We start from the raw sequence: 55,455 nt of genomic DNA, 5'->3' as shown, positions 1-55,455 counted from the left end.
GAAGCGGAACAGCCGGCACTCGATCGGCCCGTTCCACATCGGCACGCGGCGCGACTCCTTGAGCCGCATGCGCCTGGGCAACTGCAGGTCGGGCGTGAGCACCCAGGCGGTCCAGCCGGCGTAGTGCTTCTTCCAGTGGCTGGCGAGCTGCACGAAGAACTCGCCGCCGTCCTCGGTCTGGCCTTCTTCGCGGCTGCTGCGGCTTCCCCGGCCGCCGCCCGCCACGCCGCCCACCTCGATGCGCTCGCCATAGGGCGGGTTGAGCACGATCACGCCCGATTCGGCCGGCGGCATGCGCTGCAACGCGTCGCCGCCGCGCAGCTGCACGGCACCGGCCACCCCCGCGCGCTCGGCGTTGCGCTCGGCGAAATCGACCATGCGGTGCGACACGTCGGAGCCGAAGATGGGCGCCGACAGCGACGTCTTCACCGCGGTCTGCGCCTCGGCCTTGAGCCCCTGCCACACATGCGCCTGGAAAGGCAGCAGTTTTTCGAAGCCGAAGCGCCGCTGGCTGCCGGGCGCGATGCCCAGCGCCAGCTGCGCAGCCTCGATGACGATGGTGCCGCTGCCGCAGCAAGGATCGTAGAGCGGCACCTGCGAGACCTCGCCGCGCTCGGGGTTCCACCAGCCGCTGGCAGCCAGCATGGCGGCGGCCAATGTCTCCTTCAGCGGCGCGTCTCCCTTGTCCTGGCGCCATCCGCGCTTGAAGAGAGGCTCGCCGGAACTGTCGATGTAGAGGGTGCAATGCTCCGCGTCGAGGTGCGCGAAGACGCGCGCATCGGGCCACTGGGTCTCGATGCTGGGGCGCACGCCGTTGGCCTTGGCGCGGAAGCGGTCTGCAATCGCGTCCTTGATGCGCAGGGTCGCGAAGTTGAGGCTCTTGAGCGGGCTGTGCTGGGCCGTGGTCTCGATCTTGAAGGTGTTCTTCGGCGTCAACCAGAGCTCCCAGGCCACGCTGCCGGCGATGTCGTAGAGATCGTGCTCGCCCCGATAGGTCGCATGGACCAGTTCGATCAGCACGCGCTGGGCGAGGCGGCTGTGCAGGTTGAGCTTCAGGGCTTCGCGCCAGTCGGCGCGCACGCGCACGCCGCCACGCAAGACCAGGAGCTCATCGCCGGCGCGGCCGGTGAGCGCGTGCACCTCCTGAGCCAGGAAGTCCTCCACGCCGGCGGCGCAGGGCAGGAAAAGGGAAAGATCGTTCATGTCGGGAAATGGCCGGCCAGTATCCCATGCACCCCCTACCGCGTTTGCGCTATGGCCGGGCGCAAGCCCGGTGGGAAAATCGCCGGTCGCATTGCCGCATCGCAACAGGGGCTGCCATGACCACCAGCGTGCTGATCGTCGAAGACACACCCGAGTTCATGCGCCGCTTCTCGGAGGCGGTGCTCGCCGACCCGGGCCTCGTCCTGACGGGCATGGTCGGTACCGGGCTCGCGGCGATCGCGATGCTGGACGCCCAGCCGCCCGACGTGATGCTGGTCGACCTGGGCCTGCCCGACATCGACGGCGTGGAGGTGATCCGGCACGCGGCGCGCCGCCATCCGCAGTGCGACGTGCTGGTGGTCACCATGTTCGGCGACGACCAGCACGTGGTGGCTTCGATCGAAGCCGGCGCCACCGGCTACCTGCTGAAGGATGCAGGCGCCGGGCACATCGCCGCCAGCATCCACGAGTTGCGCGCGGGCGGCTCGCCCATCAGCCCCAGCATCGCGCGCCGAGTGCTGGCGCGGTTCCGCATCAGCGCCGTGCCGACGCCGCCCGCCCAGCCCGTGCCGAGGGAGGCGCCACCCTCGCCGCTGACGGAGCGCGAGACCGAGATCCTGCGGCTGGCTGCAAAGGGCCTGAGCTTCGAGACCATCGGCGAGCTGACCGGGATCTCGCCGCACACCGTGGTGGCGCATGTGAAGAAGATCTACCGCAAGCTTGCCGTGCATTCGCGCGGCGAGGCGGTCTACGAAGCGAGCCAGATGGGGCTGCTGTGATGCGGGGCCCGCGCCGCCCTGGCGCGCGGGCGGCAGGGCTGTTGCTGCTCCTCCTGGTCCTGGCCTGCTGCGCCGACAAAGCCGCGCCGGCGCTACTGTCGCCGCGCCATGCTGTCGTGCTTTCGGCGCCGGCGGTGGAGCGCACGCCGCCGCCGCCCGGCGCCGGCTGGCAGCCGGTGACCTTGCCCGACGACGCCGGTTATTCGCGCCCCGCGCTGGCGCGCGCGCCCGCCTGGTACCGCCTCGGATTCGACTACCCCGACGACCCTGCGCGCCAGGTGCAATGGGCCGTCTACGTGCCCTACTTCTACGACGGCGGCGAGATCTGGCTCAACGGCAGCCTGATCGGCAGCGTGGCGGAGCGCAGCGCGACGGTCCATGCGCGCACCTACCGGCCGCAGACGGCGCTGCTGCCCGCCTCGCTGCTGCGCCCGGGCTACAACGAGCTGGCGATCCGCGCCACGCCGTCCAGGGACTATCCGCTGCGCTTCCCGCAGGTCAGCATCGGGCCGCAGGAAGAGATCCAGCCGCTGCACAACCGGCGCCTCTTCTGGGTGCGTACCGTGCCCGAGCTGACGGTGCTGGTCTCGCTGCTGGTGGCCGGCTTCGTCGCCTTCATCTGGTGGCGCCGCCCGGACGAGTCGCTCTACGGCATGTTCGGGTTGGCGGCGGTGCTGTGGGCCGTGCGAACCATGACCTTCCTGATCGACACCTTGCCGATTGCTGAGTGGGAGTGGTGGCGCGTCCTCTATCAATGCGCCACGGGTGGGTTCGTGATCGTGATGGCGGTGTTCACGCTGCATTACGCGGGTATGCGCAGAGCGTGGCTGGACCGGGCGCTGGTCGCCTACGGGCTGGTGGGTCCGCTGTGGTTTGCGCTCGGCGGCTTCGCGGCCGAGCAGGCCATCGCGCGCTGGTGGCAGGGCGGCATGGTCGGCGTGGGCCTGTTGATCATCGCGGTCGCCTTGGTCTATGCGCGGCGCCGCGGCACGCTCACGGCCGCCGCTCTCTCGGCCGTGATGGCCTTCGCGGTGCTGGTCGGCATCCACGACTACCTGCTGACCTGGGACCCAGGCCTGCTCGGGCGCTTCTTTCCGGAATGGACCGGCCACCGCATTCATCTGCTGCACTACGGCTCCAACACGCTGCTGCTGGCCATGGGGGCGCTGCTGACGGCGCGCTTCCTGCGCACCTTGAATTCGCTGGAAGATCTCAACCGAACGCTGGAGACGCGGGTCGCCGACCGCGAGCGCGCCCTCGCCGACAACTACAAGCGCCTGGCCGCGCTGGAGCGCGAGCATGCCGCAGCCGAGGAGCGCCAGCTGATCATGCGGGACCTGCATGACGGCCTGGGCTCTCAGCTCTTCACCTCGCTGTCGCGGGTCGAACGCGGCGACATGGACGAGGGCCAGATCGCGGGCGCGCTGCGCGCCTGTATCGCCGACATGCGGCTGGCACTGGACGCGCTGGCCTCCGGCGAGCACGACCTGGCCGCGGCCCTGGGCGACTTCAGGTTCCGGTGGGAGCCGCAGCTGATCGCGGCCGGCGTGCGCTCCGGCTGGGACATCGACCTGCCCGACGGCAGCACGACGGTCGCGCCGCACGCCGCGCTGCAACTGCTGCGCGTTGCCCAGGAGGCGCTGACCAACGTGCTCAAGCACGCGCGCGCGACACGGGTGCAGGTGCGGCTGCGGCGCGCGGGCGAGATGCTCGAGCTGGAAATCGAGGACGACGGCTGCGGCCTGGAGGTCGAGCATGGAAGGCAAGGCGGCCGTGGCTTGCACAACATGCGCTCACGCGCCGAGCGGCTGGGCGGCACGCTGACGCTGCGCCCGGCGGAGTCGGGCGGCTGCTGCGTCCTGCTGCGCCTCCCCGTCGCAGCTTCCATGGCAGCTGCAGCCTGAGCCGACTCCCGCGAACGCGGGATGCTCGTCGCGAATGCGGAATTTTCGACGGCGCGCTTCTTTTCTAGAGTCCCTCCATGCGCATGTTGCGCATCTCGATGGAGCAAGGAAGGAACCGCCATGCAGCCGCATCCACACACCGTCTTCGTCAATCGGCCGGCCCGCCTGCGCAGCCGCGTGCCCCAACTGCTGTTTTCCGCGACGCTGGCCATTGCGCTGCTCGCGGCGATGGTCCTGCTCGGCTATTGGGAGGTGATGGCGAGTCCTGCCGACGCATCTGAGGTTGCGTGGCCCGCGGCCACGGAGGTCCGGGACTTCGCCGTCCCGGCTGCGAGCGAGGTGCTGCGCAACGCCGAACCCGTGCCGGACGAAGCGGTTGCCACCTTCTGAGCGAGTGCCACCGAAGGAAGACCGTCATGAAGACACTGGAAAACGCCGACCTGCACGACGCGTCCTGGCTGGTCGTGCCCTTCGTGCTCCTGCTGGTGCTGGGAGCTGGGCTGCTGCTGATCGCGCGCTGGAGCATCGGCTAGCCTGGCGCAGCGGCCGGGCGAGCCGGGCCTGCTGCCCAGGCCTGCTGCCGGGGCCTTATGCTCCGCCCATGCCCGCCGAGCCGCTGAATCCACAGGCTGCAGCCACCCACCGCGTCCCCGCCCGCCGCTACGGCTGGGTCGCGATGACGCTGCACTGGCTGCTCGCGCTGATGATCGTCACCTCCTTCAGCGTCGGCCTCTCCATGAGCGGGCTGCCCTTCTCGCCGCTGCGGGTCAAGCTCTTCAACTGGCACAAGTGGGCCGGCATCACGATCCTGGGACTGATGGCGCTGCGGCTGCTCTGGCGGCTGTCGCATCCGCCGCCGCCGCTCCCGGCCTGCATCGCGGAGGCCATGCCGGGCTGGCAACTGGTGGCGCACCGCGGCACGCACCTGCTGCTTTACCTGCTGCTCTTCGCGGTGCCGATCGCCGGCTGGGCGTACAGCTCGGCGCTCGGTTTTCCCGTTGTCTGGCTCGGCCTGGTACCGCTGCCGGATTTCGTGCCGGTGGACAAGGACTTTGCCGAGGCGGTGCTCAAGCCGCTCCACCAGGGCAGCGCCCTCACGCTGGGCACGGTGGTGTTGCTGCACGCGGCGGCGGCGCTCAAGCACCACTTTGTCGACCACGACGGCTTGATGGATCGCATGTGGCCGTTCTCGCACCAGGGGCACGCACGATGACTGTTCTTCGCGCCGCGCGGCGCGCCCTGTGCATGGCCGCGCTGACCCTCGCTTCAGCCACGGCCATGGCCGGCAACGAGCCCGTGGCTCAGCTCGTGCAGGCCAGCAGCCAGATCGGCTTCATCAGCAAGCAGATGGGCGTGCCGGTCGAGGGCCAGTTCCGCAAGTTCGATGCCCAGGTCGCCTTCGATCCGAAGCAGCCGGAGGGCGGCACCGTGGCGCTGCAGATCGACATGGCGAGTGCCGCGCTCGGCGTGCCGCAGAGCGATGCCGAGCTGCCCAAGGCGCCCTGGTTCGACACCGCGCGCTTCCCCAAGGCCAGCTTCCGGTCCAGCGCGATCAAGAGCCTGGGCGGCGGCCGCTTCGATATCGCCGGCCGCTTGACGATCAAGGGCCATGCCCAGGAGATCGTGGTGCCGGTGACGATCACCCAGTCTGCGGATCGCTCGACAGCCGCCGGAAGCTTTACGATCCAGCGCCTCGCCTTCAAGGTCGGCGAGGGCGAATGGGCCGACACCACGATGATCGGCGACGAAGTGCAGGTGCGCTTCAAGCTGGTCCTGACAGGCCTGCGTCCACTCTGACATTGCCATGCACGCATTCACCGCCCTTCCGAAGCCCGCCATGAAGATCATCAAGTCCGTTGCCGGCGCCGCGCTGCTGGCCGGCGTTGCACTGGCCGCCGCGCAGACTGCGCCGGAAATGGCCGCGCAGCCGGCAGGCGGGCCGGTCAAGGGCGCGAGCTACGTGGTCGACCCCACGCACACCTTCGTGATGTACGAAATGGGCCACTACGGCACCACCACCAACCGCGGCCGCTTCAGCACCAAGGACGGCACCATCAAGATCGACGGCACGGGCAAGAGCGGCAAGATCGACATCACGATGGACATCGGCTCCATCAACACCGGCGTCGATCTGCTCAACCGCCATGTGCTGAGCAAGGATTTCTTCAACGTCGCCGAGTTCCCGGTGGCCCGCTTCGTGGCCGACAAGATCGATTTCAGCGGTGACAAGGTGAGCGAGGTCGACGGCGCACTCACCATGATGGGCCAGACCCGGCCGGTCAAGCTCAAGGCCAACCGCTTCGGCTGCTACCTGAGCCCGCTCATCAAGCGCCAGGTCTGCGGCGGCGACTTCGAGACGACGGTGGAACGCAGCAACTGGGGCATCACCTGGGGCATTCCCTTCGGGTTCGAAGACAAGGTGCGGCTGCTGGTGCAGGTGGAAGCCGTCAACATCACCGGCGGGCCAGGCTGATCGGGCCTGCTGCCTCAGAAGCGGCGTTGCCTAGACGGCCTTCGTGCGAACGGCCTGCTCCTGCGCGTCGAAGAAGTGGAGCGCGCTTGCCTGAATGGCCAGGCGCAGGGTGCCGGACGGCTGGGCATCTGCACCGGCGGTTGCCAGCACCAGTTCGCCGAGCGCCGAGCGCAGGTAGCAGAAGGCCCTGTCGCCCAACTGCTCGACCGCAAGCGTCTCGCAATCGCGCAGCTCGAGCTGCACCTCCTGTGCAGCGGCTGCGCCGACGCGCGCGTGCTCCGCGCGGAAGCCCAGCGTGGCGCCCGCGCGGTCCAGCCTTTGAGGCACATGCAGTGTCGCGTCGCCGATCCTCAGGCGGCTGCCGTCTGCCTCGGCTTCGCAGCCGTCGATTCGGAAAAAGTTCATGCGCGGCGTGCCGATGAAGCCCGCGACGAACTGGTTGGCCGGCGACTGGTAGAGCGCCAGCGGGGAACCCACCTGCTCGATCCGGCCCTTGCGCAGCACCACGATCTGGTCGGCCAGCGTCATGGCCTCCGTCTGGTCGTGCGTCACGTAGACGGCCGTCGACTGCAGCGAGCGCTGCATGCGCGCGATCTCCAGTCGCAGCCGCACGCGCAATTCGAGGTCGAGATTGGAGAGCGGCTCGTCGTACAGGAACACCTCGGGGTGCCGGATCATCGCGCGGCCCATGGCCACGCGCTGGCGCTGGCCGCCAGAGAGCTGGCGCGGGTAGCGGTCGAGCAGCGGCGTCAGCTCGAGCGTGCCGGCGATCGACGCAACGGCGCGCTGTTGCTCGGCCGGCGCCACCTTGGCCATGCGAAGTGGAAAGGCGAGGTTCTGCCGCACCGTCTTGTGCGGATAGAGCGCGTAGTTCTGGAACACCAGCGCGCAGCCGCGCTCGGCTGGCGGCACTTCGTTCATCAGCGTCCCGCCGATGCGCACCTCGCCGCTCGTGGGCGTCTCCAGGCCCGCGATCATGCGCAGCAACGTCGACTTGCCGCAGCCTGACGGGCCGAGCAGCACCGTCACCTTGCCGTCGGGCATCGTGAGGTCGAGGTCCGGAATGACCTCGACATCGCCGAAGCGCTTGCTGATCGACTTGAGTTGGATCTCTGCCATGCGGCGGGCTCCTGGTTGATTGCGCGGGCTCAGGCCATGCCGGCGGTGCCGCGCTGGATGTTGGATTCGGTGAGGCCGAGCAGCTCTTCCATGGCGCGGCGCGCCTCGGCCGGCTTGCGCATCCAGATCTGGTCGAGCACGGCGCGGTGCAGCGGCAGGCTGCGGCGCGGCGCGCCCGGCTGGCGGGTGGACAGCTCGAACGAGGTGCGCAGCGCGGCCTGGATGGTGGCGCCGAAGCCCACCAGGAACGGGTTGCCGGTGGCCGCGAGGATGGCGTGGTGGAACTCGAGGTCAGGTGCGGCGTAAGCCACCGGGTCCATGCCGGCGGCATCCATCTGCCGGTAGGCGCGCTCGATCGCCGCGATGGCTGCATCGGGTGCGGACGCAGCCGCCAGCTCGCAGGCGGCCGGCTCGACGATGCGCCGCATCTGCATCAGGTGATGCGCCATCTGCACGCGGTCCTTGCCCGACCAGGTCCAGCGCAGCACGTCCTCGTCGAGCATGTTCCATTGCATGCGCGGCAGCACGCGGGTGCCGGCGCGTTGGCGCGAGGCGATCAAGCCCTTGGCCTTGAGCCGTGTCAGCGCTTCACGCACCGAAGTGCGCGCCACGCCCATTTGCTCGGCCAGTTCGACCTCGGTCGGCAGCGGCGAGCCGTCGTGCCACTCGCCGTCGATCACGCGGCGCGCGATCTCCTCCGTCACGGCAAGCGGGGCACGCCGGCTCGTGGGGTTTTCGGAGGTCAGAATTGATTTATCGTCAGACATATAAAACGGTCCGGCAAGGTTATCGTAGGGAGAATCGCGACAGAGTTCGGGTTTTCCATAAAGTCCTTGCATCTATTTGTCTGTCATATTCACTTCGAACGGGCGGCCGGCTTCAATGCTGCCGCATCCGCCATCCAAGACCAGCCCTGGAGACAAGACATGCGCAACCCCCGAATTTCCGACGTCGACGTGCAACGCCGCCGACTGATCCACAGCGCCGCCGCCCTGGCTGTTGCCGGCGCGGCCGCACCGCTGGCCTTCCCGGCCATCGCGCAGTCGAAGCCGTTCAATGGCGTGAAGTTGCGGGGCGCGGCGTACCAGCATGGTTTCTTCAACATCCTGCGCAAGTACATCCCCGAATTCGAGCAGCAGACCGGAATGACGGTGGACCTGCAGCTCTCGGCTTTTCCGGTCTACAACCAGCAGGCCGACCTCGAGCTGTCCTCGGGCGGCAGCGCCTGGGACTTCTGCAACGTCACCTTCATCCTCGCGGCGCGTTGGGTTGCTGCGGGGCTGTTGACAAACCTCGACGACTTCACGAGCGACCGCAAGCGCACACCGGCGAGCTGGAACCCCGAGGACTTCGTCAAGGGCGCGCAGCTGCCCTATCTCGACAAGTCCGGCAGGACCTACGGCTATGCCTGGGAAGGCGGCGCGATGCTGATGGGCATGAGCCGCACGGACCTGATGAAGAAGCGCGGCGTCGAGGCGCCGCGCACCTTCGATGAGCTGATGAAGGTCTGCGAGGCCGTGCACGGTCAGGACGGGGTGACCGGTTTCGTCAGCTCGAACCTGCACCACTGGTTCCTGCCGCCCTACGTGCAGGGCTTCGGCGGCGACCTGTTCGTCAACCCGCCCAGCGACATCAAGCCTGCCCTGGACTCGGCCGCGTCGATCGAGGCGACGCAGTTCTACACGACCCTGCTAACCAAATACAGCCCCCAGGGCGTGCTCGGCTACACCGAGGACCAGGCCCGCGCGGCGCTGATCGGCGGGCGCTCCAACATCTTCATCCACTCGAGCGCCTGGGTCACGGCCATGCTCACCTCGCCGGACAGCAAGGTAAAGGAGACGGCGCGCGTGGTGCGCATGCCCGCCGGGCCGAAGGGCGACTTCCCTGCCTCCAACAGCCAGGGCTTCGGCATTCCGAAGAATGCGAAGAACAAGGACGCGGCCTGGGAGTTCATCAAGTGGGCGCTCAGCCCCGAGCTGACCGCGCGCATCGTCAAGGAGACGGGCCATCCGTCGGTGTGCCGCCGCTCGGTCATCGAGAGCGCCGAGTACAAGCGCACCAATACCATCAACGGCCAGGACATCGGCAAGCTCTACCTCGAGGTGCTCGAGCAGCCGGCCAGAACGCGCAACTACATGGCCTACCGCACGGTCAAGGAGTTCCCGCTGGTGGGCGACGCGGTCAACAAGGCGGTCGAGCGCGTGGTGTCCGGCCAGATGCCGGCCGCGGACTCGATGAAGCAGGCGCAGGAGGCTGCGGTCGCGAGCCTGCGCCGCGCGGGCGCCAAGGTCTAGCGTGAAGTCGGTGGCGCCTTCGCCCACGCTGCCCGAAGGCCCTCGCCCATGGGCCGACGACCCGCGTGCGGCATCCGGCAAATCCTACGACCTGCAGCGCCGCCGCTTCACGCGCATGGCGCTCGCGCCCAGCCTTGTCTTCCTGCTGATCGTGGCGGGGCTGCCGACGCTCTTCCTGCTCGTCACCAGCCTGACGCCGGGCGCGCTCGTCAACCCCGGTTCGCTCGGCGACTTCTCCGAGCCGCTGCGCAACTACCGGCTGCTCGGCGGCGACGAGCGCTTCCTCAACTCGCTCGCGGTCCAGGCGCGGCTCTCGCTGTACAGCGTGGTCCTGCAGGTGCTTCTCGGGACCGGGCTCGCGCTGCTGGTGCACTCGGGGCAGGAGCGCTGGAAGTCGCTGCGCCACCTCTTCGTCATCCCGATGGTGCTGCCGCCGATCGTCGTGGCCGTGATCTGGAAGCTGGTCTACACGCCGGACATCAGCCCGGTCTACCAGGCCGCGCGCATGCTGGGCGTCACGCTGCCGGCACTGACGACGCACGTGGACTTCGCCCTCGCCTCGATCGTCATCGCCGACACCTGGGAGTGGGCGCCTTTCACCTTCCTGATGGTGCTCGCCGCGCTGCAGAACCTGCCGGCCGAGTACGTGGAGGCAGCCCGCATGGACGGCGCCGACGCCTTGCGCATCTTCGGCCACATCGTGCTGCCCTACATTGCGCCCGTGCTGCTGGTGTGCACATTGTTCCGCCTGATCGACAGCATCAAGGCCTTCCCGCTGATCTTCCTGCTCACCGGCGGCGGGCCCGGCTCGGTGACGGAGGTCACCAACTACTACGCCTACCTGGTCGCCTTCAACTTCGGCGAGCTGGGCTATTCGAGCGCGATCACGGTCGTGCTGCTCGCGGCGACCGTCGCGATCAGCTGGGCGGCGATGCGCCTGAGCCGCAATGCGGGAGGCCACGAATGAGCCGCGACATGAAGACATGGCGCCGCCGCTGGCCGCTCGCCCGCTGGGCGGTGCCGCTGGCGCTCGTCCTGATGCTGCTGCCCTTCCTGTGGCTGCTGCAGATGTCCTTCAAGCCGACGCCGCTGATCCTGGAGTTCCCGCCGCGCATCTTCTTCGTGCCGACGCTCGAGCATTACGCCGGCCTGTGGGAGGCGGGCTTTCCCGAAGCCTTCGTCAACAGCCTGATCACCAGCAGCGTATCGACCGTGCTCGCGCTGGTCTTCGGCGTGCCCGCGGCCTATGCGCTGTCGCGATGGTCCGGGCGTGGCCGCTTCGGGCTGGGCCTGGGCATCCTCCTGACCCGCATGGCACCGCCCATCGCCTTCACCATCCCCTTCTTCCTGGCCTACCGCTGGCTCGGGCTGCAGGACACCCGGACCGGGCTCATCCTGATCTACATGACCTTCAACCTGCCTCTGGTCATCTGGATGATGCAGCCCTTCTTCGACGCGGTGCCGGCCTCGCTGGAAGAAGCAGCGCTCATGGACGGCGCGGGTTTCCCGACCGTCTTCATCGAGATCGTGCTGCCGATGGCCATGGCCGGCGTCGCGGCGACCGCCATCCTGTGCTTCCTCTACGCATGGAACGACTTCTTCTTTGCGCTGATCCTGACCCGCACCGACGCACGCACCGCTCCTGTGGCGGTCGTGAACTTCATGAACTACGAGGGCTGGGAGTGGGGCAAGATCGCTGCCGGCGGATCGCTGGTGATGGCCCCCGTGCTGCTGTTCTCGTTGATGGTGCGGCGATACCTCGTGAGCGGCCTCACCGCCGGCGCGGTGAAGGGCTGAAGCAGCTATGCCGCCTGCCCCTCTCAGCGGCGCGACGCGCCTCGTGCCCATCCTCGCGCACCCGGTCGACCATGTGCGCGCGCCGCGCTTCTACAACCCGGCCTTTGCTGCCGCGGGGCTGGACTGGTGCCTGGTGCCGATGGGCGTGCCGCCGCGGCACTTGGCCGGCACGATCGCGCAGCTGGCCCATGTGGGCAACCTGCAGGGCCTCAACATCACCCTCCCGCACAAGGCTGCGGCGCATGCACTGTGCGCCCGCGTTGGCCCCGAGGCCCGGCGCACGGGCGTGGTCAACACCATGCGGCTGGACCCAGATGGCCGGTGGACCGGCGAGAGCTTCGACGGCATCGGCTTCGTGGATGCGGCCCGCGCGCACGGCGTGCTGAAACTCGAACGGCCCGTCGCGCTGATCGGTGCGGGCGGGGCAGGCACCGCCATCGCCTTCGCGCTGATCGCGGCTGGCGTGCGCGAGATCGGCATTGTCGATGCCGAAATGGCGCGTGCCGAACGGCTCGTTCAGTCGCTGTGCAGCTTCTGCCCGGAGGTCGAGGCGCACACGCGTGCCGAGGGCCTGGGCCGCGCGGGCCTTGCGATCAACGCCACGCCCCTGGGCCTGCACGCGGGCGACCCCATGCCCTTCGATCCGGCGCTGCTGCGCGCGGATGCGGCCCTCTTCGACATCGTCGCGGCGCGCGACACCGAACTGATGGCGGCGTGCGCGGCCCGCGGCCTGCCCGTGGTCGGCGGCCGTCCCATGATCGAGCACCAGATCGCTGTGCAGATCGCCTTCTGGCGCGGCGGCACCTGAGCATTGCGCGCACCGTCCCCTTTCTTTTTTTCAACCTCGACCTCACCAGGAGCACTTCTCTCATGTCCCGTCTTCTCGTCGCCACGCTGGCCACCTCGATCGCCGCAGCCGCCGCCACGCTCGCCGGCCCGGCCGTGGCCCAGGGCGACTATCCCAGCAAGCCCGTCGTGCTGGTCGTGCCGCAGCCGGCAGGCGGCGCGGCCGACCAGTTCGCGCGGCCCTTCGGCCAGGCCCTGTCGCAGCGCCTGGGCCAGCCGGTGGTGATCGAAAACCGCGCCGGCGCCAACGGCAACATCGCTGCCGCCTACGTCGCGCGCACGCAGCCGGCGGACGGCTACACCATCTTCTTCGGCTCGATCAGCACGCTGGCCGTGAACCCGCACCTCTACAAGTCCACCGGCTTCGATGCGCTGAAGGATTTCCAGCCCGTCACGCTCACCAACCAGACCCCCAACGTGCTGGTGGTGGGTGCAGGCACGCCCTACAAGTCGGTGGGCGACGTCGTCGCCGCGGCCAAGGCCAAGCCGGATGCGCTGAGCTTCGGCTCGGCAGGCAACGGCAATACGATGCACCTGACCGGCCTGCAGTTCCAGGCGGCAACCAAGACTTCCATCGTGCACGTGCCCTACAAGGGCGGACCCGCGGCGCTCACCGACGTGATGGCCGGGCAGATCCCCATGATGTTCCACAACCTCTCGGCCGTGATCCCGATGGAGAAGGCCGGCAAGGTGCGCGTGCTCGCGGTCGCCGGCAAGCAGCGCTCGCCGCTGCTGCCCAATGTGCCCACCATGTCGGAGGCCGGCGCGCCGGGCGTGGTCTCGCTGGCGTGGAGCGGCATGCTGGTGCGCAGCGGCACGCCGGCACCGGTGGTCGAACGGCTCAGCAAGGAGATGCGCGAGATCCTGAAGGACCCGGCCTTCCGCAAGCCCCTGGAAGCCCAGGGCTTCGAGATCCTCTCCTCCACGCCGGGCGAGTTCGAGGCGCGCCTGCGCGCCGACAGCAGCGCCATGGCGAGCGTCATCAAGGCCGGCAACGTGCAGATCGACTGATCGCCATCCAGGAGAAGACGCCATGCCTTCACGCAACCTCTTCAAGCACGCGCTGGCCGCGCGGCAACCGCAGATCGGCTGCTGGTCCACGCTGGCCACGCCCTACATTTCCGAGCTGCTCGCCGGCGCGGGCTTCGACTGGCTGCTGCTCGACACCGAGCATGCGCCGAGCAATCCCGTGCTGATGCTGCAGCAGCTGCAGGCGGTGCAGGCCGAGCGGGAAAAACCGGTCTCGGCCGTCGTGCGTCCCCCCTGGAACGACACGGTGATGATCAAGCAGTACCTGGACATCGGTGCGCAGACGCTGCTACTGCCGTTCGTGCAGAACCGCGGGGAAGCCGAGGCCGCCGTGGCCGCCGTGCGCTACCCGCCTCGCGGCATCCGGGGCATGGGCGGCACCATGCGCGCGTCCCGCTTCGGCCGCGACACCGACTACGTGGCGCAGGCCGAGCGCGAGCTGTGCGTGCTGGTGCAGGTGGAGACGGCCGAGGCACTGGAGCGGCTGGAGGAGATCGCCAACGTCGACGGCATCGACGGCGTCTTCATCGGGCCCGGCGACCTGTCGGCCAGCATGGGCGTGGCGGGGCAGGTCAACCATCCGACCGTGCGCGCCGCCATCGATCGGGCTTTCGCGCGCATCCTCGCCTGCGGCAAGGCGCCCGGCATCCTGATGATCGACGAGGCGCGCGCGCGCGAATGCCTCGATCTCGGCGCGCTGTTCGTGGCGGTCACGCACGACCAGGTGCTGATGCGCAAGGCCGCGGACGAGGTCGCCGCGCGCTTCAAGAACAAGCCGATCGCCGGCGGCGGCACCGCCACCTACTGAACGACAAAACACAGGGAAACCCATGGCCAACGAAGGCACCTCACGCAAGACGCTCGACCAGCTGCGCAGCCAGCGATGGTTCGCGAGCGACGACATCCGCGGCTTCGCCCACCGCCAGCGCATGCAGCAGCAGGGGCTCGCACGCGAGGAGTTCATGGGCCGGCCGGTGATCGGCATCATCAACACCTGGAGCGAGCTCTCGCCCTGCCATGCGCACCTGCGCGAGCGTGCCGAGGCGGTCAAGCGCGGCGTGCTGCAGGCCGGCGGCTACCCGCTCGAGCTGCCGGCGCTGAGCCTGGGCGAGGTGATGGTGAAGCCCACCACCATGATCTACCGCAACCTGCTGGCCATCGAGACCGAAGAACTGCTGCGCAGCCTGCCGCTGGATGGTGCGGTGCTGATGGGCGGCTGCGACAAGACCACGCCGGGCCTCATCATGGGCGCGCTGTCGATGGACATCCCGGCCATCTTCCTGCCCGCCGGCCCGATGCTCAACGACCGCTACAAGGGTCAGGCCGTCGGCGCGGGCACGCACACCAAGAAGTTCTTCGCCGAGTACAGCATCGGCAACATCGGCAAGACCGAGTGGATCGACCTCGAGGCGCGCATGACGCGCACGCCCGGCACCTGCAACACCATGGGCACCGCCAGCACCATGACCGCGATCGCGGAAGCCCTGGGCCTGACCCTGCCCGGGGCGATGAGCATTCCGGCCGTGGATGCCGAACACAGCCGCATGGCCTGGCGCTGCGGCGAGCGCGCGGTGGCCATGGTGTGGGAGGACCTGCGGCCCTCGCGCATCGTGACCAAGGCTTCGTTCACGAATGCCGTGGCCGCCTACATGGCACTCGGTGGCTCGACCAACGCCGCGGTGCATCTTCCGGCAATGGCCGGCCGTGCGGGCATCGCGCTCTCGCTGGACGAGCTCGATGCGATCGCGCGCGAGGTGCCGGTGATCGCCAACCTCTATCCCTCGGGTGAGAAGCTGATGGAGGACTTCCACTACGCGGGCGGGCTACCCGCGGTGCTGAACAAGATTGCGCCGCACCTCGACCTGAGCGCGAGGACGGTCACCGGCCGCACGCTTGGCGAGGACATCGCCGGGCGTGCAACGGATGACCACCAGACCATCCTCGACCCGGAGACGCCGCTGCGCAAGGGCGACGCCGACTGCCCCGAGGCGGGCATCGCGCTTGCGGTGCTGCGCGGCAACCTGTGCCCGGACGGCGCCGTGATCAAGCCCTCGGCTGCGAGCCCGGCGCTGCTGCGCCATACCGGCCGCGCGCTGGTCTTCGACTCCAACGCCGAGATGCTGGCCGCGATGGCCGACCCCGGGCTCGACTGCGACGAATCGACCGTGCTGGTGCTGCGCAACGGCGGTCCGGTCGGCGGACCCGGCATGCCGGAGTGGGGCAACCTGCCGATCCCGAAGAAGCTGCTGCAGCGCGGCGTGCGCGACATGCTGCGCATCTCCGATGCCCGCATGAGCGGCACGCACTACGGCACCTGCATCCTGCATGTCTCGCCCGAGTCGGCGGTGGGCGGGCCGCTGGCGCTCGTGCGCACGGGCGACACGATCCGCTTCGACATCGGCGAACGGCGTCTCGACATGCTGGTGGGCGAGGAAGAACTGGCCGAGCGCCGCAAGGCCTGGACCCCGCCGGCCCAGGACTACGTACGCGGCTACACGAAGATCTTCCAGCGCGAGGTGACGCAGGCCCACCTGGGCTGCGATTTCGCGAGCCTGGCCGGCAACGCGCCCACGCCCGAGCCGCCGATCTACTGAGGCCGGCAGGTTCGTATCGCGCGCGAGGGCCTTCTCAGAGGCCCGAGGCCGGGACCGCGACCAGGAAGTCGCGGCAGCTGTCGAGGTCCGGCGCTACGCCCAGCCCGGGCGCATCGCCCAGCTGCACGAAGCCCTCGTGAATCGCGAATGCCGGGACGGCCAGCAGCTCGCGCAGCGGGTTGGGATTGGAGTCGACCTCCACGTAGCCCGGCCCGCCCACCGCGGTCTTCAGGTGCATCGAGGCCACGAGGCCGATGCCTCCCCCGAGCCAGTGCGGGCAGTACCACTTGCCGGCCGCAATCGTCTCCTGCGCCACCGTCAGGCAGCCGGTGAAGCCACCCCACTTGCCGAGGTCGGGCTGCATCACCGACATGCCCTCGGTGGCAATGAAGTCGCGGTACTGCGCCAGGCCGGCCAGGTTCTCGCCGCCTGCGAGCCGCAGCGGCTGCGCCTTGGCCAGCGCTTGCCAGCGTTCGGCAGGCTGGTCGGCGCGCAGCGGCTCCTCCAGCCACAGCAGGTTGAACTCGGCCATGCGATGGCCTGCGCGCACCGATTCCTCGAAGTCCCAGGCCTGGTTGGCGTCGACCATCATCGCGGCTTCGCGGCCCAGTGCTTCGCGCATCGCGCGCAGGTTCGCGAGGTCGCGCTCGGCGCCGAATCCGACCTTGAGCTTGAAGGCGCGGTAACCCTCGTCACGCTTCTGCAGCGCGAGCTTTTCGGGTTCGGTCGGGTTCAGGCCCGAGGCATAGACCTGCACCGGCTGCGCCGTTGCGCCGCCGAGCGCCTTCCACAGCGGCTGACCGGCGCGGCGCGCATGCAGGTCCCACAGTGCGGCATCTATGCCCGCGACCACCTGGTGCAGCGGCCCATGCTCGCCGGTCTGCAACGCGAGCACGGCCAGGCGGCGCGTCAGTTCGGCGAACGCCTCGCGCGGATGCGCCCAGGGCTGTTGCATGAGCACCGGCTTGCCATAGGCCAGCGCGAGCCGGGCGCGGTGCTCGGCGCCCACGGTCGGGAAGTTGCACCAGATCTCGCCCCAGCCCGCCCGGCCCTCGGCGTCGGTCAGGCGCACCAGCACCGCGGGCCGGTCGCGCATGATGCCGAAGGAGGTCTGCACCGGCGGATCGGCCGGCGCGCGGAAGACGAAGACATCGAAGCCTTCGATGCGCAACGAAGAGGAGGATGAAGAAGAGGGATCGGTCATGCGGTGTGGGATGCGAGGGAATGCGCTTCGAACTTAACCGATCGTCCGCACTCAGGCATAGGCCGTGCAGAGCTCGCCTTCCTTCGACATGGCGTCGAAGGCGCTGTAGTCGGCATGCCAGGCATGGCCGGCGCGCTTCGTGAGCGCAGCGAGTTCGGCCAGGGTCGCGCCGCCTTCCTGCCGCAGCTGGGCGGCGCAGCGCTCCAGGTCGGGAAAGCTCTGCAGCGCCTGCCACCAGACCGCGCGGCCGGCGAGGAAGCCATGGGCCCCCGCCGCGTAGGCGTACTCCATCACGCGCACGAACTGCGGCGGCGTCACGCCGGCGGAGAGCATCACCGCATCGATACCGCGATCGCCGAGCTTGGCTACATCCCCGATGCCGCGGCGCGCGCGCTGTCGTCGCGCCGCACGCGGACCATCGGCGCAATCATTCCAACCGTCGACAACGCCATGTTCGCGCGCGGCGTGGAGGCGCTGCAGAGCTACCTGTCATTGCAGGGCTACCTGCTGCTGCTGTCGACCAGCGGGTACGACCCGGAGGTGGAGGCGCGGCAGGCACAGAACATGGTGAGCCGCGGCATCGACGGCCTGATCCTGCGAGGCGACATGCACACCGATTCGTTACGACGGCTGCTCGCGTCGCAGCGCATCCCATTCGTCAACGTCGGCGTGTACCACCCCGACAAGCCCTATGCCTGCGTCGGGAACAACAACGAGGCAGCGGCATGGCGCGCCTGCCGCTACCTGATGGAACTCGGCCATCGCAAGATCGGGATGGTCGCGGCGATTTCCAGCAACAACGACCGGGCGACCGCACGGGCTGCCGGCGTGCGGCGCGCGCTTGCCGATGACGGGCTTCAACTGCGGCCCGAATGGCATCTCGAGGTGCCCTACCACCTCGATGACGCGCGGCAGGCGGCGCGTACGCTGCTGTCCCTGCCGGACTGGCCCACGGCCGTGGTCTGTGGCAACGATGTCATCGCCTATGGCGTGATGCTCGAGGTCGAGCGCCGCGGTCTGCGCGTGCCCGACGACTTGTCTGTCATGGGCTTCGACGACCTCGAGTGGAGCCGCCACCTGCGGCCGAGCCTCACCACCATGCACGTGCCCACCGACGAGGTCTGGACTCGCGCGGGCGAGTTTCTGGTCCGATCGCTGTCGGGCCGGCCTGCGCCCCTTCACCACGAGGTCGACGTGTCGCTGGTGGTGCGCGAGTCGACCGGAAGGCCTGGACGCACGCCCGGCCCAGGCGCACGTGAGGCCCTCGCACGCAATGGCCCGACCGATGCGGGTGCCTCGAGGCGGTAGCTTTCTTCCTGCCTAGAGCAGGCTCTCGGGCGCCAGCGGCGCCAGGATCTCCAGCACCACGCGGTCCCACAGGGTGGAGTCGGGCTCGCTGGTCAGCACCTGCTCGACGCCGGCCTCCTCGCTGACCCATTCGATGCGCTCGGTGCCAGGTGCGAAGCGCACCTTGTAGGCACCCTGCTGCTTGAGCACCTCGATGAGCTTGAGCACCTGCTGCGCCATCTCGCGGCTGAAGATGATCAGCCCGATCTCGGTATTGACCACGTCGGAGCGCGGATCGAAGTTCATCGAGCCGACGAAGAGTGTGCTTCCGTCGATCACGGCCGACTTGGCATGCAGGCGCCCGATCTGCGTGCCGAAGAGGCCCAGGCGCACGCTGCGCCGGGTGCGCTGCGAACTCAGTTCGTAGATCTCGGCGCCGAGCTTGAGCATGTCTTCGCGGTAACGCCGGTAGCCGGTGTGCACCACCGGCTCGTCGGTCGCGGCCAGCGAGTTGGTGACCACGCTGATCTTCATGCCGCGCTCGCGCACCTCGCGCATGGCGTCCAGCCCGCCCTTGCCGGGGATCAGGTAGGGCGAGACGATGGTCACGTCGGAACGCCCGCGGCGGATCTGCTCGATCACGTTGTAGCGCACGCTGTCGACATCCAGCAGCGGGATGCCGCCGTAGGTCACCTGCTTGCCTATCACGCGCTCGGGCGAATCGGCGTAGGCCTCGGCGCGGGTCCAGATCAGGTCCAGCTTGCCGGCCTTGATGTCCTCCACGATCGGGCTGTAGCCCAGCACGTCGTTGGGTGCGGGCGGGCGCGGGGGCGGCGTGGTCTGGGCGCCGCTCAGCGCTTCGAAGCGGCGCCGGCGTTCCTCGCGCGGCACGGGGGATGCCACCACGGCCTCGATGGGGCGCACGTACTCGCTGTTCCAGTACTGGTCGAACAGGCTGGCCAGCCGCGGAATCAGCGCGCCGGCGACGAAGGTGTCGAGGTCGATGAAATTGGCGCCGGCCGTCTGTGTGAAGTACTCGTTGCCGATGTTGCGCCCGCCGGCCACCGCCATCGCGCCATCGGCGATGAAGAGCTTGTTGTGCATGCGCCGGTTGACGCGGCTGAAGTCGAGCAGCGAGGCCGAAAAGCGTCCTAGCATGCTGCCGCGCCCGGCGGGGAAGGGATTGAACAGGCGCAGCTCGAGGTTGGGCGTGGCGGCGAGGGCGAGCAGCAGCTCGTCCTCGCCCGAGGTGTAGAGGTCGTCCATCAGCAGGCGCACGCGCACGCCGCGCAAGGCGGCGTCGCGCAGGGTGCGCAGCAGGTAGCGGCCGGTCTCGTCGTTGTGGATCTGGTAGTACTGCACGTCCAGCGTGCGCTGGGCCCGGCGTGCCAGCTCGAGCCGGGTGTCGAGCGCGAAATCGCCGCCCGGCATCAGGCGGAAGCCGCTCAGGTCAGGGTCGGGCTGGGAGCCTTTCGCGATGCGGCCGAGCGCGGTGTCTGCGGACAGCGGCACTGCCTTGGACGGCGTGCGCTCGAACTCGGGCGGCAGCATGGCGCAGCCGCTGGCCAGCAAGAACACCGCCACCCCTGCCAAGCCCAGGCGCATCCAGTGCGGCCAGCGGCTTGAGCGCGCGCGCATTCCTACAAGGCCTTGCGCAGGTTGGCAGGCGCGATGCGCAGCGCCTCGCGGTACTTGGCCACCGTGCGGCGCGCGCATTCGATGCCCTGCTCCTTGAGCATCTCGGAAACCTGGCTGTCCGACAGCGGCTTTTTCAAGTCCTCGGCGCTCACGAACTGCTTGATCAGCGCGCGCACCGCGGTGCTGGAGGCGTTGCCGCCGGTCTCGGTGCCCAGCGCCGAGCCGAAGAAGTACTTGAGCTCGACCGTGCCGTAGGGCGTGGACATGTACTTGGCGGTGGTCACCCGGCTGATGGTGGACTCGTGCAACCCCAATTCGTCGGCAATCTCGCGCAGCACCAGCGGGCGCATGGCGAGCTCGCCGTGGACGAAGTAGTTCTTCTGCCGCTCCACGATCGCGTTCGACACGCGCAGGATGGTGTCGAAGCGCTGCTGGATGTTCTTGATGAACCAGCGCGCCTCCTGCAGCCGTTGCGAGAGCGCCTGGCTGCCCTCGCCCTTGTGCGCCTTCAGCGCGCCGGCGTAGATGTCGTGCACGCGCAGCCGCGGCATCACCTCGGGGTTGAGCGTGACGCGGAACCTGGCGTTGGTGCCCTGCCCGATGCGCGTGACGATCACGTCGGGGATGACGATGTTGCGCTCGACGTTGGCGAAGCGGCGCCCGGGCTTCGGCTCCAGCCGCGCGATCAGCTGCAGGGCGGCGCGCACCTCCTCCTCGTTGCTGCGGGTGAGCGTGGCCAGGCGCTTGAAGTCGCGCTTGGCGAGCAGCTCCATCGGCTGCTTGCAACTCGCGATCGCGGTCCTGCGCACCTGCTTCTCTTCCTCGGCGTCGTCTTCGCCCTGTTGCGCGCGCAGCTGGATGGTGAGGCACTCTGCCAGGCTGCGCGCACCGACGCCGACCGGCTCCAGGCTCTGCAGCAGGCCGAGCGCGACCTGGAAATGGTGAACCAGCTCGTCGAACTGCTCGTTGTCGTCGCCGGCCAGGCCCGAGGCCAGGGCCGGCAGCGAGTCTTCGAGGTAGCCGTCGTCGTTGAGCGACTCGATCAGGAAGCGCAGCGCGGCGCGGTCGTTCTCCTCGAGTCGCAGGGCCAGCGCCTGGCGATGAAGAAAGGATTGCAGCGTCTCCTGGCTGCTGGCGAGCTCGGTCGCGTCGGGGCGCTCGCTATCGCCGGTGCCGCTGTTGCGCGCGGGCGCGTCGCCGCCCCATTCGCTGTCGTCGGGCGCCAGGTCGACCGTGCCGTCGCCTTCCCAGTCGGGCTCGCCCTCCGGGCTGGCCGTCTCGGTGTCCGCAGTAGAGGCTGGTGCGCTGTCCACCGGCGCCGCAGCCGGCCCGGCGACGAACTCGGCCTCGGCTTCGCCCTGGCGGTCATCTTCGCGCACCGGCGCGTCGGCCGATTCGAGCCCGAACTCCTCGCGCGGCGCCTCGTCGGCGGTGCGCTCGAGGAAAGGGTTCTCGTCGAGCATCTGCTCGACTTCCTGGCTCAGCTCGAGCGTGGACAACTGCAGAAGCCGGATCGACTGCTGCAGTTGCGGTGTCAGCGCGAGGTGCTGCGAGACGCGCAGCGAGAGCCCTTGCTTCATGGATGACAGGCCTACATCCGGAAGTGCTCGCCGAGGTAGACGCGTCGCACTTCGGCGTTATCGACGATCTCCGAGGGCGTACCTTGTGCCAGCACGTGCCCGTCGCTGATGATGAAGGCGTGGTCGCAGATGCCCAGCGTCTCGCGCACGTTGTGGTCGGTGATGAGCACGCCGATGCCGCGCTCCTTCAGGAAGTTGATGATCCGCTGGATCTCGATCACCGCGATCGGGTCGATGCCGGCAAAGGGCTCGTCCAGCAGGATGAAACGCGGCTGGGTGGCCAGAGCGCGCGCAATCTCGACACGGCGGCGCTCGCCGCCCGACAGCGCGAGCGCCGGAGAATCACGCAGGTGGTCCACGCGCAGGTCATGTAGCAGTTCGCTCAGGCGCTCGTCGATGCGCTGCTTCGACAGCGGCAGCGGCCGGCCGTCGCCGTTCGGCTCGCGCTGCAGCTCGAGCACCGCGCGCACGTTCTCCTCGACCGTCAGCTTGCGGAAGATCGAGGCCTCCTGCGGCAGGTAGCTCAGGCCCATGCGGGAGCGGCGATGGATCGGCATGTGCGCGATCGGCACGCCGTCGATGCTGATCTCACCCGCGTCGGCCCGCACCAGGCCGACGATCATGTAGAAGGAGGTGGTCTTGCCGGCGCCATTGGGCCCCAGGAGCCCGACCACCTCGCCCTTGTCGACGCCGAGCGAGACGTCCTTGACCACCTTGCGACTGCCGTAGGTCTTCTGCAGGCCGCGCGCCTCGAGGCGGCTGCCCGTTGCGTTGCCGGTGCCATGTGCGGCCATATCGGGGTCCGCCCTCACTTGCGTTCTTCCCCGCCGAGCGTGGTGGTCGAGCGCAGTCCGCTGCCGCTCGCCGGTGCCGCGGCAGGGGCTGTGGCCGGCCGGGCGCCGGGACCCGGCGCCGACGCAGCGGGCTTGGGCGTGAGAATGGCACGCACCCGCCCGCCCTGCGTGGCGACGCCCGCATTGGGTGGCAGCGAGGAGCCGTTGACGGTGAAGGTGTCGTTGCTCTGGTCGTAGACGATCAGCGGCCCACTGCTCTCGTCGTTGACGGTGGCGCCGTAGAGCCGGCGCATCACGGCGCGGCGGATGAATTTGACGTTGTCGGCGCGGCTGTCGTATTCGATCACCTCCGACTCGCCTTCGATCCACTCGTCGGTGCCGGCGTCGCGCTTCTGCTTGTAATAGGCCAGCTTGCCGGGCGCCGCGGTGACCACGCCGTACTGGTAGCCCTCGGGGTCCTGCCGCACGTCGATGCGGGTGCCGCGGATGATGATCGTGCCCTTGGTCACCACGACGTTGCCGGTGAACACGCTGGTCTGCTTGAGGTCGTCATAGCGCATGGCGTCGGCCTCGATGTTCATCGGTTTCGTGCGGTCCGCCTTCTCGGCCAGCGCGAGCGGCGCGAGCCCGGCCAGCATCAGGGCGAATACGAAAGCACGACAGAAGTTGATAGGGCGGGGGGAATTGGGAACGAAATCATAAAGGCACGAAACTTGCTGCGATTGTATGCGTCCTCATGGACCGGACTTCGAGCACCCGGCTGAAAAATGGCCACCGACGCTCTCTCGCTTCGTGTGGTTGCTGCCCCCGACGGGGCCTTTCATCCTTGGACCTGCCGGCGATGGAAAAGGCCCGCCGAGGCGGGCCTGCTACGGAAGAGAGAAGTGGCTTCAGGCGCTCTTGCGCGCTTCGCCGACCAGGTAGTCGGTGACCTGCAAGGCGCGCTCCATGCTCCGCGCAAGGTCGCCGTCCACATACCAGCGCCCCGCGATGCCGAGCGAGGGCACGCCAGCCACCTGGTAGGCGTCCTGCAGTTGCTTTGCGCGCTGGATCTTGCTGGCGACGCTGAAGGACTTGTACTGCTCGGTGAACTTCGCCTTGTCGAGGCCGTTGGCGGCGGCCCAGTCGATGATCTGTTGCTCGCCCGAAAGGTTCTGGCGCTGCTGGTGGATGGCGTTGAACACCTTCAGCTGGTATTCGTCCACCTTGCCCATGGCCTCGAGCGCGTAGTAGAGCTTTTGCTGCGGCTGGAAGCTGGCCTGGAACGCGACCGGGACGCGCTTGAAGGCCACGTGCGGCGGCAGCTTCTTGATCCAGCTCTCGAGCGCGGGCTCGAAGGCGTTGCAGTGCGGGCAGTTGTACCAGAAGAACTCGATCACCTCGACCTTGCCGGCCGGCGCATCGACCGGCACGCGCTTGTCGAGCACTGCGTAGTCGGTGCCTGGCTTGGGCGCCAGCGCTTGCGCGTGCGCGGGGGAGATCAGAGGAAGCAGCCCCAGCGAGGTGGCGGCCAGCGAAAAGTCACGACGTTTCATGTGTAAGGTTCTCCTGTGCGGCTGACAGAGCCCGCGGCGGCGCCGGGAGTTCCCCGGAACGGCGCGGGTGCGAAAAGAAGACGAAGGCTCAGCGCTGCACGCGCACCAAAGCCGATTCGAGGCCGCCGCCGTCGAGCCGTTCCTTGAGCCGGTCGGCATCTTCCTTCTTGTTGAAAGGCCCCGCGCGCACCCGGTAGACGGTGCGGCCGGCCTGCTCGCGCTCGGTGACCCGTGCTTCCACGCCCATCAGCGAGAGCCTGGCGCGCTGCGTCTCGGCGTCGTCGGGGGTGCGGAAGGCGCCGGCCTGCACGAAGTACATGAAGGGATCGCTGCTGCTGGGCGGCGCGGCGGCGGTCGTCGTGCCGGCGCCCGAACGGGACCGCGCGAGATCGCCGATGGGGTCGTTCGACGGCGGCAGTGCATTGGCTTCGGCAGGCACGGGCGCACGCGCGGCGCGTTGCTGTTGCTGCTGAGCGGCGGGCGGCACCACCACCGGCGCCGGGGCGGCCTGCGGCGCACCCGGTGCGGCGGCGGCAGAAGGCGGCGGCGGCGCGGGCGCGGCCGGCGGCTCCGGCGGACGCACGGCGCCGGCCTTGCCGGCCAACGGGGCGTTGGGATTCCAGTCGCGGTTCTTGCGGGCCTCGGCCTCGTCCTGCTCGGGGCCGCCGCGCTGGGTCTTCGTCATGAAGGGGATGGGCACCTTGGTCACGTAGACCGCGATGCCCAGTGCCACGCCGAGGCCCAGCACCAACCCGATGATCAGGCCGATGACGATGTTGCCGCGTTGTCGTCTTTTGGTCATGGTGAGGGTAGCAATCACATCTTGCGCGGCGCGCTCACGCCGAGAATCGCGAGGCCATTGTGCAGCACCTGCGCGGTAGCGGCGACCAGCGCCAGGCGGGCCAGTTTCACCGGCTCGTCGTCGACCAGGATGCGCTCGGCATCGTAGTAGCTGTGGTAGGCCGCGGCCAGCTCGCGCAGGTAGAAGGTCACGTCGTGCGGAGCAAAGTCTTGGGCCGCGGCGGCCAGCATGTCAGGGTACTTCCCCAGCATCAGCAGCAGCGACTGCGCGGCCGGACTCTCGAGCGGCGAAAGCTCCGCCTGCGCGAGTGCAGCCGCGTCCCCTCCCCAGCTCGCCAGCACCGAGCAGATGCGCGCATGAGCGTACTGCACGTAATAGACAGGGTTGTCGTTGTTCTGCGCCAGCGCCAGGTCGATGTCGAAGGTGTACTCGGTGTCCGGCTTGCGGCTCAGCAGGAAGAAGCGCACCGCGTCGGTGCTGGTCCACTCGATCAGGTCGCGTAGCGTGACGTAGCTGCCGGCCCGCTTGCTGATCTTGACCTCCTCGCCGCCCCGCATCACGCGCACCATGGTGTGCAGCACGTAGTCGGGGTAGCCGGGCGGTATGCCCAGCTTGTCGAATTCGCTCACCGCCTGCAGACCGGCCCGCACGCGCGCGATGGTGCCGTGGTGATCGGTACCCTGGATGTTCACCACCTTGTGGAAGCCGCGCTCCCACTTGGCGATGTGATAGGCGACGTCAGGCACGAAGTAGGTGTAGCTGCCGTCCCCCTTGCGCATCACGCGGTCCTTGTCGTCGCCGTAGTCGGTCGACTTCAGCCACAGCGCGCCGTCCTCCTCGTAGGTCCTGCCGGCCTCGACCAGCTTCTTCACCGTGGCTTCGACCCGGCTGCTGGTGTAGAGGCTGGACTCGAGGTAGTAGTTGTCGAAGTGCACCTGGAAGGCCTTGAGATCCAGGTCCTGCTCGTGGCGCAGGTAGGCCACTGCGAACTGGCGGATCGAATCGATGTCTTCCACATCGCCGCTGGCGGTGTATTCGCGGTCGTCCGAGCGCACCGTCTTCCTCGCCTTGAAGTCGTCGGCGATGTCGGCGATGTACTCCCCGTTGTAGGCCTGCTCGGGCCATTGCGGATCGCCCGGCTTGAAGCCCTTCGCGCGCAACTGGGTGCTGGTGGCCAGGGTCTGGATCTGCACGCCGGCATCGTTGTAATAGAACTCGCGATACACCTGCGCGCCCTGGGTGGCGAGCAGGTTGCAGATGGCATCGCCCAGTGCGGCCTGGCGACCGTGGCCCACATGCAGCGGGCCGGTGGGATTGGCGGAGACGAATTCGACCAGCACGCGATCGCCGTTGCTGTTGCCGTCGCCTTTGCTCTCGTGTTTGCCGGCCGCGCGGCCGAAGGCCTCGCCCGCGGCGAGCACCTCGTGCACCACTTGCTGCTTGGCCGCGGTCTTGAGGCGGATGTTGAGAAAGCCCGGGCCGGCGATCTCGATGGCATCGACCCATTGCTGGAAGGCGGGCGTGGCGCGCAACGCGGCGCTGATGTCCTCGGCGAGTTCGCGCGGCTTGCGGCCGAGCGGCTTGGCGAGCTGCATCGCGGCCGTGCAGGCGAGGTCGCCATGGGCCGCGACCTTGGGCGATTCGAAGACGGCCTTCGCGCCGGCGCCGGGGGAGAGGGATTCGAGCGTGTTCGCGAGTGCCGCGAGCAGCGCCTGTTTAACCAATAGCATCGCGGGATTTTACCGGGGGCAAACCCGGCACCTGGGCGGCGACGGTCATCCGCCGGTCAGGGGCGGCCGTTAGCATGGGCGGCCCCGGCCGGGGCTGCCTTCACAACCCACCCCGAGGACATCACACCATGAAGAAGCTTCTCCCCCTGATCGTTATGGCCGCCTGTCTTTCCATCGGAGCCGCGCATGCCCAGGACAAGGCCGCTCCGGCCGCCAAGACCGCTCCGGCGCTGTCTACCACCCCGACCTCACCCACCGCCAATGCCCCCACCACCGCCCAGCAAAGCAAGATGGGTACGTGCAACAAGGAGGCCGGCGACAAGAAGGGCGACGAGCGAAAGGCCTTCATGAAGACTTGCCTCTCGGCCAAGCCGGTGACGCAGCAGGACAAGATGAAGACCTGCAACGCCGATGCCAAGGCCAAGACACTGAAAGGTGACGAGCGCAAGGCCTTCATGAAGGAATGCCTCTCGTCCAAGCCGGCTGCCTGAGTTTCTTCACTTCCACCATCCTGGCCTCGCGGGCACCTGTCCGGCGAGGCTTTTTCATGTCCACGGGCGCCTCCGGCTGCGTGGCCACGCAGCGCACCGGCTCGCGCTGAAGCATTGACCGACGCCGGCCGCATGGCGCTACCCCCGTGCGCCGAAGCCGCGCGCCAGGAACACGGCCACCAGCGGGACGAGCGCGATCAGGTGGGCCTGGATCATCACCAGCTTGCGCGTCTTCCTGATCTCGGCCGCATCGGGCAGCGTGCCGCTGGCACGTACCGCCTTGCGCCAGCGGAAGTACGTGAGCGTCGGGAAGATCGAGAGCACCCCGATGATGATGAAGAGTCCGAGCTTCACGTGCAGCAGCGGATTGGTCCAGTACCAAGCCGTGCCTTTGATGCCCCACCAGGTGCGTGCCACGCCGGTGAGGAGCACGGCGATGGCCGCGATCCCATACACCATGTCGACCCGGGCAATGCGCTCGACCGCCGCCGCGTTGAGCCATTCGACGCGGCACAGGGCGGCCTCGCTCGCGATGAAGACCACCATCGTCAGGATGGCCAGGAGATGCACGTACGCAAGGATCGCTTCGAGGGTCATCGGGTTCTTTCCGTGGAAGTCGCGGTCGCTGCGATTGTGCCGCCCCAGAACTCGGTCCGCGCATAGTGGACCTTCAGAAAGTCCAGCCACAGCCGCACCCGCAGAGGCAGGTGCTTGCGCTGGGGAAACACGGCATAGATGCCGTTGGGCGGTGCGGCGAACTCGTCGAGCAGTGGCACCAGCAGGCCGGCGTCGATCTCGGCCTCCACTTCCCAGGTGCTGCGCCAGGCGATGCCGTGGCCGGCCAGGCACCAGTCGTGCAGTACCTGGCCATCGGAGCAGTCCAGTGGACCGCTGGGCTTCAGGTAAACAACCTCTTGCTCCCCGGCGTCGGCCGGAATGCGAAACGCCCAGCCGCGGGTCTGGGAGGCGTCGCTGGATAGCGTCAGGCAGGCGAAGCGTGCCAGCTCGTTCGGATGCCTCGGCGCGCCATGCAGACGGATGAACTCCGGCGTGGCCACGCAGCGGCGGCGGTTGTCGGCCAGCCGCACGCTGACCAGCGAAGAGTCGGGCAGGTCGCCCACGCGCACTGCGCACTCGAAGCTCTCGCCGGCCACGTCGATCACGCGGTCGCTGAGATTGAGCGAGATCGTGACCTCCGGGTGCAGGGCGTGGAAGCGGGGCACCAGCGGCGCCACATGGCGGCGGCCGAAACCCGCCGGCGCTGTCACCCGCAGGTGGCCGCTGGCCTTGACGCCGCCCGCGCTCACGCTCGCTTCGGCATTGGCGAGCTCGACCAGCAGGCGCTGGCAGTCCTCCAGGAAGGCGCTTCCCTCGTGCGTGAGGGTGATGCGACGCGTGGTGCGCAGCAGCAGCTTGACGCCGAGACGCTCTTCCAGCGCATCGAGGCGCCGGCCCATGATGGCGGGCGCGACGCCCTCGGCCTTGGCGGCAGCCGTGAGGCTGCCGCGGGCGGCGATCGCGACGAAGGATTCGAGCTGCTTCAGGCGGTCCATCGGCGGGGATTATCCGGAGGAGGCCAGGGCTCATGCCGTGAGCCCCTTCGGCGGCAGGACGGGCGTATCGACAATCTTGCCCCAGGGCCCCTCGCCGCGCATGGGAGCGGGAGCAGCCGCTTCAGTCCGCGCAGGCCGGGCTCACCACCGTCTCGGTGCTGGCGCGCGACTGTTTCCTCAGATCTTCTCCACCTTGCGCTCTAGCGGCGACTGCAGCCCACGCTAGGAAGTGCGGCCCGCACGGGCCAGTACGCGCAAGTCGACGCCTTCGGCCTTGCGGTCCCAAGTGGCGGCCTGGACGCCGCGCTGGCGCAGCGCCGCCTTGCGCACCTTGTTGGTCGGGGTGCGCGGCAGCTCGTCCAGCGTGTCGATGTAGCGCGGCACCATGAAGTGAGGCAACACCCTCGCCAGGTGGGCGAGCAGCGCGCGGGGGTCGAAATCCGCCCCGGGGACCACGACCAGCAGGACGTCGTCGTCGCTCGCGAACTCGGAAGGCACGCCCACGGCCGCGCATTCGCGCACGGACGCGTGCTGCATGGCGGCCACCTCGATTTCGTAAGAGGAAATATTTTCGGCGCGGCGACGGATGCGGTCGCCGAGGCGATCGACGAAGTGGTAGTACCCGTCGGCATCCTTCCAGGCCAGGTCGCCGGTGTGGAACCACAGGTTGCGCCACGCCTTCAGGGTCGCCTCGGGCATCCCGAAGTAGCCCTGCATCAGCGTCCAGGGCCGCCGGCCGCGCACGACGATCTCGCCAGCGGCTCCCTCGGGCGCGGGAAGGTCGGTGTCGGGGTCGACGAGTGCGATCTCGTACTCGTCCGAGACGAGCCGGCCGCACCCGGGCCGCAGCGGCTCGTCGAGCGAATTCCACAGGGGGATGTTGACCTCGGTCATGCCCCACACCTCCAGCCCGCGGATGCCGAAGCGGCGTTCGAAGTCAGCGGCAATATGCCGGGGGAAGGGCGAGGTCGCGAGCCTGCGCAGCGGGTTGTCGGCGTCGTCGGGTCGCTCGGGCGTCGCGTGGATCATCTCCAGCATCGGTCCGTGACCGATCGACACCGTGGCACCGCAGGCGCGGAGGCGCTGCAGCCATTCGGCCGCGTCGAAGGCGCGGTCGATGCACACCTGGGCGCCGGCGATGAGGGCCGCGTAGATCGCCACGTAGCGCGGCGACATGTGGAAGAGTGGATGGAAGATGTAGTAGACGTCGTCTTCGCGCACCTGAAGCTGGCGCGCCGATTCGAGCGAGACGAGGTAGGTCTGCGCGTGCGGCAGCATCACTCCCTTGGCGGGCCCGGAAGTGCCTGAGGTGAAGATGATCGATGCCAGGTCCTGCGCGCGCGCGCCGGGCGCCTTCCAGCCGGCCGAGGGTTGGGAGGGCGCCGGCAGCGGCGCGAGGGTGATGCGGCCGAATCGGGCGCTGGCGGCCGTCGGCACGGGTGCATCGGCCGCGTCGTCGAAGTGCAGCGCCCGCGCGAGCAGCGGCAGCTGTCCCTCGCTGTCCGCGAGCACGCCGAGGTGGCGCGTGCCGATGAGCATGAGCCGCGCCTGGGAGGTGTTGAGGGCGTGCTCCAGCGGACGTCCGCGGTAGGCGGTGTTGATGGTCACGTCGATGGCACCGAGCAGGTTCAGCGCGAACCAGCCGCGCAAGGTGGCCAGGCAATTCCCGCCCATGATCACGACCCGCTCGCCCGGACCGACCCCCTCACGCTGCAGCGCCTCGGCAAGGCCGAGGACCTGGTCCTGGAATTGCCGGAAGCCCAGCGCTTCGCTGCCGACCATCCGGATGAAGGGCGCATCGCCGGAATGCAGGACACGCTGCGAGAGTGCATCGCCCAAGGTCCATTTCTCGAAGGGAAGGTCGAGCATCGTTCCTTTTGTCGCTGGAGTGGATTCAGCGGTGTTTGTACACCGGCTTGCGCTTTGCAGCGAAGGCCGCGGCCCCTTCCTTGTGATCCTCCAGGGCAAACGTGGTGTGCGCAAGGCGCCGCTCGAAGCGCACGCCCTCGGCCAGCGGCACCTCGAACGACCGGTTCAACGCTTCCTTGGTCATGTAGATGATCGGCCGCGAGAGCTCGGCGATCTGCGTCGCGACGCGCAGCGCCTCTTCGACCAGGCCATCGGCAGGGACGATGCGGCTGACCAGCCCGCAGCGCTCGGCTTCGTTGGCGTCCATCATGCGGCCGGTGAGACACATCTCCATGGCCTTGGACTTGCCGATGGAGCGCGACAGCCGCTGGGTGCCGCCCGCGCCGGGCATCACCCCCACCTTCACTTCGGGCTGGCCGAAGCGCGCGGCCTCCGAGCACAGGATGAAGTCGCACATCATCGCCAGCTCGCAGCCGCCGCCGAGCGCGAGCCCGTTGACCGCCGCGATGATCGGCTTGCGGCAGCGCGTGGCCTCTTCCCAGTTTCGGGTGATGAAGTCCTCCAGCAGCGCGTCGGCGTAGCCCTTGTCGGCCATCTCCTTGATGTCCGCGCCGGCGGCGAAGGCGCGTCCGGTGCCCGTCAGAACCATGCACCCGATCGCCTCGTCCGCTTCGCAGGTGCGGATGTGCGCGGTGAGCTCGTCCATGAGACGTGTGCTCAGCGCGTTGAGGGCATCGGGCCGATTCAGCGTGATCAGGCCCACGGGGCCACGCTTCTCCAGAAGCACGATCGGTGCCTCCATGCTCATGCCTCCCGGATCTCGAGCGCGACGAAGCGCAGCACGTGGTCGCCCACGAGCACGACCTCGTCGTCCTGGTTGGTGACCTTCAGGGCGGCGTAGGCGCGGTCTCGCTCGATGTCGATGCGCGCGATCTCGTAGTGGATGCGGATTGTGTCGCCGAAGAAGACCGGCTTGACGAAGCGCAGTCGGTCATAGCCGGCGGAGACCCCGTCGACGCGGTACTTGATTCCGAACATCGCGGCCGCGGCCGAGGTGAAGCCGACCACGAGTGCGCCCTGCGCGATGCGCGTGCCGAAGCGGGAGCCCTTCATGTAGCGCTCGTTGATGTGGTTGGGCGAGAAGTCGCCGCAGATGCCGGCGAACAAATAGACGTCGGATTCCGAGATGGTCTTCTCGATGGCGATCTTGTCGCCGATCTTGATGTCGCGGATGGTGGCCCGGGGGCCGGTGTCGAAGTCGACGAACATGGAGTCTCCTTGGGATGTTGGATGTCTGTCAGTGAGCGGGTGAGGTCAGGCGATCACGCGGTCGCGTCGCAGCCTTTCGATGTCCGCCTCGGTGTAGCCAAGTTCGGCAAGCACCTCCTCGTTGTGCTGTCCGTGCAGCGGTGCGGGACGTGCGGCAATGGCGCAGACGGCAGACATGTGCAGCGGGTTGCCGACCGTGCGCACGGCGCCGTGCACCGGGTGGTCGAACTCGATCATCATGCCGTTGGTGTCGATCTGCTCCTGCGCGATCGCCTCGTCCAGCGTGAGCACCGGCGCGCACAGCACGTCCTCGCGGTCCAGGCGCTCGAGGCATTCCGCCGTCGTGAAGCGTGCGAAGGCCGGCGCCAGTAGCTCGAAGATTGCGCTGCGGTTCGGCCCCCATGAGGCCTTGTCGGCGTACTCGGGGCGCGCGGAGAGGTCCTCGATCCCGAACGCGCGGCAGATGTCGGCAAGCGGGTTCGGCCGGAACACACCCACCAGGGTGACGGCACCATCGCGGGTCGGGAATATGCCGATCAGATTCTGTGTGACCCAGTTGACCGGCTTGCCGCGCAGCAGCTGCTGCGTGACTTCCTGTTGCTGCATCGCGAGCAGCACGTCCAGCAGGCAGACGTCGATGCGCTGGCCCAGGCCCGTGCGCTCGCGCTGGTAGAGCGCCATCAGGATGCCCTGCGCGAGGATCATCCCGGACGTGAAGTCCCCCAGCGCAGTCGGGAAGAGCTGCGGTACACCCTGCGCGTCCGGATTGCGTGACGCGATGCCGGAGAGCGATTGGGCGAGGAAGTCCTGCCCGCCCTTGTGGGCGAGCGGGCCACGCGGGCCGAAGCCGGAGCCCGCCGCATAGATGAGGCGCGGATGACGCGCGTGCAGCTCGTCGAAACCCAGTCCCAGGCGCTCGGCCACGCCGGGGCGGAAGTTGTGTACCAGCACGTCCGCCCGTTCGAGCAGCTGGCGGATGATCTCGCGCCCGGCAGGCGTCCCCATGTCCAGCGCCATGCCGCGCTTGTTGCGGTTGAGGCCGAGGAAGTAAGCGCTCTGGCCCTCGGCTTCGGTGATGTAGGGGTCCGTCGTGCGGGAGATGTCGCCGTCGCCCGGCCGCTCGATCTTGACGATCTCCGCGCCGAAGTCCCCGAGCACCTGCGTCGCGCAGGGCCCGAACTGGACCTGCGTGAGGTCGAGGATGCGCACGCCGTGCAATGGAAGGGTCTCGTCTGCCATCTTCAGCGCCTTACTTGGGGTCCAGGTTCTTGAACTTGCCATCTCGCACGGTCACGTAGAACAGCGTGTCCTTGTTCCAGCTGTCGTGGTCGGTGGCGGAGAAGCGGATCGGCGCTGCCGCGTATCCCTTGATCGGACCCATGGTCTCGACCTTGTCGCGCAGGCTGGGGCCGTCCGTCGCGCCGGCCTTGAGCCCTTGCACGACGGTGGCCATCGCGTTGGCGCCCAGCAGCGCACCGAAGCCCGCGACGCCGCCCTTGTTCTTGAGCAGGTCGAACAAGTCGGCGAGCGGACCAGCCTCGTCCGGGTTGACCAGCGCGGGCGCGATCAGGTTCTCCGCCGCCTTTCCGCCGTTCTTGATGATCTGCTTTTGCACGATGCCAGCCATGCCGTACACCGGCACGTCGAGGCCGACCTCCTGCAGCTTGCGCAGCAGCGCGCCCGCGGAGCCGGTGCTCGACGTGGCGAGGAACACGGCGTCGGGCTTCGCGTTGCGGATCCGGGTGGCTTGCGCGGTAAGGTCGGTAGCGGCCTTGGGGGCGGAGGCGTGCTCGACCACTTCTACCTGCCCGCTCTTCTTGGCCACTTCGATCATCATCGCGGAGGCCTGCTGGCCGTAGGCGTCCTCTTCCGAAAACACGGCCAGCCGCTTGCGCTTGTCGGCCAGGATGCGATCGAAGCTCGCGGGCAGATCGGTGCTGATCGGCACCGACATGCGGAACATCCACTTCGAGAAGGCCTCCTTTGGATCGGTCACCGACTGCGTGCCCACCATCGGGAACACCGGAACCTTGGAGCGCATCGCGAGATCCGCGAACGCCAGCGTTTCGGAGCCGGTCGTGGCGCCGATGATGGCGATCACCTTGTCGTCGAGGATCACCTGGTTGGCCAGGCGCGCCGCTTCGGTCGGGTTGGTCTTCGTGTCCTTCACGATCAGCTCGATCTTCCGTCCGTTGATGCCCCCGGCGGCGTTCGCGCGCTCGGTCACTGACTCGATCGCGGCGCGCTCGTCGGCGCCGTAGGCCGCGGCGGGGCCCGACAGCGCGACCAGCAGGCCGACCCGGAAGGGCTCGTCCTTGGCCTGGGCGGCGGCGTGAAGCGGCAAGCCGCAGATGCCGAGCGCGAGCGCCGCGGCCAGGGTGAGGCGTCTGCCAGTACGGTGTTCCATGGTTGTCTCCTGTGGGTCAGTGGGAAAGTGTTGCGGCGTCCTGCCGCTGTAGATAGAGGCCGGCGATGCGCTCGCGGTCTGCGAGCGCGGCGCGCGGGCCGGAGTGGACGATTTGGCCGCCCACCAGCACGAGGAAGCGGTCGGCCACCGCTTCGACGAGATACTGGTTCTGCTCGACCAGCAGGATGGGCAGGCCGCGCGCGCGCAGGTTGCGCAGCACTCCGGCGAGTTCGTCGACGATGATCGGCGCGAGCCCTTGCGTCGGCTCGTCCAGCAGCAGCACGCGCGGGCTGCATGCCATGCACTTGGCAATGGCGAGCATCTGCTGCTGGCCGCCGCTGAGCGCGCCCGCCGCATCGTTCCAGCGCGTGCGCAGGAAGGGAAAGAGGTCGATGGCGTCTTCCAGCGCCTTGCCGCGGCGTGCGCGGTCGGACAGCAGCGCGCCGAGGCGCAGGTTGTCCGCCACCGTGAGCGATGGGAAGAGCCCGCGGTTGTCGGGCACCGTGGTCAACCCGGTGCCCACGCGCCGCCAGGCGGGCAGGCCGTCGATTCGCTGGCCGTCCAGCGCGATGGAACCGCTGCCGGCGACCGTCCCGTTGAGCGCGCCGATGAGGCTGGTCTTGCCCGCGCCGTTGGGCCCGATGAGCGCGACCAGTTCCCCGGGATCGACCTGCAGGCTGACCGGGCGGCAGGCCATGAGATTCCCATAGCGCGCCGAGACGCCTTCGACAACGAGGCCGCGCGCGGTCGGAAAGGTTTCAGGCTGCGACATGCTGTCCTCCGAGATAGGCGGTGACGACTTCGGGATCGTTGACCACCTGCTGCGGCGACCCCCCGGCCACGACCTCGCCGCGCACCAGCGCCAGCATCTGGTCGCTGAGCTCGGCGACGAAGCCGACGTTGTGTTCGACGAGCAGCACGCCGACCTTGCGTTCGGCGGCCTTGCGGATGGCGCGCGCGAGCAGCCTGCGGTCGTGCTCGTCGATACCGGCGGCCGGCTCGTCCAGCAGCAGGTAGCGCGGCTCGCTCGCAATGGCGCGTGCCACCTCGAGCAGGCGCTGCCGGCCCAGCGAGAGCGCGCCGGAGCGCTGGTGCGGATCAGTGGTCAGTTCGAATTGCGCGATCAGCGCCTCGGCCTGCTCGCGCAGGCCACCCTCGTGCCGGCGGCGCGCCGCCGTCGAGAAGAAGCTGCCGGCCAGCGACGGCTTGTTGCGCGAGTAGAAGCCGAGCATCACGGCGTCGAGCACGCTCGCATCCAGGTCCAGCCGCGGCGTCTGGAAGGTGCGGGAGATGCCGAGCTGGATGCGGCGGTCGAGCGGCAGCGAGGAGATGTCCTGGCCCTCGATCTCGACCGTGCCCTCCTGCGGCACCACGACGCCGGTCAGGCAGTTGAAAAGCGTGGTCTTGCCCGCGCCATTCGGTCCGACGAGGCCGGTGATGGAGCCGCGCTCGACCTTCACGCTGACTTTGGTGAGGACCTTCAGACCGCCGAAGGCGACGCTGATGTCGTGGGCATCCAGGCTCATCGCAGCACCCCCGCGGAAGGCGTCGAGCGCGCCGTGTTGTCGGGTGCGGACCCCGGTGGCCGCGCTACCGGCGAGGCGCCGCGCCTGCGCAGCCATGTGAGAGGTCGCAGGCTCAGGAGCCCGTCGGGCGAGAACAGAAGCACCAGGATCAGCAGGGTGCCGAAGAATATGCCCTGGCTCTCGGTGCCCGGCAGCAGGTCGCTGGCGAGCGTGAAGAACACCGCGCCGACGATCGGTCCGAGAACCGACTTGCGCCCGCCCAGGACGACCATGAACAGCACGTTGGCCGACAGCGCGATGGCCAGCGAATCCGGCGCCACATAGCCCAGCGTGTGTGCGTAGAACCATCCGCCCAGGCCGGCGACTCCGGCGGTGAGCGAGAACATCATGGCGAGGTCGAAGGGCACGCTCACCCCCATGGCCTGCGCGAGCAGGTGGTCCGTGCGGATCGCATTCAGCGCGCGGCCGCGCAGGCTCGACATGTAGTTCACGTAGCCGATGACCAGCAGCAGCACCAGCGCCCACACGGCGAAATGCGAACCGATGCGCGAGTTGCCGATGAAGGGCAGCGTGGGAATGCCGTTGATGCCGATGAAGCTGCCGGTGAAATCGCCCCCGCGCTGCAGCGCGACCTCGACCACGGTGCCGATCGACAGCGTCACCAGTGCCAGCGAGAGCTCCGGCAATCGCAGGATCGGCTTGGAGATGACGAAAGCGATCAGCGCAGGCAGGAGCACGGCGGGCAGCAGCGACACCATCGGCGGCACGCCGTAGCGCGTGCTCAGGATCGCGGTGGTGTAGCCGCCGATGGCCGCGAACGCGCCCTGCGCCAGCGATACGGTGCCGCCCTGTCCGTACAGCAGGCCGAGCGGCAGTGCGAGCAGCGCATAGATGCCGATCGTGGTGGACGTGGTGTAGACCGATCCGCGGAACTGCCCGAAGACCGTCGCGACGAAGAAGCAAACGACGAGCACGCCGGCCGTGCTGCCCCACTTGCGGGCAAAGGTGGTGCTCTGGGTCATGGCCGTGCTCCGGAGAAGGCCGCACTGGGCAGGCGTCCCGATGCCAGGATCACGATGATCAGGGCAGCCGGCACTGCATGGGCCCAGCCGCTGGGCAGGTAGGTCTGGCTCAGCGACTCGGCCAGGCCCACGAAGAGGCCGCCGAAGAAGGCGGGCAACGGGCCGCGCTTGCCGAGCACGACGGTGCTGCTGAAAGCGATCGTCGTGAACGTGAAAGCACTCGCATAGGTCATGCCGATCGACATCGCCGCGAGGACGCCGCCGATGCCTGCGATGCCCGCGCACAGCACGAAGGTGAGGAATTGCGTGCGCTTGACGGGAATGCCCACGAGCGATGCGCCCTTGGACGAGATCGCGCACGCTCGCATGCGCAGCCCCGCCGGCGACTTCTTCAGCAGCACGCTGAGGGCCAGCATCAGCACCGCGCTCAGCGCCAGGTTGAACATGCCCTGCACGCTCAGCACCGCGCCGCCGAATTGCAGGTGTCCACTCATGCGGTCGACGAACTGGTTGTCCGTGCCGACCACCACGAGGATCGCAGACTCCACCAGCAGCATGAAGGCGAACGTGGCGAGCACGATCGGCATCGCGTCCTTCATGAGCCGCAGCGCGTGGAAGCCGAGAAAGACGGAGCCGGTCACGCAGCCGAGCCCCATTGCAGCTGCCAGGCCGACGACCGGCCCCCACGGCAGGCCGAGCGCCGCGACGACCACCCCCGCGACGACCGCGTAGGCGCCGATCGACACGTCGATCACGTCCGTGGTGACCCAGATGACGCTCATCGGCACCGCGAATAGCGCATAGATGGCACCGAGAAAGATGCCGTTGAACAGGATTTCGAGAACCATGTCTTCTCCTTGAGCGGAAGGTGCGCGCCTGGCCCGGTCAGCGCAGGCGGTGGCGCAGCTCGGCGGCCGCCTGGATGAAAAAGCCCTGGCCGTAGAGCGTGGTCGCGAAGGGCACGCCAGGTCCGCCGGGCGGGACCTGCACGCCAGGGATCGCGCCGTCGGCTTCGATCGAGCCTGCGACGATGCGCAGCGCGCGCTCGGCCTTCTCGATGTAGCCGGCGTCGAGCCAGCCCTGGTTCACCGCCTTGGCGGCGCTGTAGGCGAACATGACGGTGCCCGAGGCCTCGAATTTCGCGTTCTCGTCGTCGAGGATGTTGTGGAAGAAGCCGCAGCGGTCCTGGTGCGCGGCAATGGCCTCGAAGACTCGCCGGCCCAGGTCCTTCAGCCGTGCCGCGCCGGCGTGGTCCGTGCCGATCTGCTCGATGGTGTCGACGAGACAGCAGGTCAGCCACCCGTTGCCGCGGCACCAGAACGTCGATTGCAGGTAGCTGTCGGGCGTCTCGCGCCAGGCATGACGAGCCAGGTGCAGTTCGGGATCGACCAGATGGCGGACGTAGACGTCGATCTGTTTGAGCGCCTCGTCGATCAGCGCCGGGTTCTGCTCGATACGGCCGAGGCGGGCGAGGAACGGGCACATCATGTAGATGAAGTCGATCCACAGTTCCGGTCCTTCCTTGCGCACCCAGAACCCGCCGTTGCGCGTGCGGGGACCGGCGAGCAGGGCCTGCGCCTGGCGCTTGGCTGCCTGCAGCAGGCGGGCGTCGCCGTCGCGTTCGTAGTAGGCGAGAACGTTGAAGGCGAGCGCGGTGGAGAGCGCTGCGGTCGGCGTGAAGACGGCGGCATGGCCGTTGGCCAGCTCGATGCGCTCGTCATAGCCCAGGTAGCCTCGCGAGGACTGGACGTCGACCATGCGGTCGACCCACTGCCGCGCCTGCGCCACCGCGGCTTCGTCGTTCCACATCAGGATGCCCGTGATGGCGGGCGACTTTTCCCAGACGTCGCGTTCGTAGGGATGGGCGAGCGTGTAGTCCGTCACGCGTTGCACGGCGGAATCGAGATCGAATTGAGCCACTGGTGTCTCCGTTGATTGCAGGGGGAAAGGGTTGCGCGGGCGCTTCAGGCCACCTTCGGCAGGCGCTGCGCCTGCCACTGTTGCCAGAGCGCCTCCTTGCGCTGCTGCGCTGCATCCGCGTGGCGCTCGCGCACATGGCCGTAGCCGCGGATGTGCTCCGGCAGTTCGGCGATCGCGACCGCCGTCTCCAGGCGCCCGGCATCGAGCCCTTGGAGCAGGCGCTCGATGTCCGCTTCATAGCTGGCGATGTCGCGCAGCGCATAGCGGCGCTCGTCGTTGCGGCGGAAGGGATCGAACGGCGTGTTGCGCAGGCCGCGCAGGCGCGCCAGCCAACCCATCGCGGTCAAGGCCCAGGGACCCAGTTCGCGTTTGCGCGGCAAGCCGGTGTTCGGATCGCGGGTCGCGAAAGGCCAGGCTCCGATGTTGAAGTGCAGGCGGAAGTCGCCTTCGAACGCGGCGTCGAGCGATTCGCGGAACTCGGGCGAGGCGTACAGGCGCGCCACCTCGAACTCGTCCTTGTACGCCAGGAGCTTGTAGTAGTAGCGGGCGACGGCGCGAGTGAGACGCTCGCTGCCTTCCAGGGGTTGCCCGGCCTGCGCGACGCGGTCGACCAGCGCGCGGTAGCGGGCCGCATAGGCGCGGTTCTGGTACTTGACGAGCTCGCCCTCCCGGTGTGCGATCAGCTCCGGCGTCTTGCGTGTGCGGGAAGGCACGAAGTTCACCACGCTGCTCGGGCGGGCCTGCGATTCGACCGCCGGCAGGTCGACGGCCGCGCGCCGGCCCCAGAGGAAGCTCTTCTGGCTCGACTCCACGCTGACGCCGTTGAGCACGATGGCGCGCTCCAGCGCGTCCAGGCTCACCGGCAGCCAGCCGCGCTGCCAGGCGTAGCCGAGCAGGATCATGTTGGCGGCGATGGCATCGCCCATCAGCGCCGTCGCAAGGCGCGTGGCGGGCAGGCCGTCGGTCTGGGAGCCGGTGGCATGCGCGATGCGCTCGACGAGCTCCTCGGGCACGACTTTCCAGTCGGGGTTGCGCGCAAAGGCGCTGGTTGGCGACACCTCCGTGTTGACGGCGACCCGCGTGCGGCCCGGCACCATCTTCGTGACCGCATCAGGGCTCGCGCTCACGATGAGGTCGCATCCGACGACGAGGTCGGCCTCGCCGCTTGCGAGGCGAGCGGTCTTGATACGGGTGGCGTCGGGTGCAATGCGCACATGCGACATCACGGCACCGTACTTCTGGGCGAGGCCGGTCATGTCGAGCGCGCTGGCCGCATGGCCGTCGATGTGCGCGGCCATGGCCACTATGGCGCCGAGCGTGATGACGCCCGTGCCGCCGATGCCGGTGATCAGGATCGCGTAGCCGTCGTCGATCGCGGGCAGGGTGGGCTCCGGCAACGATCCGAAGCTGCCATCGCCGCCCTTCGGCGCAGCGCGCTTGCGCAGGCTGCCGCCGCGGACGGTCACGAAGCTGGGGCAGAAGCCTTCGACGCAGGAATAGTCCTTGTTGCAGGTGGACTGGTTGATGCGGCGCTTGCGGCCAAACTCGGTTTCAAGCGGCTCGACGGAGAGGCAGCCGCTCTTCTCGCTGCAATCGCCGCAGCCCTCGCACACGGCGGCATTGATGAAGGTGCGCGTGTCCGGGTCGGCATGGCGGCCGCGCTTGCGCAGCCGCCGGCGCTCGGTTGCGCAGACCTGGTCGTACAACAGCACCGACACATCGGGATACTCGCGCAGCTCGCGCTGCACGGCGTCCAGGTCCCGGCGGTGGCGGACCGGCACGCCGGCTGGCAGCTGCATCGAGGGCGCGTCGTAGCGTGACGGATCGTCGGCCACGACAACGATGCGCTTCACGCCTTCCGCGACGAGCTCGTTGACCATCTGCACGGTGCTGAGCTCGCCGTCGATCGGCTGGCCGCCCGTCATCGACACGTAGCCGTTGACCAGCAGCTTGTAGGTGATCGGCACATGCGCGGACACCGCCTGCCGGATCGCGAGGAAGCCGGAGTGAAAGTAGGTGCCGTCGCCCATGTTGGCGAAGATGTGCTTCTCGTCCGTGAAGGGCGCCTGGCCCACCCACATTGCACCTTCCGCGCCCATCTGGCCGACGGTGCCGTAGGGGTCGCGGCCGGTCAGGAGCACCATCCCATGGCATCCGATGCCGGCAAAGGCGCGGCTGCCCTCGGGCAATTGGGTCGAGGTGTTGTGCGGACACCCCGAGCAGAAGGTGGCGGCGCGGACGACCGACGGGAGCCTGGTGCTCTCAGGATTCGCCGGTGCCTGGTAGGACAGCCCCAGCACGCGGGCGATGCGCTCCGCGATCAGCGGCGGTGCGAGTTCGCCCACCGACGAGAACACCGCATCGCCGCGATCCGGCGACCACTCGCTGCTGCCGTCGAACTTGCCGACGATGCGCGGCTTGCTCGCCAGCGGCGCGTCGTACAGGATGGACTTGACCTGGTGTTCGAGGAGCGGGCGCTTCTCCTCGACCACGATGAGCGTCTCCAGGCCTTCGGCCAGGCGCTCGACGACCTGCGGGTCCAGGGGCCACACGAGCCCGACCTTGAGCACGCGCAGCCCGGCTGCGCCGGCCTCCTCATCGGTGGGCAAGCCGAGGCTGCGCAGCGCCTGCCGCACATCGGCAAAGGCCTTTCCGGCAGAGATGATGCCCACGCGCGCGGAAGGATGGTCCGCCACGATGCGGTCGATGCCGTTGGCGCGCGCGTAGGCCTGGGCGGCATACAGCTTGTGTTCGTAGAGCCGCTGCTCCTGCGCCTGGGGCGAGATGTCGTTGCCGCGGATGTTCACGCCGTCCGGAAGGGGCGAGGAAGGCGGCATCTCGATGCGCGGGCTTTCCTCGCCGACCTGGACGCTCCCCGAGCTCTCGACCACATCGGTCACCACCTTCATGGCGACCCAGCAGCCCGAGTGGCGGCTCATGGCGATGCCGTGGAGGCCGAAGTCGAGGATGTCCTGCACGTTGGAGGGATAGAGCACCGGTATGCCGCTGGCCAGCAGCGCGTAGTCGGACTGGTGCGCGGTGGTCGATGACTTCGCCGCGTGATCGTCGCCCGCGATCGCCAGCACGCCGCCGAAGCGCGAGGTGCCCGCGGAGTTGGCGTGCTTGAAGGCGTCGCCGCTTCGGTCGACGCCCGGCCCCTTGCCGTACCAGATGCCGAAGACGCCGTCGTAGCGTGCACCGGGCACGCTGCCCACGTACTGCGAGCCCCAGACCGCCGTCGCCGCAAGGTCCTCGTTCACGCCCGGCTGGAAGTGGATGTGGTGCTCCTTCAGCAGCTTCGCCTGCGACCACAGCTCCTGGTCATACCGGCCGAGCGGTGAGCCGCGATAGCCGGAGATGAAGCCGGCGGTGCGCACGCCATGGCTTTCGTCCCGCCTTTGCTGGTCCATCGGCAGCCGGACCAGGGCCTGCGTGCCCGACATGAAGATCTGCCCGCTGCGCTGCAGGTACTTGTCGTCGAGGTCGATCTGCAGAAGCGATTCTGCCGGCGTGCGTGCATTCATCCTAAGTCCGTCTCCGTTGTGGGCACCTTGCGCAAACCGGCATTTCCATTTAATACTATCCAGCCGGTATGTGAATTGAAGCCGATGGTACAGCCCGAATCGCAACAGGTGCAAGGCAGTGCGCTACGGGTTGTCCCTCGGATCGCGTCACTTTGCGTCACCAATGCGACGACGCGACCACGATCGCCCCTTCGATCCCGTGCTCGGCACGCCCGCTTCACGACAGCACCACAAAGGAGACGTGTTGACCGTATCGAATCCACTGAAGCCGCTCGACGGCATCCGGGTCATCGACATGACCCGCCTTGCGCCCGGGCCCTACGGCACGATGCTGCTTGCAGACCTGGGGGCCGAAGTCATCGTTGTCGGCGGAGGCCGCGCCGGCCCGCCGGTGTCGAGCTTTTCGCGGGGCAAGCGCTTCATCACCCTCGATCTCAAGACGGACGAGGGGCGACTGGCGCTTCTCCGGCTCTGCGAAAGCGCGGATGTCTTCATCGAAGGCTTTCGGCCCGGCGTTGCCGATCGGCTCGGCGCTGGCTATGCGGCGCTTTCGGCGAGCAACCCTCGGCTCATCTATTGCTCGCTCACGGGCTACGGGCAGAGCGGGCCGCGTGCGCAGGAGGCCGGGCACGACATCAACTACCTCGGCTACACCGGCGTGCTTGGTTCGCTCGGGCCGCATGACGGGCCTCCGCAGGTGCCGCTCAACGCCATCGCCGACATGGCGGGCGGAGGCATGCTCGCGGTGATCGGCATCCTTGCGGCGCTGCAGGAGCGGCACCGTACCGGTCTGGGCCAGCATGTCGACGCGGCGATGATCGACGGCTGCATGTCCCTGATCGCAATGCACTTTCCCGCCTGGCAGACCACGGCGATGCCACGGCGCGGCGACGGCTGGCTCGCGGGCACCGCGCCCAACTACCGCTGCTACGAATGCGCAGACGGCGGCTACATGGCCGTCGGCTCACTCGAACCCCAGTTCTTCAAGGCGATGTGGCAGACCCTCGAGCTCGGCGACCCGCCCGACGCGATGAGCCACAGCACCTGGCCCGCCATCGAACGCACGCTCGAGGCGACCTTCCGCAACTTGCCGCGTGATGCCTGGGTTGCGCGTTTCGAGGGCGTAGATGCATGCGTCACCCCCGTGCTGGCACCCGACGAGGTGTGGCAGGACCCGCAGATCCGCTCGCGCGTGGATCCGCAGCACCCGCAGGAAGTGCCGGCCATCCCGCGGTTCAGCCGTTCCAAGGTCGCGCCGGCGCCGATCGACCTCGATGACCACAGTGTCGAAATCCTTTCCTCGGTCGGGCTCACGCCTCGCGACATCGAGGCGGCCAGCCCGCCATCGCAGCGCAGCAAGCAGGACGGGCTTTCATGGCCGCCGCGATTCACCGACTGACGCGAGTCCGCCACCGCAAATACCAGCCAGGAGACCCTCACATGCGTTCAACCGAACAAGCCAGCTACGACGAATTCAGGACCAGCCTGCGCCGCTTCGCGCTCGACAAGGTCGCACCGCATGCGGCGGCGGTCGACAGGGAATCGCGCCCGCCGGTCGAGGCCATCGAAGCCGCGCTCGCGCTCGGCCTTCCGGGGCTGCCGTTTCCCGAACGCCTCGGCGGTGCTGACGGCGATCTGTTCGCCCAGGTGCTGACGACCGAGGAGCTGGCGCGGGTCTGCGCCGCGACCTCGCTCACGATCACCAGCGGCTGGGTGTTCGAGGGCGTTGTGCAATTCGGCTCGCGCGATTTGCAGGAAGCTGTGGTCCGCCCGGTGGCCGAGGGCCGGTTGCGCGCCGCGTGGGGCCTGACCGAGCCACAGGGCGGATCGAACCTCATGGGCGCGCAGACGCAGGCCAGGCGCGCAGGCGACAGCTGGCTGCTGCGTGGGACCAAGCGCTTCATCACGAACGCGGGGTGGGCCGACTGGTATCTCATCTTCGCGAACACCGGGCCCAGGACCTTCGGCATCTTCATGGTGCATCGCGACGATCCCGGCATTCGCTTCGGCAAGCTCGAAGACAAAATGGGCATGCGCGGCAGCCCCACGGCGGACGTGATCCTCGATGACTGCCGCATTCCCGTCGGCCGAGAGGTGGGCGACCCCCTGCGAGGCGCGGAGTACATCGTCGAGATGCTGCACAACTCGCGACTCACGATCGCGGCGCATGCGCTCGGCATCGCGCAAGGCGCCCTGGACGAGGCGCTCAACTACACTCGCACGCGCGAACAATTCGGCCAGCCCATCTCGAAGTTCCAGCTGTTGCGCGGCATGGTTGCCGACATGGTGCTCAAGGTCGAAGCGGCGCGTTCGGTGCTGTACCAGGCCGTCGACCATCGCATGCACGGGCACAGTGAAGCGCGCAAGTTCGCCTCACTCGCAAAGGTTCTTTGCAGCGACGCGGCAATGGCCGTGACCACGGACGCAGTGCAGTTGCACGGCGGCTATGGGTTCTTGAAGGACTATCCGGTCGAGCGGATGATGCGAGATGCGAAGGTGACGCAGATCTGGGAGGGCACCAACCAGATCCAGCGGCTGCTGATCGCAAAGGAGGCTTATGCGGGTCAGTAAATCAGCAGCAAAAGCGGTCGTGTCCGCTTCCGCCGGGAACGGTGCCGGGGCCCTTCGGCGCGGCAGGCCGCGCAGTGTCCCGGCCAAGCTGCCGGCGCGCGGTGCGCGAGCGGCGAAGGACGTGGCGCCGCCTGTCCACAGCACGGAGCGGATCGTCGAGGCGGCGGTCCAGCTGTTCGCGACGCGCGGGTATGCCAGCAGCACCCTCGAGGAGGTGGCCGCCAAGGCGGGCTTCACGAAGGGCGCTGTCTACTACTACTTCAAGAGCAAGGAACGGCTGCTGCTGGATGTGCTGAGCGCAATCGAGCAGCGCTCCATCGACGCCACCGTCGAGGCGGTTCGCCGCGATGGCGGCACGCCGAGCGCTCAGCTCGTGAACTTCGTTCGCCACCAGACACGCTGGGCGGCACGGCATCCGAAGGACCTTGCGGTCGTGGTGCTGCTGTCGATGGAGACCGCGAACAGGAAGTCCAAGGTCCGCACCCGGATGCTCGGCATGTACGCCAAGATCTCGCGCCTGCTGGAAGAAATCATCGACGCCGGCAAGCGTTCCGGCGAGTTCTGCACCGACCAGGAAACAAAGGACACGGCCTTGTACCTGCAAGCCGTGCATGACGGCAACATGATGATCTGGTACCGCAGCGGCACCGATCCGGACATCGGCCGGAAACTCACGCGGGCTACCTTCAGTGGGTTCTTGCACGCGGTGAAGGGGGTTGCAGAGTGAGGGGAAGCCGGCCCGCCTTGTCTCCTCCAACCCGGCAGGCAGGCTCAGGAAGCCACACGCCCCGCGCGTCGCGTCGACAACAGCGCCCTGAGCTTGGCAGGGGCCACCGGCTTGGTAAGAAGCGTCACGCCACCCAGACGCAGGCGCTGCAGCACCTCGGGCCCGGTGGCGCCTGAGACCAGCACGGCCAGCGCGTGGGGTTGCAGGCGGCGCGCGGCTTTGATCACCTGCATGCCGTCTTCGGCGGCGGCCAGCTGCAGGTCGCACAGCAGCACGTCGAAGCGCGCCTCCGCGTCGGCAAGCCGGCGCATCGCCTCGCTGCCGCTGGCCATGCACTCCACCTCACAGTCCCATTGCGTGAGCAGCGCGCGGGTCGCATCGAGGATGGCCGGATCGTCGTCCACCACCAGGCAGCGCAGCCCGGCCAGTGGCGAGCTGGCCACCGGCTCCGGTGCCGGCGGCGGCACGTCGCGCGGGTCGGCGCCGGGCAGCTCCAGCGAGAAGGTGCTGCCGGCCTGCAGCGCCGAACGCAGGCCGATGCGCGTGCCCAGCAGCGCAGCGATGCGGGCGCAAATGGCCAGGCCGAGGCCGAAGCCCTGGCGCCGGTCACGCTCGGTGTTCGCGACCTGGTAGAACTCCTCGAAGATGCGCGCCTGGTGGATCGGCGCAATGCCGACGCCGTTGTCGCGCACCTCGATGCGCACCCGGCCGCCGCGGCGCCGTGCCGCCACCAGCACCGTGCCTTCAAGCCCGCTGTGCGCGATCGCATTGCCGACCAGGTTGCCAAGAATGCGCAGCAGCAGCGCGGGGTCCGAGCGCACCGCAAGGCCCCGGTCCTGCCACACCAGCTGCACCCGCGCGGCAGCGGCTCGCGCCGCGTGCTGGGCGCCGAGCTGGTCGAACAGCATCGCCAGCGAGACATTGCCGATGGCCGGCGTCAGCACCTGCGCATCCAGTCGCGAGATCTCGAGCAGGTCGTCGAGCAGCACGCCCATGAACTCGGCGCCTTCCTGCAGCCGCAGCACGGCGGGGCGCTGCGTCGCGCTGGCGGTCGGCAGCAGGCCATCGATGAAGAGGCCCATCGCATGCAGCGGCTGGCGCAGGTCGTGGCTGGCCGCGGCCAGGAAGCGGGCGCGCGACAGCGCGGCCTGCTCGGCCTCGGCCATGCGCTGCAGTGCGACCGCTGTGGCCTCTCGCACCTGCTGCTCGCTCTGCTGCCGGTTGCGCTGCAGGCGCTCGGCAAGGCGGTTGATGTCCTGCGCCAGGCTGGCGAGCTCGTGCTGCGCGCGGCGGGCGCGTTTGTCTCCCGGTGCCTGCGGCAGGCTGTCCTCGCGTGCGACCACACTGCAGCGCGCGTCGAACTGGCCGGCCTCGAGCGCGGCCACCGTGCGCGAGATGCGACGCAGCGGCTGCGCGACCGCCCGCGCCGTGTGGCGCACCCAGGCCCAGGCAGCGATCAGCGCAATCATCGCAATGCCGATGCCGGCCATCAGCGAGCGCGTGCGCTCGTGCGCGTAGGTCGTGGTGTCGCGGAAGGCCTGGACCAGGCCGATGGGCTTCTCGCCGGCGGCGGTCGCACCTTCGGGCGCGAAGGCGCTCGCCTTCGAGGCCTCGCGCAGCGTCACTGGCGCTGTGAACATGCGCAGCTGCCCCATGGGCGCGGCCTTGGAGCCAGCGGTCACGTAGATGCCGGCGCTGTTGCTGATCTCCACCCGCGTCACCTGGCCGCCGCGCAGGGCCGCGTTCGCCACGTTCTGCAGCGCAGGCAGGTCACCGGCATAGAGGCTCAGGTCCGACATCGCGGCGACCTGACGCGCCACCGCCTGGCCCTCGGCATCGAAGGCAACTTCCAACGTAGCGAGGCGGCTGTGGGTGAACCAGGCGGTGAGCGCGAGGGCAACTGCCGCGCAGGGCACCACGCCGAGCCGGAACAGGTCGCGCTGCAGGCTGCCGCCGACCATCACCGCCCGGGCATCGGCGATGGGTTCAGTGGTGCGCGCGGCGGGCACGGGCAGAGGCGGGCTGGAGGAAATCATCGGCTCGCGGTCACCCGCTGGGTCAGCTCCCGTTCCTTGGGCAGACGCAGCCCCAGGCCGCGTGCGACGGTCGCATTGAGGCGCACGGTGGAGGGGGTCGCCGCCTCCACGAGCAGGCCGCCAGCGACGGGCCCCATGGCCAGCTTCTGACCGAGCGCGCGCGCCTGCTGTGCAAGCTGACCGGGCGTGGAGACCGCCGCCGCAAGTCCACCGGAACGCACGAGGCCCTCGGTGGTGCCGAACACCGGCAGGCCTGCCGTGGCGCCCGCACGCAGTACCGAGAGGGTCGCAGGCTGGCTGTCGCCGATGAGGTCCGGCAGCACCATCAGCGCATCGCTGCGCGGCACCAGCATGCGCAGCACCGAGGCCAGCGACTTGGCATCCGGCGCGTACTCGACCTGCAGGTCCCACCCGTGGGCGGCGCGCTCCAGTTCGCGCACGATCGGCTCCGACTCGGCGGTCGCCACCACGCCGAGCCGGCGCTTCTGCGGCAGCACCGCGTCGATGAGCGCGAGCTGATCGGCCATCGCCGGCTCGCGCAGCAGCACGCCGATCTGGCGGTCACCGCGCTTGAATGCAGGATTGCCCTTGAGGCTCTCGTAGTCGAGACGGCTCAGCATCGCGAGCACCAGCGGGTCCTGGCCTGGCCGCTCGATCGCGCTGCGCGCCGCTGCCACGCCGACCGCCATGGTGACCGGCAGGTCGACGGGTGGCTTGGGGCGCAGGCTGCGCGTGCGCACGCCGGCGTTCGCGCGGTCCTCGCCCGCGCCCGCAACGCGGCCCGCGGGCGCGCCGTCGCTGGGCAGGCGCACCAGCTCGAAGCGGCTGCTCGCGTCCTGCAACTCGCGCAGCAGGCGCACGAATTCCACGTGCGCCGCGTTGTCGTCGGCCAGCAGCACCGTGAGGGCGGCTGCGTGCGCGCCGGTAGCGAGCACGGCCGCGCAGGCCACGGCCGCGATGGCGCGCAACCCTCGAAAGAGCCAAGAGGAAGGATTCACGGACATGAAGTGCACCAGCGGTGGGCGATGGGGCCAATGTACGGAGCCGGCTCTTTTCGCGCGATAAGGCAGAGGGCTTATGTCGCCCCTTGGGCGGACGCATTGCGCGGGCGAAATCCGGGAGTTCGCGGCCTCTCGGCCTATGCCTTATTTCGTATGTGGCGGGGTCGGCCCGGAGGCGGCATCGCTTTCCGGGTCCGTTGCCTGGCGCACCGCCGCCAGCTGCGCGCCGATCGCCTGACGCAACAACTTGGGCGAGACCGGCTTGTAGAGCACGGCCACGCCCGCGCTGGCGACTTCGCGCAGCCGGTCGGGTTTGGTCTCGCCGGTCACCAGCAGGCGTGCGGTCGACGCGCCGATGCCGCGAGGATGGCGCTCCAGCGCGGACAGCACGTTCAGGCCGTTGTCGCCGCCTTGCAGCAGCAGGTCGCTCACCACCAGGTCGGGCGGCCGCTCCCAGCTGTCGGCGAAGGCCAGCGCCTCACTGCGCGTCTGCGCGGTCATCACCTCGGCGCCCCAGTTGTTGAGGACCACCTGCAGCCCTTCGAGGATGCTGCGCTCGTCGTCGATCACCAGCGCGCGCACGCCGTGCAGGCTGGGCTCCTCCTCGATGGCCGCGGCAGCCTGCAGCCCGCCCTGCGGCGGCGGCATCGGCTCGGCGGCGCGTACGAGGACGCGCACACAGGTGCCCTTGTGCGGCTGCGAGCTCAGCTCGACCTGCGTGTTGAGCAGCGAGGCCAGGCGCTGCACCGTGGCCAGGCCCAGCCCCATGCCCCTTGCGTCGCGGCCCTGGCGCGGCTGCGGCTCGACCTGGTAGAACTCCTCGAACACCCGCGGCTGGTGGTGCTCCGCAATGCCCACGCCCGTGTCCACCACATCGATGCGCACGCCACGCCCGCGCCTTCGCGCGCCGACCAGCACGCCGCCCGACGTGGTGTGGCGCAGCGAGTTCGACACCAGGTTGTTGAGGATGCGCGAGAGCATCACGTAGTCGCTGCGTACCCACAGCTCGGTCTTGCGCACGACCAGCCGCAGGTTCTGCTGCTCGGCCACCGGCCGGAAGTTGCGGCTGATTTCATCGAACAGCTGGTCCAGCGCGAAATCGGCCCACTGCGGCTGCAGCACGCCGGCGTCGAGCTGCGAAAGATTGAGCAGGCCCGAGAACAGGCGGTCCAGCGAGTCCACGCATTCGCGGATGTGACCGATGCGCTGCAGGCGCACCGGGTCGGTCTCGCCGTTGGCCAGGCCGTCGGAGAACAGGGTGAGCGCATGCAGCGGCTGGCGCAGGTCGTGGCTGGCGGCGGCCAGCAGCCGTGTCTTGGCCTGGCTCGCCACCTCGAGCTGCTGGTTCTTGCTGGCCAGCTCGGCGGTGGCGTTCGCAATGCGGCTCTCGAGCATGCCGCGGCTTTCCGACAACGCTGCGGCCGCCTCGTTGAAGCCGTGCTGCAGTCGCCGCACCTCGGCCGTGCCCTCGACCGCCACCTGCACTTCCTCTCCGGCGCCCAGCCGGTCCACCGCCTCGCCAAGCGCCCGGATGGGTGCGCTGATGCGGCGCGCCGCCCACCACCCGGCCAACCCCACGCCCACCAGGCTGGCAGCCAGCACCAGCACCACGTTGAACCAGACCGAGCGCTTGGCGCGGTCCACCGCGTCGAGGCTGATCTCCACCATGACCTTGCCGGCATGCCGGCCGTCGTCGGCCACGATCGGTGCCACGACCTGCAGGCCCTCGCCGCGATCGCGATCCTGGGTCTCGGAGTTGGCCAGGATCTCGCCGTCCTCCGACCAGATCTGCACCTGCTGCACGTGCGGCTGGTAGCTGCCGGACTGGGCGGTGCGCTGCAGGGCGCGGCGGTCCATGCGCTGCAGCTGGGACTGGGCGACCGTGGCCACCTGGAGCGCCACTGTCTGGGCGTTGGCGCGCATCAGCTCGGTCACGTTCGTGAGGTGCTGGCGCGTCAGCACCGCGATGGCGCCCAGCGTGGCCACGGTGGCGGGCAGCAGCGCCAGCAGCACCAGCTGCTGCGCCAGCGTGAGGCGCACCAGCAGGCGCAGGGCGCGGAAGGGCCAATTCATCGTTGGATCAGCCGCACGCCGGCCTGGCGCCGGGGCTTCGACGGGTGTACATGTCCAGAGGAAAAAGTCACGAAATCTGCCAAAGTTGGTTTCTAATTGTGTTCTCGAGAGAACCGCTTTGACCAGCCCGTCAGCAAGGCCCCAGCCCAACGTGTTCCCCAGGATGATGCAGGCCCCTGTCCATGCCGCCCATCGCGCATTCCCCGTGTTGCCCGCCTGGCACCCCGCCTTGCGTTTGCGCATGATGGCACGGCGCCTGCCGCCACTGGCATGGCGCTGTGTCCTCGCCGCCTTGCTGGCCCTGCCGTTCGCCGCTCCCGTGCAGACTGCTGCCGCCGCGGGCGAGGCCCCGCTGCGCTTCGGCATCCTGCCGCTGGGCGGCGCCTTCGAGTCGCGCAACGACTGGGAGCCCCTGCTGGCGGACCTGAGCCGCACCATCGGCCGGCCGGTGAGCGTGCTCTCGGTCAATTCCTACGAGGCGCTCGAGCAGGCGATCCAGCGCGACCAGGTCGACATGGCTTTCCTCTCCGGCAAGATGGCCCTGGATGCCGTCACGCAGCGGCGCATGAACGTGGTCGCGCAGGTCACGCGCCACGACGGCCTTCCCGGCTATCGCGCCCTTCTGCTTGCGCGCAAGGCGGGGCCCCGCAGCACGCTCAAGGGGCTGCTGGCCGAGCCGGAACGCTGGCGCCTCGCACGCGGCGAGAGCCGTTCGGTCTCGGGCTTCATCGTGCCGCAACTGCAGCTGTTCCTTCCTAACCACATCGTGATGGAGACGCGCTTCGCGAGCGAGGTGGTGGGCACGCACCAGGCCACTGCGCTGGCCGTGGCCAACGGCGAGGCCGACGTGGCCACCAACAACACCGCGGATTTCGAGCGCTTCGGTGTCCAGTTCCCGGTCGAAGCCGAGCGCCTCCACGTGATCTGGGAATCGGAGCTGATCCCGCATGCGCAGATCGTGGTGCGGCGCGACTACAGGCCCGAGTTCCAGAAAAAGGTGCAGGCCTTCCTGGTCGACTACGGGCGCAGCAAGGGTCCGCGCGGCGATGCCGAGCGGGTCGTGCTCAAGTCGCTGCACGATCTCGCGGGCTTCCTGCCCGCCGACAACACCTCGCTGCTGCCGGCCGCCAAGCTGGCCTACCAGCTGGCACGCCAGAGCGCGATGACCTCGCAGTGGGTCAACGACGCCGCGCGGCAGGCCCGGCTGCAGCGCATCGAGAGCGGCTATGCCGATCAGTTGGCGGCCTTGCGCGGCAGCGCACCCTGAAGCCGAAGCGCGTCGGCGCTTCCTGGCGGCAGTGCTCATCGCCGGGGCTGCGGCTGCCTCTTTCGCCCAAGGCGCGCGCACCGAGGCGGCGGCTCCCCTGCGCTTCGGCGTGCTGCCGATCGGCGGCGCGGTCGAGTCGCGCGAGAGCTGGAGGCCACTTTTGGCCGACCTGAGCCGCGCGCTCGGCCGACCGGTGAGCGTCTTGTCCGTGAGCTCCTACGAATCGCTGGACCAGGCGATCCGGCGCGGCGAGGTGGACTTCGCCCTGCTGTCCGCCAAGCTGGCGCTGGATGCCGTCGTGCAGCAGCGGATGAGCGTGGTGGGGCAGGTGAAGCGCCATGCCGGCCTGTCCAGGCATCGCGCCGTGCTGCTCGCGCGCAAGACCGGCTCGCACCAAGCGCTGGGCAACCTGCTGGCCGCGCCGGAGCGCTGGCGTCTGGCGCGTGGCGACAGCCGCTCGGTGTCTGGCTTCATCGTGCCCCAGCTGGAGCTCTTCGCGCCCCACGGCATCACCATGGAGCGCTTCCAGAGCGAGCTGCTCGACACCCACCAGGGGACCGCACTGGCGGTGGCCAACGGCGATGCGGACGTGGCCACCAACAACACCACCGACTTCGAGCGCTTCAGGCAGCAGTTTCCAGTCGAGGCGGCGCGGCTGCAGGTGATCTGGGAATCCAGCCCCACGCCGCCGGCGCTGTTCGTGATGCGGCGCGACCAGCCCGCGGCCCTGCAGAAGCGGCTGCGGGACTTCCTGACGGGCTATGGCCAGGCCAGAGGCCCGCGCGGCGATGCCGAGCGCGAGGTGCTGAAGCAACTGCACGCGCCCCTGGGCTACGTGGTGGAGGACAACAGCGCGCTGCTGCCGACCGCGACCCTGGACTACCAGCTCGCCCGGCAGCACGCGCTCAACGCGAAGTGGGTCAACGAGGCGGCACGCCAGGCCCGCCTCGAACGGCTCGAGCGCAGCTACGCGCAGCAGGTGGCCGCGCTGCGCGGTACAGCCCCCTGAGCGCGCCGCGACCGCGAAGCTCGCGCGGGCGCAAGAATTGATCAGATTCTTTTCTCGTGCCTCGGACCAAAATGCGCGCCTCGCAAACAGAGCGAGAAGGGCAAGCCATGCAATCCAGAGTAGGCACGGGGCACACCCCCGGCAACACATAAATCCATCACCAAAGCCCCGAACGTGCGCGCCGGTCCGTGAGCCATGCCTGCCCCGGCGCTATCGGCTTCATCGGCGCCCTCCGCACTTCTTCCAGGAATACCTCGCATGACCATCGAATCCATCGCCACGTGGCTCCTCCCCCCCGTGCTCAGCGCGATCACCATCGCGGCCATCGTCCTGGCGCGCAGCAGGTACCGCCATGCATGGCTGCTCGACCTGTCGGCCCAAGCCGGCTGGAATGTCTACATCGTCGCGGCATCGGCCTGGGGCTTTCTGCCGCTGAGTGCCACGCTGACCATCCTGTATTGGCGCGACCGCCTCGGGTCGAAGCGCAAGGACGACTGCGAGAGCGAGGCTCGGGACGAGTGGAAGGACACGGTGATGGACGCCCTCGTTGCGAGCGCGGCCTTCCGCAAGGAGCACGAGAACGATCCCGAGAAGGCATTGACCGCACTGGTGAAGATGAAAACCTGCATGGTTCTGGACCCGGCCATCTCGATGGAGGCAGAGGCCCTGGTGCAGCGAGGCCGGGACGAAGTCAACGGCAAAAGCGACATCGCGGTGCCGCCACCTGTTCATCTCCTGCAAGCGCTCGGCCAGCTCAAGCCGTTGCCCGAGGCGACTGCCAAGTTCATCCGGTCCGCCGGCGTTCATCGCCGCGAGACCGGCATTGAGTGGGAAGACACCGGCGTGCCGGGCATCGAAGTGACGGAGTTCCCTTCGTCTGCCCCTGCACCTTGGAACACGCTCGCTGCGGTCTGAGGGGCCGTCAGCGAGGCGAAGAGCGCCACCCGCCCAAGGCATGGATGGTGGATGCGCGCGTTCCGATTCGCCAGAAATACCGGCGGCATCCGGTGCTCGCCTGCTGCTGCGCGGCATTTCTCAGTCCTGTTGCCTCAATAAAGCCAACCAATGAAACAGCTGAAGAGTCACCTCGAAAAGAATCACCTGGCACGCGCCGTCCTCTGCGTCGCGATGGCCTGTCTTGCTCCTGCATCAGCCAGTGCGGCCACGGCCGACGAGCCTCCACGCGAAACCCTGCCGAGCTTCGGCGAACTGATCGCGAAGCCGCAGGAAGTCGCTCGCAGCTATGACGAGGCGCTCGACGCCTTGGCGGTCAAGATTGCGCAGAACATCCGGCACCAATTAAGGCCGGCGTCCGCGCGGATCTCCGCTGTGCCCTGATACACGCGACACGGCGTATCGGCCAACCCGCTTGTCGGCAGGGCAGGATCCGGATCACACACTCTGTATCAGCGCCATGATGTTCCCCTCCGTATCCTTGAACCAGGCCGCCTTCGCCCCGCCCTCGCTCACGATCCCGTTCGCATCCTGTCCCGGCATCCCGTAGTCCTCGAACACGACGCCGCGCTTCTTCAGTTCGGCCACTTCGCTCTCGATGTCCGCGACCTGCCAGAAGGCCTGGCTAGCCCGGGATGTGCCTGCGTTCGATGTTGGATACAGGAAGCAACTCGTGCCGCCGGCGCAGTCGTAGACCACGCCGCCGCCGATCTCCGTCTTGGGCTGAAAGCCCAGCTTCTGCTCGTAGAACTGGCGCGCTCGCGCGAGGTCCTTCGCGGGTATGTAGGCATACATGGGGGATTTCTGAAGCATTGCTTTTCTCCTGTGGAGCTCAGGTGCGCATTCTGCGAGCCGAACGGTCCGCGGGTGTAGGAGCGCAGCGCTTGCCGCTCGAAGGCGACGTGGCGCCGGCCTTACAAGAACGATGGCCTCGCGCTGACAGGGCGGCGTGGCCGGGCGTGAGGTGATGTAACGATGAATTGTCAGCGGTTTCAGCTTTTTTCCTACAACACGATAGGCCGTGCTCTTGCAGCCTTGTCCTGCGCAGCCATCGCGGCCTGCGGCGGTGGTGGCGGAGGCGGCGGGAGCGCGCTGCCGGTGCTCACCACGACGCCCGCCAGCAACACGGGCGCGCCAGCCGCACCGCCGCCGGCGACCACGGCCACTCCCAGCGACGGCGCGCAGGCTTCGACGCTGGTCGCGTCCGTCCCGCCCGACACCTACGGCCCAGGCGCTGAAGGCCGCCAAGCCTTCGAGCTGCTGAATGCCGAGCGCGGCCGCTGCGGATTTGGTCTGGTTGCGCAGAACGCCCAGCTCGATGCGGCGGCCCATGCGCACGCGGACTGGCAGATCCTGAACAACCAACTGAGCCATACCGAAGGAGCGGGCACGACCGGCTTCACCGGCGCGACGCCCTTGGACCGGGTTTCGGCCGCCGGCTATGTGCCGGGGGGCGTCGGCGAAGAGATCTCGACCTTGTTCTATACGGGCTCGATCGCCGGCACAGGCATCTTCGGCGTGCGGGCGCTGCTCGCGCTGCCTTACCACCAGCTCGGGATGCTGAGCGGCTATCGCGAAGTCGGCATTGCGCTGCGGGGCAGCGACCAACTCGGCACCACGGCCAGCAG

52 protein-coding genes (2 of these 52 only partly in view) are annotated in these 55,455 nt (G+C 68.6%); 23 read left to right on the top strand and 29 right to left on the bottom strand.

What is annotated here, in order from left to right:
* Nucleotides 1–1,203, bottom strand: partial view of a THUMP domain-containing class I SAM-dependent RNA methyltransferase gene (locus G3W89_RS25800; protein ID WP_162576816.1) — the 5' portion only. Its footprint begins 42 nt before the window's first position; only the first 1,203 of its 1,245 coding nucleotides appear in the window; its start codon is at nucleotides 1,201–1,203; its stop codon lies beyond the left edge, outside the window.
* A 116-nt stretch (nucleotides 1,204–1,319) separates the two neighbouring features.
* Here G3W89_RS25800 and G3W89_RS25795 point away from each other — a divergent pair, with 116 nt between their 5' ends.
* The 6 genes from G3W89_RS25795 (at nucleotide 1,320) to G3W89_RS25770 (ending at nucleotide 6,359) form a co-directional block, all read left to right on the top strand.
* A complete protein-coding gene (locus tag G3W89_RS25795; RefSeq protein ID WP_162576815.1) occupies nucleotides 1,320–1,982 on the top strand; it encodes a response regulator in 663 nt (220 codons plus the stop codon).
* Nucleotides 1,983–2,023: 41 nt separating this feature from the next.
* Nucleotides 2,024–3,886: a sensor histidine kinase gene (locus G3W89_RS25790; RefSeq protein WP_162576814.1), complete on the top strand. Its 1,863-nt coding sequence runs from the start codon at nucleotides 2,024–2,026 to the stop codon at nucleotides 3,884–3,886.
* A gap of 120 nt (nucleotides 3,887–4,006) precedes the next feature.
* Nucleotides 4,007–4,276 (top strand): hypothetical protein, encoded by a 270-nt coding sequence (locus G3W89_RS25785; RefSeq protein ID WP_162576813.1) that lies wholly within the window; start codon nucleotides 4,007–4,009, stop codon nucleotides 4,274–4,276.
* 211 nt (nucleotides 4,277–4,487) lie between these two features.
* The gene (locus tag G3W89_RS25780; protein ID WP_162576812.1) at nucleotides 4,488–5,099 is read left to right on the top strand and encodes a cytochrome b; all 612 of its coding nucleotides are present in this window, start codon (nucleotides 4,488–4,490) and stop codon (nucleotides 5,097–5,099) included.
* Nucleotides 5,096–5,683 carry a YceI family protein gene (locus G3W89_RS25775; protein ID WP_162576811.1) on the top strand — a complete coding sequence of 196 codons (588 nt, stop codon included), beginning with the start codon at nucleotides 5,096–5,098 and terminating at the stop codon, nucleotides 5,681–5,683. Before G3W89_RS25780 ends, G3W89_RS25775 begins: the two co-directional genes overlap by 4 nt.
* A 40-nt stretch (nucleotides 5,684–5,723) precedes the next feature.
* Complete coding sequence (locus G3W89_RS25770) at nucleotides 5,724–6,359, top strand: YceI family protein (protein ID WP_162576810.1); 636 nt, start codon at nucleotides 5,724–5,726, stop codon at nucleotides 6,357–6,359.
* A gap of 30 nt (nucleotides 6,360–6,389) precedes the next feature.
* On the opposite strand, the gene G3W89_RS25765 is transcribed toward G3W89_RS25770, so the two are convergent.
* Together G3W89_RS25765 and G3W89_RS25760 are read right to left on the bottom strand one after the other, a co-directional pair.
* Nucleotides 6,390–7,478, bottom strand: coding sequence for an ABC transporter ATP-binding protein (locus G3W89_RS25765; protein WP_162576809.1), 1,089 nt, complete (start codon nucleotides 7,476–7,478; stop codon nucleotides 6,390–6,392).
* Between the two features lie 29 nt (nucleotides 7,479–7,507).
* Nucleotides 7,508–8,245, bottom strand: a complete 738-nt coding sequence (locus G3W89_RS25760; RefSeq protein ID WP_162576808.1) for a FadR/GntR family transcriptional regulator — start codon at nucleotides 8,243–8,245, stop codon at nucleotides 7,508–7,510.
* A gap of 159 nt (nucleotides 8,246–8,404) precedes the next feature.
* On the opposite strand from G3W89_RS25760, the gene G3W89_RS25755 reads away from it, so the two are divergent.
* The 7 genes from G3W89_RS25755 to araD all read left to right on the top strand — a co-directional run bounded on the left by G3W89_RS25755 (nucleotide 8,405) and on the right by araD (nucleotide 16,038).
* Nucleotides 8,405–9,772, top strand: a complete 1,368-nt coding sequence (locus G3W89_RS25755) for an ABC transporter substrate-binding protein (protein WP_162576807.1) — start codon at nucleotides 8,405–8,407, stop codon at nucleotides 9,770–9,772.
* A 1-nt stretch (nucleotide 9,773) separates the two neighbouring features.
* Nucleotides 9,774–10,739 carry a carbohydrate ABC transporter permease gene (locus G3W89_RS25750; RefSeq protein ID WP_232076756.1) on the top strand — a complete coding sequence of 322 codons (966 nt, stop codon included), beginning with the start codon at nucleotides 9,774–9,776 and terminating at the stop codon, nucleotides 10,737–10,739.
* Between the two features lie 8 nt (nucleotides 10,740–10,747).
* Nucleotides 10,748–11,569, top strand: a complete 822-nt coding sequence (locus tag G3W89_RS25745; protein WP_232076755.1) for a carbohydrate ABC transporter permease — start codon at nucleotides 10,748–10,750, stop codon at nucleotides 11,567–11,569.
* A gap of 7 nt (nucleotides 11,570–11,576) precedes the next feature.
* Nucleotides 11,577–12,377 (top strand): shikimate dehydrogenase family protein, encoded by an 801-nt coding sequence (locus tag G3W89_RS25740; protein ID WP_162576805.1) that lies wholly within the window; start codon nucleotides 11,577–11,579, stop codon nucleotides 12,375–12,377.
* Between the two features lie 62 nt (nucleotides 12,378–12,439).
* Entirely contained in the window at nucleotides 12,440–13,426 is a 987-nt protein-coding gene (locus G3W89_RS25735) for a Bug family tripartite tricarboxylate transporter substrate binding protein (RefSeq protein ID WP_162576804.1), read from the top strand.
* A gap of 22 nt (nucleotides 13,427–13,448) precedes the next feature.
* Nucleotides 13,449–14,252 (top strand): aldolase/citrate lyase family protein, encoded by an 804-nt coding sequence (locus G3W89_RS25730; protein WP_162576803.1) that lies wholly within the window; start codon nucleotides 13,449–13,451, stop codon nucleotides 14,250–14,252.
* Nucleotides 14,253–14,274: 22 nt separating this feature from the next.
* Complete coding sequence (gene araD / locus G3W89_RS25725) at nucleotides 14,275–16,038, top strand: L-arabinonate dehydratase (protein WP_162576802.1); 1,764 nt, start codon at nucleotides 14,275–14,277, stop codon at nucleotides 16,036–16,038.
* Nucleotides 16,039–16,072: 34 nt separating this feature from the next.
* Here araD and G3W89_RS25720 read toward each other — a convergent pair whose 3' ends face one another.
* Together G3W89_RS25720 and G3W89_RS25715 are read right to left on the bottom strand one after the other, a co-directional pair.
* Nucleotides 16,073–17,242 carry a mandelate racemase/muconate lactonizing enzyme family protein gene (locus tag G3W89_RS25720; RefSeq protein ID WP_162576801.1) on the bottom strand — a complete coding sequence of 390 codons (1,170 nt, stop codon included), beginning with the start codon at nucleotides 17,240–17,242 and terminating at the stop codon, nucleotides 16,073–16,075.
* A gap of 51 nt (nucleotides 17,243–17,293) precedes the next feature.
* Nucleotides 17,294–17,533, bottom strand: a complete 240-nt coding sequence (locus G3W89_RS25715; RefSeq protein WP_232076754.1) for a hypothetical protein — start codon at nucleotides 17,531–17,533, stop codon at nucleotides 17,294–17,296.
* Here G3W89_RS25715 and G3W89_RS25710 point away from each other — a divergent pair.
* Nucleotides 17,504–18,550, top strand: coding sequence for a LacI family DNA-binding transcriptional regulator (locus tag G3W89_RS25710; RefSeq protein WP_162576800.1), 1,047 nt, complete (start codon nucleotides 17,504–17,506; stop codon nucleotides 18,548–18,550). The two genes, G3W89_RS25715 and G3W89_RS25710, sit on opposite strands and share 30 nt — an antisense overlap.
* A 12-nt stretch (nucleotides 18,551–18,562) precedes the next feature.
* Here G3W89_RS25710 and G3W89_RS25705 read toward each other — a convergent pair whose 3' ends face one another.
* From G3W89_RS25705 to argS, 7 genes are all read right to left on the bottom strand, one after another.
* On the bottom strand, nucleotides 18,563–20,167 hold the full coding sequence (locus G3W89_RS25705; protein WP_174258289.1) for a phospholipase D family protein: 1,605 nt from the start codon (nucleotides 20,165–20,167) through the stop codon (nucleotides 18,563–18,565).
* Between the two features lie 2 nt (nucleotides 20,168–20,169).
* Nucleotides 20,170–21,747 carry an RNA polymerase factor sigma-54 gene (locus tag G3W89_RS25700; protein WP_162576799.1) on the bottom strand — a complete coding sequence of 526 codons (1,578 nt, stop codon included), beginning with the start codon at nucleotides 21,745–21,747 and terminating at the stop codon, nucleotides 20,170–20,172.
* 11 nt (nucleotides 21,748–21,758) lie between these two features.
* On the bottom strand, nucleotides 21,759–22,541 hold the full coding sequence (lptB, locus tag G3W89_RS25695) for an LPS export ABC transporter ATP-binding protein (RefSeq protein WP_162576798.1): 783 nt from the start codon (nucleotides 22,539–22,541) through the stop codon (nucleotides 21,759–21,761).
* Between the two features lie 14 nt (nucleotides 22,542–22,555).
* Nucleotides 22,556–23,179 carry a lipopolysaccharide transport periplasmic protein LptA gene (gene lptA / locus G3W89_RS25690; protein WP_162576797.1) on the bottom strand — a complete coding sequence of 208 codons (624 nt, stop codon included), beginning with the start codon at nucleotides 23,177–23,179 and terminating at the stop codon, nucleotides 22,556–22,558.
* Nucleotides 23,180–23,431: 252 nt separating this feature from the next.
* Nucleotides 23,432–24,076 (bottom strand): thiol:disulfide interchange protein DsbA/DsbL, encoded by a 645-nt coding sequence (locus G3W89_RS25685; protein ID WP_162576796.1) that lies wholly within the window; start codon nucleotides 24,074–24,076, stop codon nucleotides 23,432–23,434.
* Nucleotides 24,077–24,164: 88 nt separating this feature from the next.
* Entirely contained in the window at nucleotides 24,165–24,878 is a 714-nt protein-coding gene (locus G3W89_RS25680) for an SPOR domain-containing protein (RefSeq protein ID WP_162576795.1), read from the bottom strand.
* A 14-nt stretch (nucleotides 24,879–24,892) separates the two neighbouring features.
* Nucleotides 24,893–26,608 (bottom strand): arginine--tRNA ligase, encoded by a 1,716-nt coding sequence (gene argS / locus G3W89_RS25675; protein WP_162576794.1) that lies wholly within the window; start codon nucleotides 26,606–26,608, stop codon nucleotides 24,893–24,895.
* Nucleotides 26,609–26,736: 128 nt separating this feature from the next.
* Between argS and G3W89_RS25670 the strand changes: the two genes are divergently transcribed.
* A complete protein-coding gene (locus tag G3W89_RS25670) occupies nucleotides 26,737–27,099 on the top strand; it encodes a PsiF family protein (RefSeq protein ID WP_162576793.1) in 363 nt (120 codons plus the stop codon).
* A gap of 138 nt (nucleotides 27,100–27,237) precedes the next feature.
* On the opposite strand, the gene G3W89_RS25665 is transcribed toward G3W89_RS25670, so the two are convergent.
* From G3W89_RS25665 to G3W89_RS25605, 13 genes are all read right to left on the bottom strand, one after another.
* A complete protein-coding gene (locus G3W89_RS25665) occupies nucleotides 27,238–27,696 on the bottom strand; it encodes a DUF2214 family protein (RefSeq protein ID WP_162576792.1) in 459 nt (152 codons plus the stop codon).
* Entirely contained in the window at nucleotides 27,693–28,652 is a 960-nt protein-coding gene (locus tag G3W89_RS25660; protein ID WP_162576791.1) for a LysR family transcriptional regulator, read from the bottom strand. Before G3W89_RS25660 ends, G3W89_RS25665 begins: the two co-directional genes overlap by 4 nt.
* A gap of 222 nt (nucleotides 28,653–28,874) precedes the next feature.
* Nucleotides 28,875–30,521: an AMP-binding protein gene (locus G3W89_RS25655; protein ID WP_162576790.1), complete on the bottom strand. Its 1,647-nt coding sequence runs from the start codon at nucleotides 30,519–30,521 to the stop codon at nucleotides 28,875–28,877.
* 25 nt (nucleotides 30,522–30,546) lie between these two features.
* Nucleotides 30,547–31,323, bottom strand: a complete 777-nt coding sequence (locus G3W89_RS25650) for an enoyl-CoA hydratase (protein ID WP_162576789.1) — start codon at nucleotides 31,321–31,323, stop codon at nucleotides 30,547–30,549.
* A 2-nt stretch (nucleotides 31,324–31,325) separates the two neighbouring features.
* Entirely contained in the window at nucleotides 31,326–31,790 is a 465-nt protein-coding gene (locus G3W89_RS25645; RefSeq protein WP_162576788.1) for a MaoC family dehydratase, read from the bottom strand.
* 45 nt (nucleotides 31,791–31,835) lie between these two features.
* Complete coding sequence (locus tag G3W89_RS25640; RefSeq protein ID WP_162576787.1) at nucleotides 31,836–33,029, bottom strand: CaiB/BaiF CoA transferase family protein; 1,194 nt, start codon at nucleotides 33,027–33,029, stop codon at nucleotides 31,836–31,838.
* 10 nt (nucleotides 33,030–33,039) lie between these two features.
* Entirely contained in the window at nucleotides 33,040–34,197 is a 1,158-nt protein-coding gene (locus G3W89_RS25635) for an ABC transporter substrate-binding protein (RefSeq protein WP_162576786.1), read from the bottom strand.
* A 16-nt stretch (nucleotides 34,198–34,213) separates the two neighbouring features.
* Entirely contained in the window at nucleotides 34,214–34,969 is a 756-nt protein-coding gene (locus G3W89_RS25630; protein WP_162576785.1) for an ABC transporter ATP-binding protein, read from the bottom strand.
* On the bottom strand, nucleotides 34,956–35,723 hold the full coding sequence (locus tag G3W89_RS25625) for an ABC transporter ATP-binding protein (protein ID WP_162576784.1): 768 nt from the start codon (nucleotides 35,721–35,723) through the stop codon (nucleotides 34,956–34,958). The genes G3W89_RS25630 and G3W89_RS25625 overlap by 14 nt, the downstream gene beginning before the upstream one ends.
* On the bottom strand, nucleotides 35,720–36,745 hold the full coding sequence (locus G3W89_RS25620) for a branched-chain amino acid ABC transporter permease (protein WP_162576783.1): 1,026 nt from the start codon (nucleotides 36,743–36,745) through the stop codon (nucleotides 35,720–35,722). Before G3W89_RS25620 ends, G3W89_RS25625 begins: the two co-directional genes overlap by 4 nt.
* The gene (locus G3W89_RS25615; protein WP_162576782.1) at nucleotides 36,742–37,593 is read right to left on the bottom strand and encodes a branched-chain amino acid ABC transporter permease; all 852 of its coding nucleotides are present in this window, start codon (nucleotides 37,591–37,593) and stop codon (nucleotides 36,742–36,744) included. Before G3W89_RS25615 ends, G3W89_RS25620 begins: the two co-directional genes overlap by 4 nt.
* A 37-nt stretch (nucleotides 37,594–37,630) precedes the next feature.
* Nucleotides 37,631–38,665, bottom strand: a complete 1,035-nt coding sequence (locus G3W89_RS25610) for a glycoside hydrolase family 88 protein (protein ID WP_162576781.1) — start codon at nucleotides 38,663–38,665, stop codon at nucleotides 37,631–37,633.
* Nucleotides 38,666–38,709: 44 nt separating this feature from the next.
* Nucleotides 38,710–42,189 carry an indolepyruvate ferredoxin oxidoreductase family protein gene (locus G3W89_RS25605; protein WP_162576780.1) on the bottom strand — a complete coding sequence of 1,160 codons (3,480 nt, stop codon included), beginning with the start codon at nucleotides 42,187–42,189 and terminating at the stop codon, nucleotides 38,710–38,712.
* Nucleotides 42,190–42,433: 244 nt separating this feature from the next.
* Between G3W89_RS25605 and G3W89_RS25600 the strand changes: the two genes are divergently transcribed.
* From G3W89_RS25600 to G3W89_RS25590, 3 genes are read left to right on the top strand one after another with little or no spacing between them, the layout of a single operon-like run.
* Nucleotides 42,434–43,588 carry a CaiB/BaiF CoA transferase family protein gene (locus G3W89_RS25600; protein WP_443083187.1) on the top strand — a complete coding sequence of 385 codons (1,155 nt, stop codon included), beginning with the start codon at nucleotides 42,434–42,436 and terminating at the stop codon, nucleotides 43,586–43,588.
* A 41-nt stretch (nucleotides 43,589–43,629) separates the two neighbouring features.
* Nucleotides 43,630–44,760: an acyl-CoA dehydrogenase family protein gene (locus tag G3W89_RS25595; protein ID WP_162576778.1), complete on the top strand. Its 1,131-nt coding sequence runs from the start codon at nucleotides 43,630–43,632 to the stop codon at nucleotides 44,758–44,760.
* Between the two features lie 19 nt (nucleotides 44,761–44,779).
* Nucleotides 44,780–45,487, top strand: a complete 708-nt coding sequence (locus tag G3W89_RS25590; RefSeq protein ID WP_162576777.1) for a TetR/AcrR family transcriptional regulator — start codon at nucleotides 44,780–44,782, stop codon at nucleotides 45,485–45,487.
* 44 nt (nucleotides 45,488–45,531) lie between these two features.
* Here G3W89_RS25590 and G3W89_RS25585 read toward each other — a convergent pair whose 3' ends face one another.
* The 3 genes from G3W89_RS25585 to G3W89_RS25575 form a co-directional block, all read right to left on the bottom strand.
* Nucleotides 45,532–47,523, bottom strand: a complete 1,992-nt coding sequence (locus G3W89_RS25585; protein ID WP_162576776.1) for an ATP-binding response regulator — start codon at nucleotides 47,521–47,523, stop codon at nucleotides 45,532–45,534.
* Nucleotides 47,520–48,527, bottom strand: coding sequence for an ABC transporter substrate-binding protein (locus tag G3W89_RS25580; RefSeq protein WP_162576775.1), 1,008 nt, complete (start codon nucleotides 48,525–48,527; stop codon nucleotides 47,520–47,522). Before G3W89_RS25580 ends, G3W89_RS25585 begins: the two co-directional genes overlap by 4 nt.
* A 141-nt stretch (nucleotides 48,528–48,668) precedes the next feature.
* Complete coding sequence (locus G3W89_RS25575; protein ID WP_162576774.1) at nucleotides 48,669–50,597, bottom strand: ATP-binding response regulator; 1,929 nt, start codon at nucleotides 50,595–50,597, stop codon at nucleotides 48,669–48,671.
* Nucleotides 50,598–50,841: 244 nt separating this feature from the next.
* On the opposite strand from G3W89_RS25575, the gene phnD reads away from it, so the two are divergent.
* The 4 genes from phnD (at nucleotide 50,842) to G3W89_RS25555 (ending at nucleotide 54,211) form a co-directional block, all read left to right on the top strand.
* The gene (gene phnD, locus G3W89_RS25570) at nucleotides 50,842–51,864 is read left to right on the top strand and encodes a phosphate/phosphite/phosphonate ABC transporter substrate-binding protein (RefSeq protein WP_162577650.1); all 1,023 of its coding nucleotides are present in this window, start codon (nucleotides 50,842–50,844) and stop codon (nucleotides 51,862–51,864) included.
* A complete protein-coding gene (locus tag G3W89_RS25565) occupies nucleotides 51,824–52,873 on the top strand; it encodes a phosphate/phosphite/phosphonate ABC transporter substrate-binding protein (RefSeq protein ID WP_162576773.1) in 1,050 nt (349 codons plus the stop codon). Before phnD ends, G3W89_RS25565 begins: the two co-directional genes overlap by 41 nt.
* Nucleotides 52,874–53,131: 258 nt before the next feature.
* Complete coding sequence (locus tag G3W89_RS25560) at nucleotides 53,132–53,788, top strand: hypothetical protein (protein WP_162576772.1); 657 nt, start codon at nucleotides 53,132–53,134, stop codon at nucleotides 53,786–53,788.
* Between the two features lie 150 nt (nucleotides 53,789–53,938).
* Nucleotides 53,939–54,211 carry a hypothetical protein gene (locus tag G3W89_RS25555; RefSeq protein ID WP_162576771.1) on the top strand — a complete coding sequence of 91 codons (273 nt, stop codon included), beginning with the start codon at nucleotides 53,939–53,941 and terminating at the stop codon, nucleotides 54,209–54,211.
* Between the two features lie 54 nt (nucleotides 54,212–54,265).
* On the opposite strand, the gene G3W89_RS25550 is transcribed toward G3W89_RS25555, so the two are convergent.
* On the bottom strand, nucleotides 54,266–54,640 hold the full coding sequence (locus G3W89_RS25550) for a VOC family protein (RefSeq protein WP_162576770.1): 375 nt from the start codon (nucleotides 54,638–54,640) through the stop codon (nucleotides 54,266–54,268).
* Nucleotides 54,641–54,862: 222 nt separating this feature from the next.
* On the opposite strand from G3W89_RS25550, the gene G3W89_RS25545 reads away from it, so the two are divergent.
* Nucleotides 54,863–55,455 carry the 5' portion of a CAP domain-containing protein gene (locus G3W89_RS25545; RefSeq protein WP_232076752.1) on the top strand. The gene runs 457 nt beyond the window's last position, so 593 of the gene's 1,050 nt are visible here — the first part of the coding sequence; the start codon lies at nucleotides 54,863–54,865; its stop codon lies beyond the right edge, outside the window.

It is taken from the genome of Variovorax sp. PBL-H6, assembly GCF_901827155.1.
Lineage (GTDB): Bacteria > Pseudomonadota > Gammaproteobacteria > Burkholderiales > Burkholderiaceae_C > Variovorax.
Note: the sequence above shows the minus strand (reverse complement) of the source record. Positions and strands in the feature narration are given on the sequence as shown.

Excerpts from the sequence above, each read along its gene's own strand:
- G3W89_RS25730 (WP_162576803.1), top strand. The coding sequence starts at position 13,449 with ATGCCTTCACGCAACCTCTTCAAGCACGCGCTGGCCGCGCGGCAACCG.
- G3W89_RS25565 (WP_162576773.1), top strand. The coding sequence starts at position 51,824 with ATGCCGATCAGTTGGCGGCCTTGCGCGGCAGCGCACCCTGAAGCCGAA.
- G3W89_RS25585 (WP_162576776.1), bottom strand. The coding sequence starts at position 47,523 with ATGATTTCCTCCAGCCCGCCTCTGCCCGTGCCCGCCGCGCGCACCACT.
- G3W89_RS25620 (WP_162576783.1), bottom strand. The coding sequence starts at position 36,745 with ATGACCCAGAGCACCACCTTTGCCCGCAAGTGGGGCAGCACGGCCGGC.
- G3W89_RS25700 (WP_162576799.1), bottom strand. The coding sequence starts at position 21,747 with ATGAAGCAAGGGCTCTCGCTGCGCGTCTCGCAGCACCTCGCGCTGACA.
- G3W89_RS25550 (WP_162576770.1), bottom strand. The coding sequence starts at position 54,640 with ATGCTTCAGAAATCCCCCATGTATGCCTACATACCCGCGAAGGACCTC.
- G3W89_RS25615 (WP_162576782.1), bottom strand. The coding sequence starts at position 37,593 with ATGGTTCTCGAAATCCTGTTCAACGGCATCTTTCTCGGTGCCATCTAT.
- G3W89_RS25795 (WP_162576815.1), top strand. The coding sequence starts at position 1,320 with ATGACCACCAGCGTGCTGATCGTCGAAGACACACCCGAGTTCATGCGC.
- G3W89_RS25650 (WP_162576789.1), bottom strand. The coding sequence starts at position 31,323 with ATGGAGGCACCGATCGTGCTTCTGGAGAAGCGTGGCCCCGTGGGCCTG.
- G3W89_RS25625 (WP_162576784.1), bottom strand. The coding sequence starts at position 35,723 with ATGAGCCTGGATGCCCACGACATCAGCGTCGCCTTCGGCGGTCTGAAG.
- G3W89_RS25775 (WP_162576811.1), top strand. The coding sequence starts at position 5,096 with ATGACTGTTCTTCGCGCCGCGCGGCGCGCCCTGTGCATGGCCGCGCTG.
- araD (WP_162576802.1), top strand. The coding sequence starts at position 14,275 with ATGGCCAACGAAGGCACCTCACGCAAGACGCTCGACCAGCTGCGCAGC.
- G3W89_RS25770 (WP_162576810.1), top strand. The coding sequence starts at position 5,724 with ATGAAGATCATCAAGTCCGTTGCCGGCGCCGCGCTGCTGGCCGGCGTT.
- G3W89_RS25680 (WP_162576795.1), bottom strand. The coding sequence starts at position 24,878 with ATGACCAAAAGACGACAACGCGGCAACATCGTCATCGGCCTGATCATC.
- G3W89_RS25705 (WP_174258289.1), bottom strand. The coding sequence starts at position 20,167 with ATGCGCGCGCGCTCAAGCCGCTGGCCGCACTGGATGCGCCTGGGCTTG.
- G3W89_RS25635 (WP_162576786.1), bottom strand. The coding sequence starts at position 34,197 with ATGGAACACCGTACTGGCAGACGCCTCACCCTGGCCGCGGCGCTCGCG.
- G3W89_RS25560 (WP_162576772.1), top strand. The coding sequence starts at position 53,132 with ATGACCATCGAATCCATCGCCACGTGGCTCCTCCCCCCCGTGCTCAGC.
- G3W89_RS25740 (WP_162576805.1), top strand. The coding sequence starts at position 11,577 with ATGCCGCCTGCCCCTCTCAGCGGCGCGACGCGCCTCGTGCCCATCCTC.
- G3W89_RS25715 (WP_232076754.1), bottom strand. The coding sequence starts at position 17,533 with ATGGAGTACGCCTACGCGGCGGGGGCCCATGGCTTCCTCGCCGGCCGC.
- G3W89_RS25595 (WP_162576778.1), top strand. The coding sequence starts at position 43,630 with ATGCGTTCAACCGAACAAGCCAGCTACGACGAATTCAGGACCAGCCTG.
- G3W89_RS25755 (WP_162576807.1), top strand. The coding sequence starts at position 8,405 with ATGCGCAACCCCCGAATTTCCGACGTCGACGTGCAACGCCGCCGACTG.
- G3W89_RS25645 (WP_162576788.1), bottom strand. The coding sequence starts at position 31,790 with ATGTTCGTCGACTTCGACACCGGCCCCCGGGCCACCATCCGCGACATC.
- G3W89_RS25785 (WP_162576813.1), top strand. The coding sequence starts at position 4,007 with ATGCAGCCGCATCCACACACCGTCTTCGTCAATCGGCCGGCCCGCCTG.
- G3W89_RS25640 (WP_162576787.1), bottom strand. The coding sequence starts at position 33,029 with ATGGCAGACGAGACCCTTCCATTGCACGGCGTGCGCATCCTCGACCTC.
- G3W89_RS25765 (WP_162576809.1), bottom strand. The coding sequence starts at position 7,478 with ATGGCAGAGATCCAACTCAAGTCGATCAGCAAGCGCTTCGGCGATGTC.
- G3W89_RS25580 (WP_162576775.1), bottom strand. The coding sequence starts at position 48,527 with ATGTCCGTGAATCCTTCCTCTTGGCTCTTTCGAGGGTTGCGCGCCATC.
- phnD (WP_162577650.1), top strand. The coding sequence starts at position 50,842 with ATGGCACGGCGCCTGCCGCCACTGGCATGGCGCTGTGTCCTCGCCGCC.
- lptA (WP_162576797.1), bottom strand. The coding sequence starts at position 23,179 with ATGCTGGCCGGGCTCGCGCCGCTCGCGCTGGCCGAGAAGGCGGACCGC.
- G3W89_RS25665 (WP_162576792.1), bottom strand. The coding sequence starts at position 27,696 with ATGACCCTCGAAGCGATCCTTGCGTACGTGCATCTCCTGGCCATCCTG.
- G3W89_RS25780 (WP_162576812.1), top strand. The coding sequence starts at position 4,488 with ATGCCCGCCGAGCCGCTGAATCCACAGGCTGCAGCCACCCACCGCGTC.
- G3W89_RS25605 (WP_162576780.1), bottom strand. The coding sequence starts at position 42,189 with ATGAATGCACGCACGCCGGCAGAATCGCTTCTGCAGATCGACCTCGAC.
- G3W89_RS25630 (WP_162576785.1), bottom strand. The coding sequence starts at position 34,969 with ATGTCGCAGCCTGAAACCTTTCCGACCGCGCGCGGCCTCGTTGTCGAA.
- G3W89_RS25670 (WP_162576793.1), top strand. The coding sequence starts at position 26,737 with ATGAAGAAGCTTCTCCCCCTGATCGTTATGGCCGCCTGTCTTTCCATC.
- lptB (WP_162576798.1), bottom strand. The coding sequence starts at position 22,541 with ATGGCCGCACATGGCACCGGCAACGCAACGGGCAGCCGCCTCGAGGCG.
- G3W89_RS25655 (WP_162576790.1), bottom strand. The coding sequence starts at position 30,521 with ATGCTCGACCTTCCCTTCGAGAAATGGACCTTGGGCGATGCACTCTCG.
- G3W89_RS25660 (WP_162576791.1), bottom strand. The coding sequence starts at position 28,652 with ATGGACCGCCTGAAGCAGCTCGAATCCTTCGTCGCGATCGCCGCCCGC.
- G3W89_RS25685 (WP_162576796.1), bottom strand. The coding sequence starts at position 24,076 with ATGAAACGTCGTGACTTTTCGCTGGCCGCCACCTCGCTGGGGCTGCTT.
- G3W89_RS25720 (WP_162576801.1), bottom strand. The coding sequence starts at position 17,242 with ATGACCGATCCCTCTTCTTCATCCTCCTCTTCGTTGCGCATCGAAGGC.
- G3W89_RS25575 (WP_162576774.1), bottom strand. The coding sequence starts at position 50,597 with ATGAATTGGCCCTTCCGCGCCCTGCGCCTGCTGGTGCGCCTCACGCTG.
- G3W89_RS25735 (WP_162576804.1), top strand. The coding sequence starts at position 12,440 with ATGTCCCGTCTTCTCGTCGCCACGCTGGCCACCTCGATCGCCGCAGCC.
- G3W89_RS25745 (WP_232076755.1), top strand. The coding sequence starts at position 10,748 with ATGAAGACATGGCGCCGCCGCTGGCCGCTCGCCCGCTGGGCGGTGCCG.
- G3W89_RS25710 (WP_162576800.1), top strand. The coding sequence starts at position 17,504 with ATGGGCCCCCGCCGCGTAGGCGTACTCCATCACGCGCACGAACTGCGG.
- G3W89_RS25760 (WP_162576808.1), bottom strand. The coding sequence starts at position 8,245 with ATGTCTGACGATAAATCAATTCTGACCTCCGAAAACCCCACGAGCCGG.
- argS (WP_162576794.1), bottom strand. The coding sequence starts at position 26,608 with ATGCTATTGGTTAAACAGGCGCTGCTCGCGGCACTCGCGAACACGCTC.
- G3W89_RS25555 (WP_162576771.1), top strand. The coding sequence starts at position 53,939 with ATGAAACAGCTGAAGAGTCACCTCGAAAAGAATCACCTGGCACGCGCC.